We start from the raw sequence: 56,615 nt of genomic DNA on the forward strand, positions 1-56,615 counted from the left end.
GCCGTTGTTGCGCCCGAGCCTGAGCACGACGATGCGGTCGGCCACGGCGCGCACGTCCTCCATGTTGTGGCTGATCATGATGACGCCTAAGCCCCGGTCGCGCACCCGCTCGATGAGGTTCAGCACCTCTGCGGTCTGCGCCACCCCGAGGGCGGCCGTCGGCTCATCGAGCATGATGACCTTAGGTTCGAGCAGGAGCGAGCGCGCGATGGCCACCGTCTGGCGCTGGCCGCCGGACAGGGACGCGACCGGGATCCGTACGGTCGGGATCTTCGCCGACAGCTGCCGCAGCAGTTCCCACGACCGGGTCTCCATCGCGACCTCGTCGAGGCGACCGCGGCGGATTTCCTGTCCAAGGAACAGGTTCTCCACCACGTTCAGGTTCTCGCACAGCGCGAGGTCCTGGAACACGGTCGCGATACCCAGCCCGTGCGCGGCCGCCGGGCTGCCGATCGTGACCTCGTCGCCGGCGAACGTGACCGTCCCGGTGTCCGGCCGGTGCACGCCGGCCAGCACCTTGACCAAAGTGGACTTGCCGGCACCGTTGTCACCCACCAGCGCCACGACTTCACCTGCGGAGACGTCCAGGTCCACGTCGGTCAGTGCCGCCACGGCGCCGAAGTGCTTGCTGATCCCACGCAGCGACAGGATCGCGGTGTCGGTCAACGTCACGACGCGATCCCGTGCTCCGCACACGCTGCCGCGTACTCGCCGGTGCACACCTCGGACGGCTTGATCTGGTCCGACTTCGCCAGCACCTCGGCGATGTTGTCCAGCGTCACCACGGTCGGCTCGAACAGCTGCGACGGCGTGTCGAACAGCGTTGTCTTGCCGGCCGGCTTCTCGCCCTTCACGAACTGGTACGCGGTCTCGGCGGCCGCCTCCGCGACGATCTTGATCGGCTTGGAGATCGTGTTGTACTGCAGGCCGGCGACGACCCGCTGTGCGGCCGCGACCTCGAAGTCGTTACCGGTCACCGGCGGCACGGGGTTCACCCCGGCGGCCTTGAACGCGGAGATCGCGCCGCCGCCCGTGCCGTCGTTCGCGGCCACCACGCCGACGATCTGCGGACCGAAACGGGTGATCTGCCCGGACACCCAGTCCTGTGCCTTCGCCGGCGCCCAGTCCGGTGTGTCGTACTCGGCGAGCAGTTCGAACCCGCTGTCGTCGATGGCTGAGTGGATGCCCTTCTTGATCAGCCCGGCGGCCGCGTCGGTCGGCGATCCGTTCACCTCCAGGATCCCGCCCCGCGCACCGGTCTTCTTCAGGTGGTCCACAAGGGACTTACCGATCGACGCGCCGATCTTCTCGTTGTCGAACGAGATGTAGTAGTCGGCCGGGGTGTCCGGGATCGGCCGGTCGTAGGCGATGATCGGCACGCCCTGTGAGCGGGCGGTGTTGACGATGCTGGCGGCGGCCGTGGAGTCGACCGGGTCGATCACGATGGCCTTGACACCCTGCGCGAGCGCGGAGTTCGCCTGCTGCTGTTGGCGGGAGGCGTCCGCGTTGGCGTTCTGGTAGATCACCTCGCAGTCCGGGCACAGCTCCTTCATCTTCGCCTTGAACAACGGGCTGTCGTACAGCTCGTATCGCGTCGAAGCGATGTCCGGCATCAGGAAGGCGATCTTGGCGCCGCTCGCGTCCCCACCGCCACCGCTGCCTTCGGCGGAACAGGCGGAGACGACCAGGGCGAGCGCTGCGACGAGGGTGGCGATTCGACGCATGGTGGTTCCTTTCGAATATGCGCGTCAGTGCGCACGGTTGAGCGAGAGGAGAGCGGCGGGTAGGGACGGGTCGGCCGGCAACCGGATCTCGGTGAGCGCGGCGTTGTCCAGGTGTGGGAAGACGCGCCGGTAGTCGCGGACCGGCAGTCCGAGGAGCGTGCACAGCACGATCCGGAAGAGCGTGCTGTGCGCGACGACGAGGACGGTGCCGCTGTGCTGGTCGTCGAGTTCGCGGAGCGCGGCGACACCTCGCGCGCCCGCCTCGCCGAGTGGTTCTGCGCCGGGGAAGGCGTTCGCCTCGGGGTCCTCGCGGAAACGTTGCACGGCTTCGGGATCCATCTCGCCGATCAGGTGGCCCTCCAGATCGCCGAAGTCGACCTCGCGCAGGTCGGGCCGCAGGTGCAGCGGCACGCCGAGCGCCTCGGCGGCCGGGGTGGCGGTGGTGACGGCCCGCCGCTGCGGCGAGCTGACGACGACATCCACCCCGATCGCGACGGCTGTCTTGCCGAGCTGTTCCGCCTGCCGCAGACCGAGCTCGGTCAGCTCGGGCTCGCTTCGCCCGCCGGCGTAACGGTTCTCGGCGTGCCAGGTGGTTTCGCCGTGGCGCGCAAGGAGAATACGGCTCATGGCAGCACCTCCGGGTTCGCGCAGTGCAGCGGCGGTTCGCCTGCCAGCCATCGGGCCGCCTCCACGCCCACCATGCGGGCGGCGCGGGCGGCGACGGCACGGCTCGCGCCGGCCAGGTGCGGGGTCATCACCACGTTCGGGGCGGTCCGCAGTGGATGGTCGGCGGGCAGCGGTTCCTCGTCGTACACGTCGAGAGCGGCCCCGAACAAGTGACCGTCCGCCAGCGCCTTGGCCAGCGCGTGGTAGTCCAGCAGCCCGCCCCTGGCGCAGTTCACCAACACCGAGCCCGACGGCATCAGCGCCAGCTCGCGTTCGCCGATCATGCCGCGGGTCTCTTCGGTCAGCCGGGCGTGCAGTGAGACCACTGTGGACCGGGACAGGAGTTCGTCGAGTGGCACGGAGTTCACGTCCGCGTAGGGATCGGACACCAGGACCGTCGCGCCCATGGCCGCCAGGGCCGCGGCGACCCGCCGGCCGATCGCACCCGCGCCGACCAGCCCGATCGTGCTGCCCGCGATCTCCAGGCCGGTCTCGGTGTAGGCGTACATGCCGCTCTCCCACCGGCCTGCCACGACACTGTTGTGGGCCACGGGAATCCGGCGCATCGCGGCGAGCATCAGGCCGATCGTGTGCTCGGCGGTGGACTCGGCGTTGCGACCCGGCGCGAACGTCACCGCCACGCCATGTGCGGTGGCGGCGGGCAGGTTCGCGTTCACCGGACCGCCCCGCGACACCGCGAACAACTCCAGGTCCGGACACGCCTCGAGCACCCGCCGGGTCAGCGGCGCCATCTGTGTCAGGCACACCCGCACCCCCTGCAGGGCCTCGATCAGCTCGTCCTCCACATCGGACGCCTCGTCGACCTCGGCCACCTTGCCGAACGGCACGTGCGGCCACGGCAGCTCCAGCTCCCGCACATCCCAGGCGCCAGGCGCCAACTCGGCCGCCAGCAACCGGTTCAACACGAACCGGTCCCCCGCCAGCACAATCGGTTCCACCGTCATTCCTCCCACCACCCGCGGTCCACCAGCGCGACGACGAACGCGCGATACGCCGGCATCAGCTCCTCGTGCCGCGCCATGTCCGGTTCCAGCGTGCGGCGTACGCGGACGAGTCGCTTGGCAGCGGCCGGGATGTCCCCGGCCAACGAACCCGCGGCCAGGACGGCCATACCCAGCGCGGGTTCCGGGTTCTCCGGCAGCCGCACCGGCACACCGAGCACGTCGCAGCGCAGCTGGTTCCACCACTCGTTGCGGGCGCCACCGCCGGTGAACGTCACCGGCCCGCCGACGTCCGCGCCCGCCGCCGCGAGCAGCTCGAACGACAGCCGCTCCAGGTGCGCCACCCCGGTGCACACCGCGGCGAACACCCGGGCGGGATCACCAGGCACGACGAGCGGCCCGTCGCCGAGGAACCCGCGTGCTTCCGTTGCCACGAAAGGGAACCTCTCGCCGTGTCCGACCAGCGGATAACACAGCGGCACGTCCCGCACCGACGCGGCGGCGGCCGTCAACGCGTCCAGGTCCTCGCCGGGGAACAACGCCCGCACCGCGCCGGCGCCCGTGCTCGACGCGCCACCCGGCAGCCACAGGTCCCCGTGCGGCGCCCGGTGTGAGTACACCGCGCCGGTCGGATCGTGCGGCAGCGACGTGCTGACTCCCTTGAGCGCCAACGTGGTGCCCAGCACGGAGTTCCACTCGCCGACCTCCAGCGCGCCGGCGGCGAGCTGTGCCGCGCACCCGTCGGTCATGCCGGCGACCACCGGCGTGCCGACCGGCAGACCGGTCAGGGCGGCGGCGTCAGCGCACACCTCGCCGAGCACGGTCCCGGGCCGGACGACGGGTGGCAGCACGTCCTCGTCAATGTCCAAACGCGACAGTATGTCGCCCGGCCAGCGGTCCTCGATCAGGTCATAGCCGGTCTTGAGCGCGTGGCTGGAGTCGCTGGCGACCGGGTGTCCGACCAGCTTCGCGGCCACGACGTCCGGCTGGTGCGCGAGCCGCGCCCCCGCGAGCAGCCCCTTCTCCTGCCACCACAACAACTTCGGCAGCGCCCACGCCGGTTGCATCCGGTACCCGAGCCGGCTCCAGAGCGCCTCGCCGGCCTCCTGCGCGACCGAGGCGAACGCGCCGGCACGGGCGTCGTCGTACATGAGCCCGGGCGTGCGGGGCGTGCCGTCTGGGTCGGTCAGCAGCACGGTGCCGGACGTCGCGCAGATCGCGACGCCGCCGACCTCGCGGTCACCCAACTCCAAGGCCGCCAACGCTTCCGCGGTCAGCGTCCACCAGGCGTCCGGGTCCTGCTCGTGCCTCGTCCCGGACCGCGTGCCCCGCAATGGCCGCCGCGCCGACGCCACCGTCCGGCCGTCGTCGTCGACAGCGAGCGCACGAACACTCTGGGTGCCGAGATCAACCCCAACCCATAACATGGCCTCGCTCCGCTCGGCGTTCGCGGGCCTTGACCCGGCGTCTTCCCTCCTGCGCGCGGAGACCCCGGGCTCGTTCCTCGCGGGGGCCTCCGTGCTCGTCAGTCCAGACGCCGGCGGCCCGCTCATCACCGCCACTGAGCCCACCTGGTCGCGGCCAACGCGCGGGTCTTGAGAAACTCGGTGTGTGCCTGCTCGTACAGATCGAGCGTCGAAGAGTTCGGTTCGTACCGGGCGCCGCGCCGCACCAGTGCCGCGGCCGCCGCGGTCAGGTCCGGGTAGTCGCCGAGTGCGGTCAGCGCGAACACCTGCGCACCCTTGGCCCCCACCTGTGAATCCTCAGTAGACACAGCAGGCACGCCGGTGATGTCCGCGATCAGCTGGCACCACAACGGACTCGCCGCACCACCGCCGCACAGTCCCAGCTCGACCGGCCGGCCCGGGGCAGCGTCCAGACAGTCGCGAATGACGTGCGCGAGCCCTTCCAGCACCGCACGGGCCAGATGTGTGCGGCCGTGTCCGAACAGCATGCCGGTGACGAGCCCGCTCGCGGCCGGGTCGAGGAACGGCGCCCGCTCCCCCGCGGGCGACAGGTACGGCCACACCCGCAGCCCGTCCGCGCCCGGCGGGGCCTGCGACGCCAGCGCGGTCACCTCGGCGTGGTCGGCGAGGCCGAGCAGGTCGACGAGCCAGTCGACGACACCCGTGCCGGCGAGTGTGGGGAACGAGCGCATGATCAGGCCGGACACGCCGAAGTCGAGCGTCAGGCCGGAGGGCTCCCCGGTCGTGTCCGGCGCCTCGACCAGCATCTCGGTGCACAGTGTCGTGCCGAGGATGCACGTGGCCTGGCCAGCCGCGGTGGCGCCGGTGCCGAACGCGGTGGTCACGATGTCGTACGGCGCGAGTACCACCGGCGTACCAGCCGGCAGCCCCAGCTCGGTCGCGGTCAGCGGCTGGACCTGCTCGGTGAGCAGGGGCGGGAGGACGGCCGGGTCGATGCCGTAGAGGTCGGTCAGCTCGGTGGAGTACGTGCCACGGTGGATGTCGAGCCACGGCGCGGACGCCTCGGACTTCTCGATGCCGCGCACGCCGGTGAGCTTGAGGAAGAGCCAGCCGCCGCAGGTCAGGGCCGTGTGCTTGGTTTCGCCGAGCGAGCGGAGGATCGCGTTGGGCAGACCGGCGTTGGTGAGCGAACCGTTGACGCGGTAGGCCCGTTCGAGGGTCCCGTCGGCGCGCCAGCCCCGCACGATGTCGGCGGCGCGGCCGTCGTTCCACAGGACCGCGGGCCGGACCGGCCGGCCGTCGGCGTCGACGAGCCAGGCACCGTCGCCCTGCGCGGTGACCGCGAGCAGCCGCACGGGCCGCGCGACCCGCTCCGCGGCCTCGCGCACGGTCGCCACGACCGCGTCCCACACCTCGGCCATGTCCTGCTCGCACTGCTCACGACGCGGGTGCCGCACCGCGGTGACCCGCCGGGTGACCGCGAGCTCCCGCCCGTCCGCGTCGAACACCACCGTCTTGATGACGGTCGTGCCGGCGTCGACACAGACCGCGACTTCGTTGTCTGCCACGGCGGTATTACAAGCGCGCGATCCCGAACTTCGCAACTTTTAACATTGATCTTGATTACGCGAAGGTATATGGCCTGGTTGAAACGATCGAAGCGTTCCCGAATTTCACATCACTTCGCAACGACGTCGACCGTGGCGCCGCGTGACCGCTCAACGCGCACCCGCTGCTCCGAGGTCCCGTCGTCGACGACGACCCGGTCGAGCTCGGCCAGACCGACGAGCCGGTGCAGCGCGCGGCGGTCGAACTTGGTGTGGTCGATGAGCGCGACGCTGCGAGCCGCGGACGTGATCAACGCCCGCCGGGTGATCACCGTGTCGAGTGACTGGATGTAGCAGACACCGTCGGCGACCGCGGTGGTCGAGAGGAACAGCAGGTCGTAGCGCAGCCCGGCGGCCGCCTCCGCGGTGGCCTGACCGAGGAAGGAGTCGTATGCGGCGTCGTAGCGGCCGCCGAGACCGATCAGCTCGATGCCGGGCTGCGCGGCGAGCGCGCGGATGACCGGGAGAAAGTGGGTGACGACCGTGAGCGGCGCCTTCTCGGGGAGCAGACGCGCGAGCACGAGCGAGGTCGTACTGTCGTCGAGCGCGATGACCTGCCCGGACGCGACCTCCGTACGCAGAACCTCCCGGGCGATGGCGAGCTTCGCGTCGACCTGCGCCTGCATGCGGTGCTCGAGGTCGCCGTGGAAGGTCGTGGTCGGCGCGCTGGTCGCCCCGCCGCGAACTTTGTGCAGGAAGCCGAGCCGCTCCAGCTCGTCGAGGTCGCGGTGGACGGTCATGATGCTCACGCCGTAGTCGCGGGCCAACGTGTCGACCCGCACGAACCCGGCCTCGGCGATCTGCCGCCGCATCGCGACCCGCCGCAACTCGGGATTGCGCCGCGCCCCCTCAGAAAGCTCCACGCGACTCAGCATGCACCAAGTCCCGGCGTCGTGACCGTTCCCGCATGCCCTGAAGGGCGCCCTCGGGACGCTCGACGCCTCCAAGGGCACCCTCGGGACATCGGCCGCCTAGTGGCCGAAGATCAGCTCGTGGTTGAGCTTCACCGCCACGGCGGCGCCCGCGCCCGCTGCGCTGATCAGTCCTGCCGTCGGGTCGACCACGTTGCCGGCCGCCCACACGCCGTCGATGCCGGTGAAGCCGAAGGCGTCGACACGTACCCAGCCCTGCTCGTCCAGTTCGCAGCCCAAGTCCTTGAGCAGCGAGTCCTTCGGCACGAACACCGGGTTCACGAACACGGCCGACCGGGGGACGACGCGGCCGTCGGCCAGGTCGACACCGGTCAGGCGGCCGTCCGTCACGGCCAGGCGCGTGACCTTGCCCGGCTCGACCGCGATCCCGCGTGTGGCGAGTTGGGCGGTCTCGTCGTCGGTGAGCTGGTAGTCGCCGGGGAAGAGGACCACGTCGGGTGCCCATTCCCGCAGCATCACCGCCTTCATCACCCCCATCGGCCCGTCGGCGACCACGCCGACCTGCTCGTCGTGGACCTCGTAGCCGTGGCAGTACGGGCAGAAGTGCACCTGGTCGCCCCACAGCTCAGCGACGCCCGGCAGGTCCGGCAGCTCGTCGCGGATGCCGGCGGTCACGAGCAGCGTCCGCGACGCCAGCACCGTGCCCGAGGCGAGCCGCACCTCGAAACCGGGCGACGCGGACACCACCCGGTCGTCCAGGATCTCGACGCCATAGCCGCTCACCTCATCGCGACCCAGCCTCAACAGCTCGGCGGGCGGGACTCCGTCCCTGGTCAGGAACCCGTGCGACTCGTGCGCGGCCGCGTTGCGCGGCTCCCCCGAATCGACCACGACCACCCTGCGCCGGGCCCGGCCAAGCATCAGCGCCGCCGACAACCCCGCCGGACCGCCACCCACGATCACCACGTCATACATTGACGATCACCTCCACGGCCAGGATCGGGCCCCGTTCCGACGATGACAACATTCGTTGCCGATACTGGGAACATGACCGACAACATCACCGCCGCGCTGGCCGAGGTCGGCCCACGCCTGCGGCGGCTGCGCACCCAGCGCAACGTCACGCTCGTGGAGCTGTCCGAGGCGACCGGCATCTCGAAGAGCACGCTCTCCCGGCTGGAGTCCGGGCAGCGCAAGCCGAGCCTCGAGCTGCTGCTGCCGATCTCGGTGGCGCACCAGGTGCCGCTGGACGAGCTGGTCGGCGCGCCGAAGGTGGGTGACCCGCGCATCCGCATGGAGCCGAGGAAGATGGGCGACCGCACGATCGTGCCGCTGACCAGGCAACCGGGCGGCCTGCAGGCGTACAAGATGATCATCCCGCCGGGCCGGCCGACCGAGCAGCGCACGCACGAGGGCTACGAGTGGTTCTACGTCCTGTCCGGCCGGGCCCGCCTGCTCCTCGCCGACAAGGACATCACCATGCACCCCGGCGAGGCGGCCGAGTTCGACACGCGCCTGCCGCACTGGTTCGGTTCCGCGGACGACCACCCGGTGGAGATCCTCAGCCTGTTCGGCAAGCAGGGCGAGAGAATGCACGTTCGCGCGAAGCCCCGCGGACAGTAACGTGGCCGTCATGGCATGGCTGCCCGGCGACTTCGCGCACCCGACGACGACCCCGGTCATGGACGGCTTCCACCTGCGGCCGATCAGGGAGTCGGACACCGAGATCGACTACCCCGCGGTGATGGGCTCCAGGGAACGGCTGTGGCGGATCTACGGCGAGGCGTGGGGCTGGCCGCCGGAGACCATGACCATCGAGCAGGACCGGGCCGACCTGGCCAGGCACGAGCGGGAGATCGAGGCGCACGAGTCCTTCAACTACGCACTGTTGAACCTCGCCGAGACCGAATTGGTGGGCTGCGTGTACATCGACCCGCCGGAACGTCCCGGCGCCGATGCGGAGATCAGCTGGTGGGTGGTCGACGCGTACGTCGGCACGCCGCTCGAGGAGTCGCTCGACATCGTGGTGCCACGCTGGATCGACCGGGTGTGGCCGTTCGAGAAGCCCAGGTACGTGGGCCGCGACCTGAGTTGGCAGGAGTGGCTCGCATTACCCTTACTCGCCCCGCCGGAGCCCGCCCGGCAGCCCGAGTAAGGGGTCGGGGACGGGCACTCATGCCTGTTCACCCGATGTCCTACCCCAGGCCTCAGGACGAATCTTCTCAGTGTCACCAGAATAGAGACACGGAGAAGACGATGATCACGCAGGAAGCCGTCACCGCCGAGATCAACTACCGCCTCGAGCGTGCCAAGGCCGCCGCCCTCGCTGAGCAGGTCCGGCGCAGCCACCCGTCACGCCTGCGCCGCTGGCTGTCGCGGGTCTCGCGTTCAGCGAGTTCCGGAGGGCTGCCCAGGCCCCGCCTCCGCGTGTCGTAGCGGCCAGTAACCTCGAGCCCGTGTCACGTGTCGCCCGAATGGCCTTTGTGGACGGTCCGAGCGCCGAGTCGTTCGCGTGAAGGTGCCGGGCTCGGTCGAGGAGGCCGTTCGGTTACAGACCGCGCTGGCGCCGTCGGTGGTCCGCGAGCCGCCGCCGGACTTCGCGCCGGCGACCGCGGCGGGACTCGACGTGGCGTACGCGAAGGACTCGCCGGTCGTGGCGGCCGCGGTCGTGACGGTGTCGGTGGCGACGGGTGAGGTGCTCGAGTCGGCGACGGCGGTTGGCCGGGCCGAGTTCCCTTACGTGCCAGGACTGTTCGCGTTCCGTGAGCTGCCGACACTGCTGGAGGCCTTCGCCCGGCTGACGGTGACGCCCGACCTGCTGCTGGCCGACGGCCACGGCCTCGCCCACCCCCGCCGCTTCGGGCTGGCCTGCCACCTGGGCCTGGAAACCGGTCTGCCGACGATCGGCGTGGCGAAAACCCCGATGGCCAGCTACGACCAACCGGGCCAGGAACGCGGCGCCCGCACTTCGCTGATGGACGGAAAGGAGGAGGTGGGCGCGGCTTTACGCACACAGTCCAACATCAAACCGATCTTCGTTTCGATCGGCCACCGCATCGACCTGAACACGGCATGTACGAAAGTGCTTGCGTTGTCAAATAAATACCGTCTACCGGAGACGACACGGCAAGCGGATCACTTGTCCCGCATCACTTTGGCGGAACATAACGACTGACCGGGTGTCAACATGCCGAAGTGAGCGTTAACAGTATGTTTCTCGTGCTAATCCTGTGATTTCGGTCTGGGCTGACGCGGCGAAGAGTGCCAGACTCGGGGCATCAGGTTTTCGTCGCGGCCGTCCGGGGTCCCGTCGATGATTCCTGTAACTTGGAGGGTCGCGGTGACCAAGCAACAGTTATCCGTGCAGTCCCCAAGACGAGTCCCCACCGTACGGAGGCGACCTGTGCCGCTTCCCGGTGAACGACTTCGTCGGGCCGTGGAGACCGTGCTCGCGGGGCTCGCCGACGAGGCCGACCTGTCCGAACTCGACGACGTGCTGCGCACCGCACTAGCGTGGACGGCCGCGTCGGGTGACACCTGCCGCGTGGCGCACGCGGTGCGTCAGGTGCGTGACGCCCGCATCAGTCTCCGCCACGCCGACACCGAACATGCCAGAACGGCGTTGCAAATGGCCAAGAACGACCTGCACTCCGTGCCAAGCCAGCGCGCGACGCACTGAGCCCTGCCATCCTTGCCGGATGGACGAACAGCTGAGTGCGCTGGCCCGTGCACATGGCATTGCCACCTGGTATGAGAACGCCGACCGGCACCGGGTCACGGTGGCGGACGACGTCGTGCGTGCGATCCTGGACGAGCTGGACGCGACCGGGACACCTCCACCGCCCAAGGCCAAGGTCGTCACGGAGGGTCCCGACACACCCCCGCTCGGGTATCACCAGCTCGATGACGGACGCGAACTGATCGTCACGCCGCGTCGATTGCCCCCGGTGCCCCCGGCATGGGGCTGGATGCTGCAGTTGTACGCGCTGCACTCGCCGGGCTCCTGGGGGATCGGCGACTTCGCGGACCTGCGGGAGTTCACGCAACGCTCGGGTGCGGGGGTCGTCCTGGTCAACCCCGTCCAGGCGATCACTCCTGCCCTGCCCGTCCGGCGCTCTCCGTACTCGCCGTCGAGCCGGCGGTTCGCGAACCCCATCTACCTGCGAGTCACCGAGACCGAGGAGTTCCACCGCGCCGACGCCGAGACCCGGGAGCGGGTGGCGCGGATGGCACCCGAGCACGCCGAGCTGGTCGACTACGACGCCGTGTGGATCGCCAAGCTCGACGCGTTGGCGCTCCTGTTCCCCGGCACGACCGAGCCCATGGCGGACGACCTGCGTGACTTCGCCACGTTCTGCGCGCTGGCCGAGCGCCACGGCGGCGACTGGCGCACCTGGCCGGCGGAACTGCGCCACCCCGAGGGCCCGGCCGTCGCACGGGCTCGCACGGAGCTCGCCGACCGGGTCGCGTTCCATGCCTGGCTGCAACGGCTGTGCCAGAAGCAGCTCGCCGACGTCCGGGCCGCGACCGACGCCAAGATCGTCCACGACCTCCCGGTCGGGGTCGACCCGGCCGGCGCGGACGCCTGGGCACTGCAGGACGTGATCGCCTCGAACGTCCGGGTCGGCGCGCCACCGGACGCGTTCAGCCAGCAGGGCCAGGACTGGAACCTGCCGCCGTTGCGCCCGGACCGCCTCGCCGCGACGGGCTACAAGCCGTTCCGCGACGTCATCCGTAGCGTCCTGGCCCATGCGGACGGCATCCGCGTGGACCACATCGCCGGCCTGTTCCGCCTGTGGTGGATCCCGCCGGGCCGCCCGGCCAGCGAGGGCACGTACGTGTACTACGACGCCGACGCCATGCTCGGCATCCTCGCGCTCGAAGCGCACCTGGCCGGCGCGATGGTCGTCGGCGAGGACCTCGGCACGGTCCCCGAGGAGGTCACGGACGCCATGCACGAGCGCGGTGTCCTGAGCTCGTCGGTCCTGTACTTCGAGCGCGACTACGACAAGCCGGGCGAGCCGCTGCTGCCGCCGAAGGACTGGGCGGTCGACGCGATGGCCAGCATCTCCACGCATGACCTGCCGACCACGGCCGGGTTCCTGCGTGCCGAGAACGTGCGGGTCCGCGCGGAGCTGGGCCTTGTCGAGGACGTCGACGGGGAGTACGCGCGGGCTGCGGAGGCGAAGACCGAGATGCTGGCGGCGCTGCGCGAACACGGGCTGCTGCCCCAGGACCCGACAGAGGACGACCTCGTCGTCGCGCTGCACCGGCTCCTCGCCACGGCCGCGAGCCGCCTCCTGCTGACCTCGCCCCAGGACGCCCTTGGCGTGGCGCGGCAGCCGAACCTGCCGGGAACGGTCGACGAGTACCCGAACTGGCGAATAGCGCTACCCGTCGGAGTGGAAGGACTACTGGCCGATCCCAAAGTCCGGGCCGCGATCGAAGCGTTGAGTGATGCCCGGCCGAGTGGGGTATCACCCCTCTGAAGGTCCCGTTGGCGGTATCACGTGAGCCCGCGGGCTTTACGGTGATAGTCGACGATCAGCAGGTCCGACGAGGAGCACGTGTGCAGCCCTGGCCAGGTTCCCCCTACCCCCTCGGTGCCACCTACGACGGTGCCGGTACGAACTTCGCTTTGTTCTCGGAGGCCGCGACCGCGGTCGACCTGTGCCTGTTCGACGACACCGGCAAGGAGGAACGGGTTCGGCTCACCGAGGTCGACGGCTTCGTGCACCACGCCTACCTGCTGAACGTCAACCCTGGGCAGAAGTACGGCTATCGGGTGCACGGTGCGTACCAGCCAGAGCACGGACCGCGCTGCAACCCGGCGAAGCTGCTGCTGGATCCGTACGCGAAGGCGGTCGCCGGCGTCGTCGACTGGGACGAGTCGGTGTTCGGCTACGACTTCGGCGACCCGGAGTCCCGCAACGACGCCGACTCGTCCGGGCACACGATGCTGGGTGTCGTGGTCAACCCGTTCTTCGACTGGGCGAACGACCGCGCGCCGAACATCCCGTACAACGAGAGCGTCATCTACGAGGCGCACGTCCGAGGGCTCACCATGCGGCACCCGGACATCCCGGAGGACATGCGTGGCACGTACGCCGGGCTCGCGCACCCGGCGATGATCGACTACTTCGACACGCTCGGTATCACGGCCATCGAGCTGATGCCAGTGCACCAGTTCCTGCACGACCACGGGCTGCTCCAGCGCGAGCTGCGGAACTACTGGGGCTACAACACGATCGCGTACTTCGCACCGCACGACGAGTACGCGAGCCGGCGTGGTGCTGGCGGGCAGGTGCAGGAGTTCAAGGCCATGGTCCGCACCCTGCACGAAGCGGGCATCGAGGTCATCCTCGACGTGGTCTACAACCACACCGCGGAGGGCAACCACCTCGGTCCCACGTTGTCCATGCGGGGCATCGACAACGAGGCGTACTACCGGCTCGTCGAGGACGACAAGCGGTACTACATGGACTACACGGGCACCGGGAACTCACTCAACGTGCGCAACCCGCACACGCTGCAGCTGATCATGGACTCGTTGCGGTACTGGGTGCTGGACATGCACGTGGACGGCTTCCGCTTCGACCTGGCGTCCACGCTCGCACGCGAGTTCTACGACGTGGACCGGCTGTCCACGTTCTTCGACCTGGTGCAGCAGGACCCGGTGATCAGCCAGGTGAAGCTGATCGCCGAGCCGTGGGACGTCGGCCCCGGCGGCTACCAGGTCGGCAATTTCCCTCCATTGTGGACTGAGTGGAACGGGAAGTTCCGGGACACCGTAAGGGACTTCTGGCGTGGCGAACCGGCCACACTCGGCGAGTTCGCGTCGCGCATCACGGGTTCCTCCGACCTGTACCAGGACGACGGGCGCCGCCCGCACGCGTCGATCAACTTCGTGACCGCGCACGACGGCTTCACGCTGAACGACCTGGTGTCCTACAGCGAGAAGCACAACGAGGCCAACGGCGAGAACAACCGGGACGGCGCGAACGACAACCGGTCATGGAACTGCGGCGCCGAGGGCCCGACGGACGACGAGAAGATCAACGAGCTGCGGGCAAGGCAGCGCCGGAACCTGATCGCGACGCTGCTCCTGTCGCAGGGTGTGCCGATGCTGCTGGCCGGTGACGAGCTAGGCCGTACGCAGCAGGGCAACAACAACGCGTACTGTCAGGACAACGAGCTGTCGTGGGTGGACTGGTCGTTGCTGCGGCAGAACGGCGAGCTGGTGGACTTCACGTCCGCGGTGGTGGATCTGCGGGAAAGCCATCCCGTGTTCCGGCGGCGGCGCTTCTTCCAGGGCCGCCCGATCCGCAAGAACGACGAGCTGCGGGACATCGCGTGGTTCACGCCGGCCGGCGAGGAGATGTCCGAACAGGACTGGGAGTCGGGCTTCGGCCGGGCGATCATGGTGTTCCTCAACGGCGACGGCATCGCCGACCTCGACCGCCGCGGCGAACACGTCCGCGACGACTCGTTCATGATGTGTTTCAACGCGCACGACGGTGACATCAGCATGCGCCTGCCGAACGGTGACTACGGCACCGAGTGGTCGGTGGTGCTGGACACGGAAACGGGCGAGGTGTTCTCCGACTCCGGCGGCGGCGTGATCGTCGGCGTGGTGACCGGCGACCAGATCACGGCGGTGCGCACCATCCCGGCCGGCGAGACGCTGACGGTGCCGGCGCGGTCGTTGATCGTCCTGCAGCGAACCGGGGTGGCCGAGTGACCCCGCCGCCGTCGACCTACCGGGTGCAGGTCAGTCCCACGTTCGACCTGTCCGCCACGGCGTCCATTGTGGACTACCTGGCCCGGTTGGGCGTTGGGGCGGTGTACACGTCGCCGCTGCTGGCCTCGGCACCGGGCTCGACCCACGGCTACGACGTGGTCGACCCGACGGTGGCCTGTCCCGCGCTGGGCGGCGAGGCCGGGCGGGTCGAGCTGATGTCGGCGGCACGGAGCGCGGGCATGGGCGTGGTCGTCGACATCGTGCCGAACCACATGTCGGTGGCGGCCCCGTCGGCGAACCGCTGGTGGTGGGACGTGCTGACGCACGGCCAGGCCTCGGAGTACGCGTCGTACTTCGACATCGACTGGTCCCGCGGCCGGATCCTGTTGCCGGTACTGGGTTCGCCGTCGCTGGACGACGTGAAGATCGTCGACGACCGGCTGGTGTACTTCGAGCACGAGTTCCCGCTGGCGCCGGGCACGGGCGGCGGCACGGTGGCGGAGGTGCACGAGCGGCAGCACTACCGGCTGGTGTGGTGGCGACGCGGGAACGCCGAGCTGAACTACCGGCGGTTCTTCGACATCACGACGCTGGCGGCCGTGCGGGTCGAGGACCCGGCGGTGTTCGAGGCCACCCACGGTGAGGTCATCCGGTGGGTGCGCGCCGGCGACGTGACCGGGGTGCGCGTGGACCACCCGGACGGCCTGGCCGACCCGGGCGAGTACATGCGCAGGCTCCGGTCGGCGCTGCCGGACACGTGGCTGCTGGCGGAGAAGATCCTGGGGGTGGACGAGCCCCTGCCCGTGTCCTGGCCGGTGGAGGGCACGACGGGCTACGACGCGCTCCGGGAGATCTGCGGGCTGTTCGTGGCCCCCTCGGGCGAGGCACGGATCACGGCACTGGCGACGGAGCTTGGCCTCCGGCCCCCCGACACCCAGCCTACCGGTGAGGACCGACAAAACGAGGCGCCATCCACAGCACCTGTGGACAACTCCCCCATCCCCGCGTCCCCTGTGGACAACCCGCGCGAGGCCGCTTTTCTGTCGGTGCCCACCGGTAGTGTGGAAACCGGGGGGCCCCCGGGCGCACCAATGGGACATTCGCGCGGATTGGGGTCGGCGGGTTCCTCGGTCGCGGGCGTTCGTGGGCCTGAACTGTCGGTGCCCGCCGGTACGCTGGAAACCGGGGGCCGGAGGCCAAGCCACGAGTTGCACGCCGTCGAGGAGGAATGTCGGCGGCTCATCACGCGGACCTCGCTGCTCGCCGAGATGCGTCGGATCGCCGCGCTCGCCGACGTGCCGCCCGAGGCCGTCGCCGAGATCATGATCGCGTTTCCCGTCTACCGGTCCTACCTCCCAGAAGGTCTGGATCACTGGACGGCCGCCGTCAGCGGCGCGAAGACCGCCCGCCCCGATCTGGCCAACCACATCGACACCGTCGACCACGCCGTCCGGACCGACCCACGCGGCGAGCTGGCCACCCGCATCCAGCAGACCTCCGGCATGGTCGTCGCCAAGGGCGTCGAGGACACCGCCTACTACCGGTGGACCCGGTTCGTCGCGCTCAACGAGGTCGGGGGCGCACCCGACCGGTTCGGGGTCACGCCGGACGAGTTCCACCTCCGTGCCGCCGCGCGGGAGGCCGGCTGGCCGGCGACCATGACCACACTGTCCACTCACGACACCAAGCGCGCCGAGGACGTCCGCGCCCGGCTCGCCGTCCTGTCCGAGATCCCCGACGAGTGGGCCGAGCACGTCACCCGCTGGTCGGCCAGCCACGGTATCGACGAGCCCACACTCAACCTCCTCGCCTGGCAGACCGTCGTCGGCGCGTGGCCGATCTCGCCGCAGCGCCTCCGCGACTACCTCGACAAGGCCGCCAAGGAAGCCAAGGTCCGCACGACCTGGGTCGACCACGACGACGAGTTCGAGGCCGCCATCCACGCCTGGCCCGAGCGGGTCATCGACGAGCTCGGCGACGAGATCGGCGCGTTCGTCGAGCGGATCAGGCCAGCCGGCTGGGCCAACTCGCTCGGCCAGAAGATCGTCCAGCTCGCCGGCCCCGGCGTGCCGGACGTCTACCAGGGCACCGAGCTGTGGGATCTGTCCCTTGTGGACCCGGACAACCGCCGCCCGGTCGACTACGCCCTGCGCCAGGAGCTGTTGGCACGGCTCGAGAACGGCTGGCTCCCCGACGTGGACGACACCGGCGCGGCCAAGCTCCACGTCGTTCGCCAGGTACTGCGCCTGCGCCGCGACCGGCCGGACCTGTTCACCGGCTACCGCCCGCTCACCGCACAGGGTCCGGCCGCCGACCACGTCGTCGCGTTCAGCCGCCAGCCGGAGCTGGTGGTCGTGGCGAGCCGATTTTCCTTGTCCCGCAAGGGATGGGCGGACACCATGCTCCCGCTGCCGGCAGGCCCCGGCAACTGGCGCGACCTGCTCACCGGCGCTGAGCCACGCCAGGCACGGCTCGGCGACCTGTTGTCCCGCTACCCCGTTGCCCTGCTGCTGCGAGGATGAGCATGAGCACAGAGCTGTTCTCCGTGTGGGCGCCGGACCACGAGCGCGTTCGGCTCGCCATCGGTCCGGCGACCCACGACATGACCCGCGACGAACGCGGTTGGTGGCACGCCGAGGTACCCGGCACCGGCGACGGCACCGACTACGCGTTCCTCGTCGACGACGACGAGACCCCGCTTCCCGACCCGCGTTCGCGCTGGCAGCCCGCCGGCGTGCACGGCCCGTCGCGGCGCTACTCGCACGACAGGTTCGACTGGACCGACGACAACTGGCCGGGTCGGCAGCTCGCCGGCGGCGTGATCTACGAGCTGCACATCGGCACGTTCACCGAGCAGGGCACGTTCAACGCCGCGCTCGACCACCTCGACCACCTCGTCGAGCTGGGTGTCGACTTCGTGGAAGTGTTGCCCGTCAACGCGTTCGACGGCCACGCCGGCTGGGGTTACGACGGCGTGGCGTGGGGTGCGGTGCACGAGCCCTACGGCGGGCCGGACGCGTTCAAGCGCTTCGTGGACGCGTGCCACGCTCGTGGCCTCGCCGTACTGCTCGACGTCGTGTACAACCACCTCGGGCCGTCCGGCGCGTACCTCGACCGTTTCGGCCCGTACTTCGCCGGCCGCACGATCTGGGGGCCGGCGCTGAACCTCGACGGCCCGCTGTCCGACGAGGTCCGCCGCTACGTGATCGACAACGCGCTCGGCTGGCTCCGTGACTACCACCTCGACGGGCTCCGGCTCGACGCGGTGCACGCACTGGTGGACAAGCGCGCGACCCACGTGCTGGAGGAGCTGGCGGCCGAGGTGGACGCCCTGTCCGCCGGGCTGCGCCGCCCGCTGTCACTGATCGCCGAGTCCGATCTCAACGACGCCAAGCTGGTCACCTCCCGGGACGCGGGCGGCTACGGGCTGACGGCCCAGTGGTGCGACGACATCCACCACGCACTGCACGTCGCTCTCACCGGCGAGACCGGCGGGTACTACGCAGACTTCGGCGCCGCGGGCGCGCTCACCACGACGCTGCGGCACGCGTTCTTCCACGCCGGCACCTGGTCGTCGTTCCGCAAGCGCACGCACGGCCGGCCCGTCGACACCCGACGCACGCCCGGCCACCGGTTCCTCGCCTACCTCCAGAACCACGACCAGATCGGCAACCGCGCGCAGGGCGACCGGCTCACCGCGACGATCTCCCCGGAACGCCAGCTGTGCGGGGCCGCGATCGTGCTGTGCTCGCCGTACACGCCGATGCTGTTCATGGGCGAGGAGTGGGCGGCCAGCTCGCCGTGGCAGTTCTTCGCGTCGTTCGAGGATCCTGACCTCGCGGCGTCGGTCCGCGACGGCCGGCGCAGGGAGTTCGCCGAGTACGGCTGGGGACCCGCCGAGGTCCCGGACCCGATGGACGTCGCCACGGTGGTCCGGTCGACGCTGCCGTGGGCGGAGCTCGCCGACCCGGCTCACCGCGCGGTCCTCGACGGCTACCGCGAGCTGATCTCGTTGCGGCGCAAGCATCCTGAGCTCGCCGACCCGCGGCTCGACCAGTTCCGCGTCGACGAGGGCGACGGGTGGCTGGTGTTGCACCGGGGATCGCTGCGGGTGGTGGTGAACCTCGGCGCGGCGAAGGCGGAGGTCACTGTGGACGGTCCGGTGCGGGAAGTCCTGTTCGGACGACCGGACGTCCGGGACGAGGTCGTGACCCTCGCCCCGGACGCGGCCACCATCATCCGCGTGTGAACGCGTTCACCCCGGTCAGCTCCGCGGACAGGGTCCAGAGCCGCGCCGCCTCGTCGGGATCGACCGCGTACGGGTAGACGCCCTTGGCCGCCATGTCGTCGCTCGCACGGATCTCGGCGACGTCACAGTCCTCGAGGTACACGCCGCCGAGGTCCGCGAGCTGAGGAGACGTCGCGGCCCACAACTGGGTCGCCGCACCCTGCTCCGGTGTCTTGAGCCAGTCGAGGTTCGGGTTGCCCGCCTCGTCGAAGATGCCGCGCTCAACCAGTTCCTCGTGCGCCATGTGGCGTTGCAGCGGGGTGAGGATGCCGCCGGGGTGCACCGAGAACGCGCGGACACCCGCATCCAGCGCCAGCAGGTCGAGATGGGCCGCGAACAGGGCGTTCGCGGTCTTGGACTGGCCGTAGGCTGCCCACTTCTCGTAACCGCCGTCGAACATCACGTCGTCCCACCGGATTGCCGAGTACCGGTGTGCGGCGGAGGAGACGGCGACCACCCGGGCACCTGGCCGCAACGCCGGCCACAGGCGGTTGACGAGGGCGTAGTGCCCGAGGTGGTTGGTCGCGAACTGCGCCTCCCACCCCCGGCCGACCCGCGTCTCGGGGCACGCCATGACGCCGGCGCTGTTGATGACGAGGTCGATGGACCGACCGGAGGCGAGGAACCCGTCGGCGAACGCACGAACCGACGACAGGTCACCGAGATCGAGCGGGACGACCTCCACAGAGGACAGTCCGGCGAGTGCTTCTGCCGCCTTGTCAGCCCTACGGGCCGGGACGACGACGAAGGCGCCCGCCTTGGTGAGCGCCTTCGTCGTCTCGATCCCGATGCCCGAGTAGCCGCCCGTCACGATCGCCAGCGTGCCGGTCAGGTCGATGCCGTCCATGACCTCGGCCGCGGTGCTCCGGAAACCGAAGCCGGAGCCGATCTTGTGCTGGTCTGTCACTGCCATGCCGCCGACGGTACGACTTTGAGCGCACTCCAGGTCAAACGGAGATTTTCTCCTTGGCCGGCTCGGGTTCCGGATGCGTGTCGACACCGGGGATGCCGCGCCCGCGAATCGAGCAGGCGCGGGTCTCCGGCACGAACCACAGTGCGATGGCGCCGACCACGCAGGCGCCCATGAGGTAGTAGGCCGGCATGAGCTTGTCGCCGCTGGCATTGATGAGTGCCTGGTTGACGGCGGGCGCGGTGCCACCGAACAGCGAGGTGGACACGTTGTAGGCGATGGCGAACCCGGCATACCGCACGTGTGTGGGGAACATCGCCGGGAACATGGCGGAGATCGTGGAGAGCTGCGGCACGTACAGCAGCCCGAGCACCGCGAACGCGATGATCGCCGGGCCGAAACCGGTGCTCATCAGGCTGAACAGCGGGATCGACAGCACGAACAGCCCGGCCATGCTGATCCACCACATGGTCTTGCGCCCGATCCGGTCGGACAGCGCGCCGGAGAACGGGATCACGATCATCATCGCGAGCTGCCCGATAATGATCAGCATGAGCGACGCCCGCGAGCTGAGCCCGATCTCCGACTCGAGGTAGGTCGGCATGTAGGCGAGCAGCGTGTAGTTGGCGATGTTCAGCGTGACGACGAGCCCCATGAGCAGGACGAGGGGCTTCCAGTAGCTGAGGAGGTCACGCAGGTGCGTCCCGGTCTTCTCGTCGATCTTCCCCTCGGCGGCGCACTCGCGGAACACCGGGGTTTCGTCCAGTTTGGACCGCAGGTAGAGCCCGACGAGCCCGAGCGGCGCGGCGATCAGGAACGGCAGACGCCAACCCCAGTCGGCCATGGCGTCCGCGCCAACCACCAGTTCGGTGACCAACACGAGCGTCGCACCGAGCGTGAAGCCGGCGAGCGTGCCGAACTCGAGGAAGCTGCCGAACTTCCCACGTTTGCGGTCCGGGGCGTACTCCGCCATGAACGTGGCGGCGCCGCCGTACTCACCGCCTGTGGAGAACCCTTGGATCATGCGGAGCACGATGAGCCCGATGGGCGCGAGGATGCCGATGGTGCCGTAGCCGGGCAACAACCCGACGCAGAACGTGGCGGCCGCCATCAGCAGGATCGTGGTGGCCAACACCTTCTGCCGCCCGACCCGGTCACCGAGCGGGCCCCACACCATCCCGCCGACCGGCCGGATCAGGAACGACACGGCGAAAACAAGCAAACTGCCTAAAGTGGACGCTGTCTTGTCCTCGCTGGGGAAGAACGCCTCGCCGATGTAGACAGCGGTGTACGCATATACCCCGTAGTCGAACCATTCGGTCATGTTTCCGATAGCGGACGCGGCGATGGCTCGCCGCAACGTTCGCGGATCCGCCTCGGCCGTGTGCCCACCCACTCGAGCCGATGTCATGATTTCCCTCCGACCTGGTCAAACGCCTGCCTCCCAAGGGCAACAGACGCAGCGAACCGGCCCGGGGTACCCACTGGTCAGAAGATCAAACACCGGAGCGTTGCCCCATGTGGACCATCACTGTCCTAAATGGACATTGCGCACACGGTGTCTCGAGGGCGCTCTTGAGGACGCCGAACGTCCCCGAGGGTGCCCTTCAGGACATCCGGGCACCGGGCCCGAGCCACGGCGGATCACAGCTCTTCGCGCCTGGCCCGCGAGCGGTCGGCGAAACTTTCGCCAGCTGCCATGCAGCCACCGAGACGACGCGACATCCGCGATCATCGGTGAACACAGAGCGTGAAATGTCCGCTTTGGGGCTCGCAAGCGGGTGGCGAGGACACCCTCGGGCCGCCGTTTGCACTCGCAATAATTTGCCCATGGCAAATGCCGACCGGACCACCGACAGCGTTCAGGTCAGTGGACCGGCCCTTCTGCGACCAGATCGAGTCGACTTCGCGCCAGGCGCGCGCAGCCTGCTCGGTTGCACTTCTTGGCGGCGAGGCGGCGGCCAGACGGCCGACCTGGCAGTTGCCACTCGGACGAGCCTGGGGCTTCGCTGGAGGATTCCTCGCAAACAAGTCCGACTTTTGCCGGACACAATTGCCAGTTTTGACAATTGCCCGGTGCACGTGCACGGAGAGTGGCGAACACGGAATGTCATACTATTGACCTGGGGCACGCCGTCCGGGTGACAATACTCGCGACAGTGTTCCGAATGTCGCATCATGAGACACACATTCCGCCGATTCCTACAGGAGAACGCGATGTCCGAACCCGCTCACCGTGCGATCTCGGGCTACGTGAACGACGACTGCATCTGGACCTACTCGGTGTACGACGCGAGCCGTCGGGAGTGGCGCGATGTCAGCGTGAACCGGCACGAAGCCGAGCAGTACGCCGCCCGCCTGCCGGAACCGCGTCGAGGCGAGTAGCACATAACCTCATATGCATGAAAAACCTGTTTCCCGTCAATGTAATGCTGATCTCATCCCAACATTCGGGAAACCGGTGACGCTCGTCAGCAATACGAATTCTCTCCGTTAAGTCACACCGCCGGAATGCGACACCGGCGAGGGAGACCCGTCGTGCCGCCGGCACCACGCCGGCGGCGACCGGTGCGATCATCATGCGGTCACCCAGGCGCTGTGGTTTGGACCACTTCGGCACTCGCTCCCCCTACCCACCGTGATAGACACTCCGGTGGTTTTCGACTGTTGAGTGGGTGATCTTTTGCGGGTGCGACGTTTCGAGCGCTCGGCGCGACGTGCACTGGACCGGCTGAACACGCAGCTGGGCACCGCTGGCCTGCTGGCCGCGGCTTCCGCGCCGGCCCTGGCCGCTGTGGTGGACCAACACGAGGCGGCGGTGCGCGACATTCTCACGCTGGGTGTCGAGTCCAGTGCGGCCGCTGCCGGGCTCGTGCTGCTCGCCGGGTACGCGCAGGGCGTGCAGGACCACGTCCGCGCCCGCGGCTGGCAGCTGGCCATCCCGGCCGACAGGGCCGGCTGGCTGGAGGCGAGCTGGTACCACGTCCGGTTGCTCGCCGTCTGCTCACTGGCCCGAAACCTGCTGCACAGCCAGGAACCGCCGGCCCGACTGGCGGGATAAGCAATCGGGAACGAGATTTTCCGACCCCTTTCGTGTTTCCATCACTGGTGCAAGCACTGAGCGAAGGGGCCGATATGCCGTTCGACGTCGACGGACCCATCGTCACGGTTCCCGTGTCCGCCCTGCGGCCGGGCCGGTCGCCGCGGCAGGCCGGCGAGAACGCCGAGCACGTCAGGGCGCTGTCCGACACCCCGGACACACTGCCGCCGATCATCGTGCACCGCGCCGACCTGCGGGTCGTCGACGGCATGCACCGCCTGCGGGCGGCCCAGCTACGTGGCGATACGCGGATCGCGGTGCGCTTCTTCGACGGCGACGACAACGACGCGTTCGTCGTCGCCGTACGCACCAACGTGACACACGGGCTGCCGCTGTCACTGGCTGACCGCAAGGCCGCCGCCGAGCGGATCGTCGTGTCGCACGCGCACTGGTCGGACCGCATGATCGCCACCGTCGCCGGGCTGTCCGCGGCCACGGTCGCGCGGATCCGCAAGGCACACCCGGAGCTCGCGACGGACACCCGCGTCGGCAACGACGGCCGGGTGCGCCCGGTCAACAGCATGGCGCGGCGCCGCGCCGCCCGGGAGATCCTGCTGGCCGAGCCGACGCTGTCGCTGCGTGAGGTCGCGAGGCGGGCGGGCATCTCACCGGAGACGGCACGTTCCGTGCGCAGACGGCTCCCGGACGAGCCGGCCCAACCGCGTCGGGACCCGGCGACACTCGTGCGTCAGCTGCGTACGGACCCGACGCTGCGGTTCTCCGAGACGGGCCGCTTGCTGGTGCGGCTGCTCGAGGCGCGGGCCGTCCCTCCGGAGCAGTGGTCCGCCATCGCGGAGAACCTGCCTCCGCACTGGCGTGACGCGGTGGCCGCCGCGGCGCTGGAGTGCGCGAACACGTGGCAGATGTTCGCCGATCGCGTGCTCGACGGGCCCCACGAACAGGCCGGTTAACGCCCGAGGCCCGTGACCGCGAGCGTGAGCAGGCGGTCGGCCAACTCCTCGTCGCCGGCCGCCGCCAGCGCCACACCGTTCGCCAGTTTCAGCAGGTCACCGGCCGTGACGTCGGCGCGGACCGCTGCGTTGGCCACCAGCGCCGCCGCGGTCGCGAGGATCATCGTGTGACACTCCTCGCCCGTGCCCTTCAGCAGGGACGTGGCCAGCCCACGGTTACGCACAGCGTGCCGGACCAGTTCACGCAGCCACCTCACCAGCGCGTCGCCGGGGTCGGCGGCCTCCACAAGCTCGGCGCCCAGGTCACACAGAGCCTGCACCCGCTCGGCGAACACCGCGTCGAGCAGGACCAGCCGGGTCGGGAAGTGGCGGTGCAGAGTGGCCGAGCCAACGCCCGCCCTCCGGGCGATCTCCTCCAGCGACGCCTCCGCGCCCTGTTCGGCGACCACCTCGCTCGCCACCGACACCAGCCGGTCGCGGTTGCGTCTGGCATCGGCTCGCATCGGACTCCTTGCTAAGTGGGGTGGTCCTCCGTATCGTAGCCGCCAGCAAACGGAGGACCACCCCACTTACAGGAGACATATGGACATCGGGGTCGCGATCGGGGACGTGCGTGGGCCGGCCAGCCTGACGGACCTGCTCGACCAGGCGCGTCAGGCTCACGACGCGGGGATCGGCACGGTCTGGGCCGCCCAGGCCATGGGCTGGGACGCGCTCGTCGCCCTGACCGCCGTCGGCGCTCGCGTTCCGGGGCCGCGCCTCGGCACGAGTGTGGTGCCGGTCCCGCAACGGCATCCACTCGTCCTGGCGAGCCAGGCGCTTTCCGTGCAGGCCGCCACCGGGAACCGGCTCACACTGGGCATCGGCGCCGGCATCTCGACGTTCACGCGGCAGTTGTTCGGTCTGACCTTCGACCGGCCAGCCCGGCGGCTCCGGGAGTACCTCGACGTGCTCAACGCCTTGCTACGCGGGGAAAGCGTCGACCACCGCGGCGAGACGCTCACGGCGGCGGGGACGGTCGGGGTGCCCGATGCGGAACCACCGGACGTGCTGCTCGCCGCACTCGGCCCGGCCATGCTGAAGGTGGCCGGCGAGTTGACCAGCGGCACGATCACGTGGATGACCGGGGCCCGCACACTGGCCGAGCACATCGTGCCGACGATCACCGGGGTGAACCAGAAGGCCAGAGTGGTGGCCGGACTGCTCACCTGCGTGACGGACGACGAAACCGCTGTGCGGCAACGGATTTCCGAGCAGTTCGCCATCGCCGGGCAGGTCCCCGAGTACCGGGCGATGCTGGACCGGGAGGGCGTCGCGGCGCCCGGCGACGTCGTCGTGGCCGGCGACGAGGCCGAAGTGGTCAAACAACTCGACCGGCTCCGCGACGCGGGCGTCACCGATTTCCTCGCGGTGCCTTATGGTTCGCCGGCCGAGCAGGTCAGGACTCTGACCGTGCTCGCCGGCTGAGCCTGGCCGGCCACCACACGCGACGGTCGATGTGGATGGTCACCGCGGGCACGAGCAGCGAGCGCACCACCACAGTGTCCAGGAGCACGCCGAACGCCACGATGAACGCGATCTGCGCCAGGAACAGCACCGGGATCACTGACAGGGCGGCGAACGTGGCCGCCAGCACGACGCCGGCCGACGTGATCACCCCGCCGGTCACCGCGAGGCCCCGCAGCGTGCCCGTGCGGGTGTCGGAGATCAGCGTCTCCTCGCGCACGCGGGTCATCAGGAAGATGTTGTAGTCGATCCCCAGCGCCACCAGGAAGATGAAGCCGAACAGCGGCATCGCCGGGTCCGCGCCCGGGAAGTCGAACACGTGGTTGAACACCAGCGCGGACACGCCCATGGTGGCCGCGAACGACAGCACGACCGTCGCGATCAGCAGCAGCGGGGCCACGAGTGCCCGCAGTAGCAGTGCGAGCACCGCGAAGATCACCACGAGCACGATCGGGATGATCAGGTTCCGGTCGTGGCGGGACGCGGTCTGCACGTCCAACTGGATGGCGGTCTGACCACCGACCTTCGCCTCGGCGTCCGGCACGTCGTGCACGGCGGCACGCATCCGCTCCACTGTGGACATAGCGGCGGTCGAGTCGGCCGGGTCGTCGAGGGTCGCCTGCAGCAGCACGAACCCGTTCCGCTCAGCCGTCGCCAGGACCTCCGCCACGCCCGGCACGTCGGCAGCCCTGGCCACCTGCTCGGTCGCCGCCGCCCTGGCGACGATCACCGTCGGCGCGCCGGAGCCGCCGGCAAAGTGCGCCGACAGCACGTCCTGACCACGGACGGCCTCCACTTCGGACAGGAACAGATCGGTCTGGGCAGTGCCGTTCGCCTTGAGCTGTGGCACGAACGCGACGCCGGCGAGGAGCACGAGCGTGGTGAGGATCCAGATGACGCGCGGCCACCGACCGACCAGGCGCGCCACCCAGCCCCACAGCCCACGGTGTTCCGATCTCCCGGAACCGTGTCGCCCCGGCACGAACGGCCAGAACGCCCCCCTGCCGAGCAGTGCGAGGGCGGCCGGCAGGAAGGTCATGGACACTGCGAAGGCGGCGGCGATGCCGATGGCGCCCACCGGGCCGAGGCCCTGGTTGGACCGGAGGTCGCTGAACAGCAGACACAGCAGTCCGAGCACGACCGTGCCGGCGGAGGCGGCGACCGGCTCGATCGTCGCCCGCCACGCCCGGCGGACGGCGACGAAGCGGTCGTCGGTCTCCCGCAACTCCTCGCGGAACCGGGACACGAGCAGCAGCGCGTAGTCGGTGGCCGCGCCGAAGACGAGGATGGACAGGATGCCCTGGCTCTGCCCGTTCAGCGCCAGGACGTCCCTCTTGGCCAGCTGGTAGACCACGAACGCGGCGGCGCCGAGCGCGAGAACCGCCGAGAACAGCACGACCACCGGCAGCAGCGGGCTGCGGTACACGACGAGCAGGATCAGCGCGACGACCGCGCCAGCGACCACGAGCAGCAGCCCGTCGATGCCGCCGAACGCGGAGATCAGGTCCGCGATCACCCCGGCCGGGCCGGTGACCAGCACGGTCAGTCCATCGGGGACGTTCTTCGACAGCGCCTCCCGCACCTCGACGACGACCTCGCCGGGGTTGCCGTCGCCGAGGATCGGCACGACGAACTGCGCGGCCTTGCCGTCCTCGGCCGACTCGGGTGGGGTCGGCGCGCCAGCGACGCCGTCGATGCGGGTGAGGGCCTCGCCGGCATCGGCGAGGAAGTCGATGTCGTCCTCCGTCACGCCAGACGGCCGCTCCGCGACCACGACCGCGGGGAGGATCTCCCGGCCCCCGAACTGCCGCTGCAGGCGCTCCACCTCGGTCGCCTCCGCCCCGTCCGGCAGGAAGGCGGCGTTGTCGTTCTCCGCGACGTCCGCGAGGCGGCCGGTGTAGGGGCCGCCCACCGCGCCGAGGCCGAGCCACACGACCACGAGCAAAGCGGGCACCAACCACCGAATCGGACGCATGCCGGGAAGGGTACTGGGGAGATCGTGACCCTACGCACAATTAAGTTGTGCACAATTGAGTTGTGCGTAATCTAGAGACGTGACCGACGGACTCGAGCTCGACAGGCAGGTGTGCTTCGCGCTCTACTCGGCGACCCGCGCGGTGACCCAGCTGTACCGGCCGGTGCTCGACGCACTCGGTCTGACCTACCCGCAGTACCTCGTGATGCTCGCGCTCTGGGAGCGCGGCGCGTCGCTGGTCAAGGAGCTCGGCCAGGCACTGGAGCTGGACTCCGGCACCCTGTCGCCGCTGCTGAAGCGGTTGGAAGCGCAGGGATACGTGCGGCGCGAGCGGTGCGCGGAAGACGAGCGCGCGGTGCGGATCCACCTGACCGACGCCGGCGCGGCACTGCGTGCCCGCGCGAGCAGCGTGCCCCGCAAGATCGCGGGCGCGACCGGGATGGAGTTCGTCGAGCTCGAAGCGTTGCGGCAGAACCTCGTGCGGCTGACCGAAGCGGTCTCCGCACACCGACTCACACCAGATGACTGAAGGGATCTCAGCGTGAACGCGCTCTACACGGCGAAAGCCACCTCAACCGGGGCGGCCCGGGACGGTCGCGTCGCCTCCACCGACGGCGTTCTGGACCTCGACCTGTCCATTCCGAAGGAGCTCGGTGGCGCGGGCGGTGCCGGCACCAACCCGGAGCAGCTGTTCGCCGCCGGCTATGCGGCCTGCTTCCACAGCGCGCTGCAGGTCGTGGCGCGGCAGGAGAAGGTGAAGCTGACCGGTTCGTCGGTGACCGCGGAGGTCGGGATCGGCAAGAAGGGCGAGGGTTTCGGGCTCACGGTCGGCCTCGTGGTGTCGCTGCCGGAGATCGAGTCCTCGGTCGGCGAGAAGCTCGTCGACGCGGCGCACCAGCTGTGCCCGTACTCCAACGCCACCAGGGGAAACATCGACGTCGACCTGAAGCTGGTCGCCTGATGCCGATTGCTGCCAAGGAGTTCCGGCTCGCGTCCCGCCCGTCCGGCTGGCCGACCGAGGAGACGTTCGACTTCGCCGAGGTCACCCTGCCGTCGCCGGAAGCCGGCCAGGTGCTGGTGCGCAACGCGTTCATGTCCGTCGACCCGTACATGCGGGGCCGGATGAACGACGTGAAGTCCTACGTCCCGCCGTACGAGGTCGGTAAGGCACTCGACGGTGGCGCGGTCGGCGAGGTCGTCGAGTCCGCGGTGGACGGTGTGGTGCCCGGCGACCTGGTCCTGCACGGCCTCGGCTGGCGTTCGCACGCGCTGGTCTCGCAGTTCAACAAGCTGGACCCGATCGACGGCGTGTCGCCGTCGCACTTCCTCGGCGCGCTGGGCATGCCGGCGCTGACCGCGTACGTCGGCCTGCTCGACGTCGCCGAGTTCTCCCCCGGTGAGACGGTGTTCGTGTCCGGCGCCGCTGGCGCGGTCGGCAGCCTGGTCGGACAGATCGCGAAGCTGAAGGGCGCCAAGCGTGTCATCGGCAGTGCCGGCTCCGCCGACAAGGTCGCGCACCTCACGCGGAAGCTGGGCTTCGACGCCGCGTTCAACTACCGCGACGGCGACGTGACCAAGCAGCTCGCCGAGGCCGCGCCCGACGGTGTCGACGTGTACTTCGACAACGTGGGTGGCGACCACCTGGAGGCCGCGCTCTGGTCGATGAACCGGAACGGGCGCGTCGCGATCTGTGGCTCGATCTCCAGCTACAACGAGGAGAGCCTGCCGCCCGGACCGCGCAACCTGCACCAGATCCTGGTCAACCGCCTGACGGTGCGCGGGTTCATCGTCCTCGACCACAACGACCGGTTCCCGGCCATGATCGCCGAGGTCGGTCCGTGGCTGGCCGGCGGCAAGCTGGTCGCCGAGGAGACCGTGGTCGACGGACTGGAGAACGCGCCGTCCGCGTTCCTCGGCATGCTGCGCGGGGAGAACACCGGCAAGATGGTCGTACGTCTTTAAGTTCTTGTGCTCGTGGTCGCTCGGGGTTCGCCCCGGGCGACCTTTTTTGTTTGCGCCGAGCAGATCTTCCGGGTTAGAGTCACGGACGTGACTGCCGGGTCGGCCTTGAGCCACGCACGAGTGAGGTTCCCGGCCACGGCGTGACCGCCGGGCTGGGCCGTGGCCCACCGTTTCCTTTTCTCTCAAGTCTTCCTTGAGCCGCGCGCGTTTTCCGCCGTGGCCACTTTCCCCTGCCACAAAACATTCTGGGAGTACCAGCTTTGACACTTGACTTCAACCAGCAGGTCATCACGGAGTTCCGGGCCAACCGTGGCCGCGTCGGCGGCATGTTCGAAGGCGCCCGGCTGGTCCTGCTCACCACCACCGGCGCCCGCAGCGGCGCGCCCCACACCGTTCCACTGGGATACCTGCCCGACGGCGGCGAGCGGATCGTCGTCATCGCGTCGGCGGGCGGCTCGCCGAGACATCCCGCCTGGTACCACAACCTCGTGGCCAGCCAGAAGGTGACCGTCGAGACTGGACTGATGACGTACGAGGCCGAGGCCACCGTCCTCATTGGACTAGAACGCGACGAGGTCTTCGCCAGGGCCGTCGAGGCCGATTCCGGTTGGGCGGACTACGAGACCAAGTCGGGACGCACGTTGCCGGTGGTCGCGCTCGAACTGAAGGACGGCGGTCCGCCCGAGGCGTCCTCGTTCGGGGAAGGGCTCAAGCTCATCCACGACGCGTTCCGGCGCGAGCTGGCGATCATCCGCAAGGAGTTCGCCGCCGGCTCAGGAATCGGCGCCCAGCTGCGGATCAACTGCCTGACCGCGTGCGCGGGCCTGCACGTCCACCACGAGAAGGAGAGCGGCGGCCTGTTCCCCGCGCTGGGCGAGCGTTTTCCTGAGCTGGAGCCAACTCTCGACCGGCTGCGGGCCGAGCACGTGACCATCGCGGCACTGGTCGACGACCTGCGGCGGGTGGTGCGGAACGGCACCGGCGGCCTGCCGGAGGTCGACCGGCTCATCGACGAACTGGAGGCACACCTCACCTACGAAGAGGAACAGCTCATCCCGGTGCTCGACATCTAGCCGGCCATGGGACGTTCAGCGTCCTGAAGGGCACCCGTGGGACGATCGGCGTCATCAAGCGCGTCTTCGGGACGGTCAGCGTCCTCAAGGGCATCTTCAGGACGTTCGGTCCGGGCAACGCAGCTCCACACCAGGAACGCACCTGCGGCCAGCAGATAACTGTTGCCCACCACGTGCTGCCACCATGTCCATGCCAGTTCGCGGTCGTCGCTGTTCGGCATGAAGAACTGCCCGACACCGAAAACCGCGGCCATCGCCAGTGGCCAGGCCCGTTTCCCGGTCCGCACCATCCACACGGCGAGGGCCGGCACGACCCACACCCAGTGGTGTGACCACGACACCGGGGACACCAGCAACCCGGCGGCGGCGACCACCAGCAACGCGACGACAGGATCGGTGCGTCGGGCGCCGCGCCACGCCAGAGCCAGCACGGCGACGCCGAGGACCAGCCAGGTGATCTGTACCGACGACGGCGACAGGTCGAGGCGGGTCAGCGCGCCGCGCAGTGACTGGTTGGTGGCGAACGCGGCACCGCCGATCCGGTCAGTGGCGAAAACCGTGGTGTGCCAGTACATGACGCTGTCGGCCGGCGCCAGCAGCATGCCGGTGCCGGTCACCGCGGCGAACGTGGCGCCTGCGGTGACCGCGGGCGTGTACTGGCGCCGCACGAGGAAGAACAGTACGAAGAACGCCGGGGTCAGCTTGACCGCGGCCGCGATGCCGATCAGCATGCCGCGCGGGTACCGGGTTCGCGGCAGCAGGCAGTCGGCCGCGACCAGTCCCATGAGGACCAGGTTGACCTGGCCGAACATCAGCGTGGAGCGCACGGGGTCGATGGCCAACGCGCAGGCGACCGCGAGCACGCCGGCGAGCCACGTCCGCGTCGCGAGCACAGTGGTCGCCGACAGCGCCACCAGGCCGGCCACCGAGAGAACCGCGATCGCCGCCACCTTCGGCACCATGGCCAGCACACTGAACAGCACCGCGGCCATCGGCGGATAGGTGAAGGGAAGTAACGACGGGAACTCCCTGGTGTACAAGGGAATGCCGTGCATCCAGGCGGCACCGCCGGACCGGTAGACCACCACGTCCCCGAACAGCTTCGGATTGATCAGCTCGATCACGACCAGGACCGACGTGACACCGAGGACTGCGAGAAACAGCCATCGCCTCACGACTGCCGCCGGACGGTCATCGGTAACCGGGACCGGGTGCTGAGCACCGCCGCGGCCGCCGACAGGAGCGGCACACCAACCGCCGTCAGCACCAGGTGCTGCCATGGGACGGCAAGCACCAGCAGGCCAAGCACCGGGACCGCGGCGTAGCCGACGAGTCCACCCAGGACAAGCCCGCCGAGCGTGCCGAGCACTGTGATCACGAGTGCCTGCGCGCCTGCGAGCGTGCGGCGCCGGAGTGGCTGGGCGCCGAGAGCCGCCAGGGTCGCGAGGTCTGAGCGGCCCTCGGCCGCGGACAGGCTCACCGTCACACCGGCGCAGAATAGTGCGATCACCGCGGCGACCCCCGCGAGGATCAGGTACAGGACCGTGAACTGGTCAGACAGGGGCACGTCGAAGTACGTGTCGAGGCCGGCGTCCACAGCGGCCGCGTACAGGGCGTCGGTGTCCGCACCGGCGGGATAGCGCACGGCCACCGCGTTGGCGTAGGTGCCCCAGCCTCGCTCTGCCAGCGCTTCCTCGGAGATGAACATGCCGGGCAGGTTCGGTGAGTACTGGTCGGAACGACCCTCTCGGGTGGCGAGATAGGCGGGCAGCTCGACATTGGACTCGAACCGCACGGTGCCCGAGGGAGTAAGCAGGCAGTCGTCGTAGACCACGACCTGGCCGGCGGCGAGGGCAGTCCGCACATCCGCGTCCGGCGGCCGGCCGGTGGACAGTTCTATCAGCTCCGGGTCGCCGACGCCGAGCTGTGCACCGAAGCAGTTCCCCGACCCCAGCGCGGAAAGTCCCGTGGACCGGGCGCCTTCCGGGCGCTCCGTGGCCATCGTGACCTCGTGTGCGACCGCTCCGGGGACGGCCTCGGTCATGAACCTCGCGCCGTTCTCGAGTTCCGGTGACGGGTCCTCGCTCTCCACGCTGGTCGCGCCGAGGTGGGCCAGCACCACACGCTCCGGCAGGCTCTTCGTGCTCGCGTTCGCCTGGGCGCTGAGCACGAACGCGGCCGCCACCGAACCGGCCACGGTGACCACGACCGCGACGACCGCCGCGACCGTGCGGCGCCGGTGCCGCACGGCGTCCCGGACGGCGAGCCGCCCGGACAGCGGCAGCCGACCGCCGAACCGGCCCACCGCGGTCAGCACCGCCGGGGCGACGAGGGTCAGACCGGCCAGGACGAGCACGGCGCCGACCACGATGGCGTCAGTGATCAGCGACAGATCCACCGGGAACGCGTACTCGTCGCTTCGCGCCACCCGCTGCTCGTACGCGGTCACCCAGCCGCGGCCCACCAGACCCGCGCCAACGACACAGAAGACGCCCACCGCCAGCAGGATCACGCCGAGCATCGACCGGCGAGCACGCGGCGGGGTGGTGCGGAACCGGCCGGTCAGCGCGTCGACAGGAGACATGCGTGCCACGCCGGGAGCCGGCACGACCGCGGCCATGACGCTCGCGAGAACTCCCACTGTGGCGACGACAGCGAGGTCAAGCCAGCCGAACCGCAGGTGCGTCATCACCTGCCCGGTGACCTGTTCCCACAACGGCGTGCCCAGCACGGTGGCGGCGGCACCGAGCAGGAGACCGGTCGCGGCGCCGAGCACACCGAGGACGAGCCCCTGCGCCAACATGATTCGCCACACGTGCGTCGCGGTCCCGCCGTTGGCGGCGACGAGCCCCAGTTCGCGGACCTGCCGTCGCGCGCCGACCGCGAACGCGGCACCCGCCACGAGCACGATCCCGACCAGCCCGAGCCCGGCGAACAGTGCGACCGGACCACTTGACGCGTCGACCAGGTAGCCGCCCACCGGCGTAGTGTCCACAAAGGACTCACGGGTGGTGACCCGATTGTCCGGATCTGGCCACGCACGGGCGAACGCCGCGGCGTCCACATCGTCCGGCAGGTCGACCAGATAGCCGAGCGGATGCGACGACCCGCCGAGCATCGCGTTCTGCAGCAGGGAACCGGGGCGCGCGACGACGGCTTCCCGGTCCAGGTGGTACGGGTTCTCCGCGAGACCCGTGACCGCGACCTCCGACCCGTCGACCGCCGTCAGCGTCGCCCCGGACCGCAGTCGATCACCGTCGAGCAGGCCGAGCCGCTCGGCGAGGGGTTTGGTCACGAGTGCCTCGCCGGGCCCCTTGGGCCAGCGGCCCGAGGACAGCAGCGCCAGGTGCGCGGTGAGCGGATCGTCGACGACGACCAGGTCCAGGTGCGTACGCACCAGGCGGTCCCCCACCGCGAGGCGCAGCCCGCCGCCGAGGTAACGCTCGCCGAAGCGAACGGACCGCGAACCCGCCGGCAGCAACCGTTCGACGTCGGACGCCCTCCGCGCGGTGACATCCACCCTGACGTCGGCGGTGCCCATCGCACGGTCCACGTCGACGTCCCGGTCGGTCATGGTCCTGACGAGCCCGTCGACGATCGTCACCCCGGCCACCGGCACCGCGATCAGCGCGATAACCAGGACAGAGCGCGCGAGATTCCGTCGCACCGACCGCCTGGCAATACGTAAGGCAACCTTCACGACACCACCTCGCCCGCTCCGTGGCACCGGAACGCTCCGCAGGCTCCGCTACTCCGGCGCCCTTCGCGGGCTCGGCGGCGTCGTGAATATCGATGGTTCGCTCCGCAAGCTCCGCTCACGAGGCGTCTTCCAGCAGGCTCTCCGCGCCGGTGTCGTCGACCACCTTGCCGTCGCGGAGAAACACGATCCGGTCCGCCCACGCGGCGTGCCGGGCCTCGTGGGTGACGAGCACCCCGGCCGCGCCGGCGTCGCAGCGGGCGCGGATGAGCTTGAGGACGGCCTCGCCGGCGTGTGAGTCCAGCGCGCCGGTCGGCTCGTCGGCCAGGAGCAGGCGCCGCTCCCCCACCAGCGCCCGCGCGATCGCCACCCGCTGCCGCTGCCCGCCGGACAACTCGTCGGGGAACCGGTCGGCAAGATCGTCGACACCGACCGCACGCAACGCCGAGAGCGCGTCGGACCTGGCCTGCCGCCCCCGCACGCCGTCGAGTTCCCGTGGCAGAGCGACGTTCTCCGCGGCGGTCAGCGCGGGAATGAGGTTGAAGTCCTGGAACACGTAGCCGATGTGCTGGCGCCGCAACGCCGCCCGCCCGGCCCGGCTCTGCGCACCGAGATCCACCCCGGCCACGACGACCGAGCCCGCGGTCGGCTCGTCCAACCCACCGGCCAGCTGCAACAGCGTCGACTTGCCCGAGCCGGACGGGCCCATGACACCGAGCAGCTCCCCCGGCCGCACCCGCAGACTCACCCCGGCGAGCGCGGCCACGGCGACCGGACCGGTGCCGTGGACGCGCGTGACGTCACGCAGTTCGAGCAGGTTCGCGCTCATGCCGCCCCCTCGGCTGCTTCATGCCCCCCAGTGCTCCGCTCATCGTCGCACCGACCTTGGCTCGTCCGCCGACGGTTGGGCGAATCGTGGTGTGGTGCGCGGCATGCGGGCCAGGCGGGTCTCGGAGTGGTCAAGCCACCGGGCCTCCGACTCCGTCCGGAAGATCATGAGGTCCAACACTAGAAGCCAGGCCTCGTCGGCCTTCTCGTCGGCCTCCACCTTCAACCGGGTCAGCTCGCGCAGTTTCCGCAGCGTGGCCGCGCGCTGCGTCTGCAGGACGGCCGGCACGTCGACCCCGGGCGTGCGCAGGGCGAGCGCGATCTTGATCGCCAACTCGTCGCGGGGATGCTCGGCCGGCGCGACCGGGGTGGCGAACCAGGTGGCCAACTCGGCACGCCCGGCGTCGGTCAGCCGGTAGACAACCTTGCCCGGCTCCTGCGCGAGATCGGCCTCCTCGACCAACCCGTCCCTGCTGAGCCGCGCGAGGGTCGTGTACACCTGCCCGATGTTGAGCGGCCAGGTCAGCCCCGTGGACCGCTCGAACTCCACCCGCAACTGATAACCGTGCATCGGCTCCCGTTCGAGAAGCGCGAGCAGCCCGTACCTGACCGACATAGATACCGAGTATGCATACCCGGTATGCCCCTGGCAAGGCGGCTGATCACGGCCAGGTAGGTCGAATGCCTGTCTCCCCGACCGCGTACGCGCGAGGCCCACCACGCTCCACGGCTCGATGGATCAACGCCTGAGACACGTGAAAGCGCGCGATCATCTCGGCGCGATGCACCCGCCAGCCGAGTTCGACAAGTCCTTCCGCCACCCGACGCCCAAGCCCGCGGTCGAGAAAAAACTCAGGCTGCTCGGGTGACACGGCAGATTGCCTCGACCTGTTCCCTGGTCAGCCCGTACTCGTAAGCAACGTCTTCCAACGACTCGCCGGCCAGCCAGAGATCCACGATCGCGTCAACCGGGACCTTCGTCGACGCGACGACGGGTGCGCCCCACCCGAAGCGGGGGTCGATGATCACGGGGGCGACATCGGGGTACTGACGTAGTCGCAAACTGCTCGCGAACCTGTCGGTCGAGTCCCAGTCGATGTAGTGCAGGTAATCGTCGATCACTTCGCGAAACGGCCGTTGTCCGTCGGCGGCACGCGCAAGGTCATCGTGGGCGTAGTGGACGAAGATGTCGACACCGTCCGTGGCGATCTTCTGTGTCGCGAGGGCGTATGGCGTGTCGAAGGCGCGACGAACCTCCGCGGCCGCGTCGCGGATCTTCTGTTTGGTCAGGCCGAGCTCGCGAAGAGCCCGCAGGACGTAGGCCTCCACGACCGCCACGAACGGCACCGAGGGCCAACCACGCCGCTCCGGCGCGACCCGGTGGACCAGCGGCGCACCGTTGGCTTCCTCCCTGAGCCAGTAGTACACCGTGGACTCGCGAATCCGGAGGTGGCGCGCGACGTCCTTCGGCGTCAGCAGCGGGTCGGTGAACTTGTCAACCACGTCCTCTCCAACCGTCGTTCGCATGATCTCACATGAGGTGCTTACCCAGCGTATCCCCGCAGTCGGGGCGTTCCGGGGCAGTGTGATGTCGCCCGTCCGGGTGGCACCGGGGGCCGGTTTCTGTCGGGGGGCGCGGGTAGTGTGACCGGCCGTGGCATCGAACCCGGCATCCGACTTTCCCGCCGACGTGGCGGTGGACGAGGCGCGCCGGCTGAAGCTGTACGCCTACCTGGACGCGCGGGAGCATCGGCGCACCTACCTGTGGATCATGCGGCTGTTCGCGTCGACGTTGCTCGCCGATCTGTCCGCGGGTGAGGTGTCCGCCGCGCTGAGTTCGGCCGAGCGGCGGGGGGACATCGCGCCAGGTGAGTCCCGTGTCGAGAACGTGATCACGCGGCTCAAGCAGCTCGTCGAGTGGGGCAACCTGGTTGCCGGGCGGCGGGAGGTCGTCGCGTCCTCGATCGCCGAGTTCCAGCACGGCAGTGTGCGTTACCAGGTCAGCAAGCTCGGCGTTCGTGTCCAGCGGGACGTCGACGAGCTGTTGCGCACCACCGAGGGCGCCCGTGAGGTCTCCCGTGAGCTGCTGCCCGCCATCGCGGCCGGGCTCGACGAGTTGCTGGCCCGGCTCTCGCGCGCCAGCTACGAGCACGGGCGGGACCCGGGCTCCGACACCGCGCAGAAGGCCGTCGAAAAACTGGCCGAGCAGGTCACCACCCTGTTCCTGCAGCACGGCGAGCTGGCCGCGACCGTCCGCGACTTCTACGCCTACCTCGGCCAGGTCGTCACCCGCTACCACCTGGGCTCCGACGAGATCTCCGGGTTCCGCAACCTGCTCGTCGAGTACATCCAGATGGTCGTCGAGGACGTCCTTCGCTACACGCCGGCCATCGCGGAGATCCTCACCCGCGAGGAGTTCGTCGGCGCCACCGAGCATCTGCTTCGCCTGCTCACACCGTCCGGTTCGCTGGGCCGTGACGTCGAGCGGGCCCGGGGCCGCGCGGCCGCCGACTGGCGGGAGCTGACCGACTGGTTCGTGGACCGGCCGGGGCGGCCGTCGCAGGTCACGGCTCTGCGGGAGGCCACGGCCCGCGCCATCGGCACCCTGCTCGCCACCGTCAAGCGGGCAACCTCGGGCGGTGGCCCCGAACCCGGCAGGCGGGCCGAGCTGCTCACGCTCGCCAAGTGGTTCGACGAGTCGACGCAGGACCAGGCGCACACGCTTGCCGCGGCGGCGTTCGGGCTGCACTCGGCCCGGCACATCTCCCCCGCACCGGCGCACGACGGCGACGACGAGCAGACCCGGTGGGCCGACGGGCCGATCGTCGACGTCCTGGTCACCGTGCGCAGCCGGGGCGAGCGCACCCGCGGCCGCACGTCCCGCATCCTGGACAACCCGCTCGGCCGTGAACAGCTGCTCGCCGAGGCACGCAACGCCGACGCCCGGCACGCGGCCGCGGTCGCCGAGTTGGCCGCCGCGGGCGGAAAGCTCGACCGGACAACCCTGTCCGCCGACGCACTGGCCACGTTGTGCGGCCTGCTCACCGACGCCATGGCCCAGCGCGAACGCCCGACCGACGACGGCGAGGCCGTCGACCCGGTGGGTGGCCTGACGCTGCGACTACGACCGAACGCCGGCGAGACCGCGGTGATCCACACCTCCGGCGGGGTACTGGAGATTCAGCACACGGCCGTCGAGTTCAGCACGAGCAATACATGAGCACAGCAGAGGTTCTCGACCGGCTCAGTGAGATCGACCAGGCCGACGTGGTGCGGTGCGCGCGTGTGCTGCTGCGCCGGCCGCTGCTGCGGACCGGCGGCCCGGAGTGCGAGCTGCTGCCGCTGATCTACCGGCACCGGTCGACGCTCTCCGAACTGTTCGCCGGCGTGCTCGGCTACCGGCTCGTCGTCGAGCGGCGGTTCGCCCGCCTCTACAAGTCCGGCCCAGGCCCCGACCCGACCCGAGGCGAACCGTCGCTGACCCCGCGTGGCTACGCCTATCTGGCGCTCTGCCTCGCCTCGCTCACCGGCATCGGCCAGCAGACGCTGCTGTCCCGCCTCGTCAACGACATCCGCTCGGCCGCGAAACAGGCCGGCATCGAGGTGTCCGACGACCTCGGCGAGCTGCGGGCCATCGCGTCCGCGCTGCGGTACCTGGTGTCGCTCGGCGTGCTCAGCGAGACCGAGGGCACGGTCAGCATCACCGGCGACACCGGTGCGGAAGCGCTGCTCACCATCGACACGACACTGCTCGGGCAGCTCGTCGCCGGCCCGCTGGGAGTCGCGACGACGCCGACGGAGCTGATCGCGCTCGCCGCCCGCCCCGGGCCGCGCGGGGTCGAACACTCGTTGCGCCGCAAGCTCGTCGAGAACCCGGTGACGCACTACGCGGACCTCACCGACGAGGAGTCGGCCTGGCTGCGCAAGCGGGCCAGGCAGGAGTCGCGGCTCATCGAGCGCTGCTTCGGCCTGGTCACCGAAGTGCGGCTGGAGGGCGTCGCGGTCACCGACCCCGAGGACTACCTCACCGACGTGTCCTTCCCCGGCCAGTCGACGGTCGCGCGGGTCGCGTTGCTCGCGCTGCCGGACCTGCTCGCGGCGGGTGAGCCGCGGGATGGTTGGGTGGCCGTGACGGTCGAGCAGGTCACGACCATCTGTGACGAGCTGGTCGACGCGTACCCGGCGGCGTGGTCGAAGCTGATGGTCGCGAGCCTGCCGAAACTGGCCGACGACGTGCTGCATCTGTTGCTGTCACTGGGTTTGGCGAGATCGGACGGCAGTCACTGGCTGCTGAGCCCTGCGACGCATCGCTGGGCACCCGAGCCGGACGGGGCGCCGAGGCAACCCGAGGAGCCGAAGCTCGAACCGGAGCCGGGCTGGTCGCTGTTCGATCACGAGGGGGATGCATCATGAGCGAAGCTTGCGGAGCGAATCATCAGTACGCAGGCCGCCTCCTCGACCGTGGAGGGCACCGGAGGAGCGGAGCCTGCGGAGCGTTCCGGCGCCACGGAGCGGGCGAGGAGACGGCATGACAGGCCGGTGGAAACTGCACCGCGGCGGCATCGTCAACGTGTGGCAGTACGCGGTGGAGGAGTTCGACCTGTCCGGCGGGCGGGCGATCTTCCAGGGCACCAACGGGTCCGGCAAGTCCCGCACGCTGGAACTGTTGCTGCCGTTGTGTCTCGACGGCGACCTGCGCCAGATCGGGTCGAAGGGCTACGACACGGTCAGCATGCGGCGGCTCATGCTGGACGACTACACGGGCGGCCCCAACCGCATCGGGTACGCCTGGATCGAGCTGCGCCGTGTGGTCGGCGAGCGCGAGGAGTTCCTGACCAGCGGCATCGGCATCAAGGCGTCGGCCAACTCGCAGGCGATCGGCGACTCCTGGCGGTTCGTCACGGATCGGCGGGTCGGCCAGGACTTCCCGCTGGTCGTCGACGGCACCCCGGTCAGCGCGACCCAGTTGCGGGACCTGCTCGGCGCGGACCGCATGCACGACGAGGAGCCGTTCCGCGCGCGGATCGCCGAGCTGGTGTACGGGATCCCGGCTGCCCGTTACGCCGATCTGCTGCACCTGCAACGAACCCTGCGTAACCCGGACGTCGGGCTGAAGGTCCTGGAGGGCCAGCTCGAACAGATCCTGTCCGACTCGCTGCCGCCGCTAGACCCCGCGGTGATCGAGCAGCTGGCGCGGTCGTTCGAGGACTTGGAGTCCATTCGGGACAACATCCGCACGCTCGGTGCCGCGGACACCGCGCTGCAGCGGTTCCTGGCCAGCTATGCCGGGTACGCGTACAGCTCGCTGCGGACGGCGGGCAAGCGCGCGGTGGACGCGACCAAGGAGCTGACCGCCGCCCGCAACGAGATCACCAAGCTGATGGCCCGTCTCGCCAACGAGGAGCAGGCGGCTGAGCAGGCCGAGGTCGAGGTCGCCACGCTCGAGGAGCAGGAGCTGGCGCTCGAGGCGAAGATCGACTCGCTGAGGAGCTCGCCCGCCTACGACAGCGTGCGCGACCTGGCCGACCGCAAGCGGGTCGTGTCGGCGGCCAGGCAGGCGGCGGTGAGCGCGCTCAAACAGCTTCGCACGCAACGGGAACACACCGAGCAGCTCGTCGACTCGGTGGTGGCCGAGCTGGCCCGGTTCACCGACGACACCACGCAGGCGGCGGAGCTGTCCGACGCGGTCCGGGCGCGGATGCGGGAGGCCGGGCTGGACTCGCGTCTGTGTCCGACCGTGCCCGCGGTGCCGGAGGCCGCGGCGACCGAGCTGGTGGAGACGGTCCGCACGTCGTTCGACCCCGAGGCGGAGCCGGAGGAGACGACCCGGCGCACCCCACCGGACGTGGCGCCGCACTCGCTGCGTGCCGCGCTGGAGGCGGCCGGCGAGCAGGCCGGGCACGCGGTGGCGGCCCTGCGGGAACGGTGCGCGGTCACGTTGACGCTGCTGGAACGGGCGCGCGAGCTGGACACTGAACGGTCCGAAGTGGACCGGTTGCAGCGTGAGGCGCGTGACGCGCAGTTGAAGGCGACCGAGGCGGTCGGGCAGCGCAACGAGGCCGCACAACGACTCGAGGACGTGGCCGCGACGTGGCACGCGGCGACCACGAAGTGGGCTGAGTCCGGTCCACTCGCGACACTGACCGCCCACCCCGAGCTGGCACTGCCCGCGCTCGCGGACCTCACGAGCGACGTGGACGCCGCCAAGCAGGCGACCGAACGGGCGCATGCCTGGCTACGCGGGCAGGTGCCGGCACTGCACGCCGAGGTGGACCGCGCGTCCCGTGTCGTGTACGGACTCGACGTCCAGCTGGCCGAGGCCGAGACCGAGCTGGCGGCGCTGCAGTCCGGTGTGGATCCGGAGCCTGCGCTCCCGGTGTCCGATGTGGACCGGTCGCCGGCGGAAGGCGCCGCGTTCTATCGACTTGTCGACTTCGCGCCGTCGTTGTCGCCGGCGGATCGAGCGGGTTGCGAAGCGGCACTGGAGTCGGCCGGCCTGCTGAACGCGTGGGTGACCGCGGACGGCACGCTGACCGACGCGACGAGCCGGGACCTGACCGCGATCGTCGCGGGACCGGAGGTTTCCCCGTCGCTGAAGGATGTCCTGACCCCGGCGGTGCCGCCGGGCTCACCGGTGTCGACCGATCTCGTGACGCGGCTGCTGTCCCGGGTCGGCCTGGACACCGACGCCGGGCTGTCGATCTCGCTGGACGGCCGCTGGCGGGCCGGCGTGCTGACCGGTGCGATGACGAAGCCGGCGGCGGAGTTCGTTGGCGCGGGTGCCCGGGAAACCACGCGGCACAAGCGGATTCACGACCTGTCGACGGAGCTGGCCCGCCTGGCGGACGAGCGTGAGCTGGCGGCGAAGGCGCTGACCGTGGCGCAGGAACACGCCACCGCGTGGGAACGGCACATCGACGAGCACCCGGACGACCGCGAGCTGTTGGCCGCACACGTGACGCTGCGGGCCGCGACGGCGGCCGCGGACGACGCGAGCGCGAAGGCGTTCTCGTTGCGGGACAAGAACGCGGGCCAGGCCGACCGACACCGCGCGCGGCAGGACGCGTTGCTGGTCGACGCACGCGCGGCGGGTCTGGACGCGGCGGCGGAGTCGTTGCAGCTCGCGCGTGCCTCGGCGCTGGAGGCCCGCACCACGGCCGAGCAACTCGCGACGGCGTTGACGAAGCGGTGCCTGGGCGGCGTGGACAGCCTCACCAGGGCGCTGGACAACCACGCCCGGGTGGACGCGGAGCTGGCGGACGTGCAGGCGGGCGCCGACCGGGCGTGCCTGGACTACGCGTACGAGCAGGCCGCGTACGAGGAACGGGTGCGCGCGATCGGCGGCGCGGCCGAGCAGCTGGAGCGTGAGCTGTCGGCGGCCGAGGAGCAGCGGGCTTCGGTGCGTCAGCGGCTGCCCGAGGTGCGTCAGCGGGCGACGGACGCGCGGGTCAAGGCGGGCAAGACGCAGACGCAGATCGACACAAGGCAGACGAAGACCGAAGAGCTGACCGAACGCGAAACCGCCGCCCGGCAACGCTTCCGGGACGCGCTGGCGGCGGACGGCGTGTGGCCGGCCGCGGTGCCCGCCGAGCTGCCGGACGACCTGACCGAGGCGTACACGACGCTGATGGCGAACACCCGCGACGGCGTCTCGGAGGACACGGTCCTCAGCAACCTCCAAACGCTACAGTCCACTTTGGCCGGCAGCCACGACGTGATCGCCCAGCGCTCGGCCGACATCCTCACGGTGACCGTGACGGGCGCGCAGGGCCCCCAGCCGGTGGCGGTGGCCGCGCGCGAGGTGGCGGAACGCCTTGGCGCGCAACGGGACCTGCTGTCGGAGGAGTACCAGCAGATCTTCGACGCGTTCATGCTCAGGGACCTCGCGGACAAGCTGGCCACGCAGATCGAGGTCGCGGACGACCTGTGCCGCCGCATGAACGAGACCCTCGACGTTGCCCGTTCCAGCCAGGGCGTGCACGTGCAGTTGGACTGGCAGCCGGCCCCGGACCTGGACGACGTGATGCGCCAGGCGATCGCGCTGATCCGCACGCCGTTCGCCAAGCGCGGCGAGGGCCAGGACGAGGCACTGCGCACGGCGCTGACCGACCGGATCACCGCGGAACGCGACGGCCACACCGGCGACTACGCCGACGTGCTGGCGCGGGCACTCGACTACCGCACGTGGTACCGCTTCACCGTGCGGGTGAAGGACCTCGGCCCGGACGGTGCCCCCCGAACCCGCCGCATGCGACAGCTGTCGTCCGGCGAGACCCGGCTGATCTCGTACGTGACGCTGTTCGCCGCGGCCTCGGCCTTCTACGACGCGGTGAGCACGGCGGCCGACCAGCCACCCATCCGCCTGGTGCTGCTGGACGAGGCGTTCGAGCGCCTGGACGAGCCGACCATCGCCAGGATGCTCGGACTGCTGGTGGACCTGGACATGGACTGGATCATCACGTGGCCCAGCGGCTGGGGCCTGTCGGAGAAGATCCCGAGAATGCACATCTACGACGTCCTACGCCCCAAGGGCGGCAGCGGCATCGCGTGCACCCACGCCATCTGGACCGGCAAGGCCCTCACGGAAGACCCGAAGTAGCAAGCAGTCCCTTCAGGACACCGCGCGCAGCATGCGGAGCTGACCGATCTCGGTGACGTTCTTCATCAGCTCGGCGTTCACCCAGGCGACCATGTGCCCGACCGTCTTGTCCGGCCAGGGAAACGTCGACCGCGCCGCGAGGTCGAGCGTGTCGAGCACGGCGACCCACTCGTCCCGCAGCCCACGCAGCCAGGCCACCGTTCCGTCTGGCCCTGGCCAGACGACGTCCTCGCGTGCCCGTGGCGGCCGGCCGTGCGCGTGGTCCGCGGCCACGGACCACCACCAGCCCAGATGCCAGGAAACCCACGCGATCGTCGGCACGGGGACCGGGTCCGGCTCGGTGTCGGCCCAGTCCGGCACGCCGTCCCGGATGGTCCAGACGTTCCCGGCAGGCTCCCACAGGAAGTCGTCCGCGCTCAGCCGATCCAGGTGGTACTCGAACAGCGCCCACGTGAGGTCGAACTGCCACCGAAGAAGATCACGCACAAGTCGATCTTGCCAGGCTCACTCCGGTCCCGTGGTGGCGACCATTCGGTCCAGGTAGCGCACACCGACCACCGCCAGGGCCAGGAATCCGAGGACGACCGCCACCAGTGGGGTCGCCACGCTCACGGAGAAGTCCGGTCCGCTGGCCTGGTTGTTCAGCTGGAACAACGCGAGTGTCGTCGTGCCGTCCTCGGGTGACGGCGCGGTGAGCAGTGGCCAGAGCAGGTCCTGTGCGTTGAAGAACGTGACCACCACGGCGAGGAACCCGGCCACCGGCAGGGTGGGTAGCACGACAGTGGAGACGAAGGTGCCGCCGGTGGCCGCCTGCTGCTCGGCCTGCCCTCGACACAGAACGGACAGGAGCAGCAGTGCGACGATGCTGACCAGGATCGGCCGTTGCACGGCGGCCCCCAGGGCACCGCCTTCCAGCAGCGACTTGACGAAGTCGACGCTCAGCGGCGCCACCCCGACGAACAGCCACGGCGCGAACGGCATCAGCAGCCATTCGCTGCGTCGGCCCAGCGGGCGCAGGCCGCTGATGCCGAGGGCCGCCAGGTAGGCGACCCCGACCGACACGACGGCCCCGATGATGGCCGGCAACCACGTGCGGCCCTGCGCACCCGACGGGATCTCGGGATCGGCCCCGCCCAGCGCGTCCAGCCAGGGCATCGTGGTGAGCACGGCGACGGCCACCAGCGCTACCAGCGCCAACACCCCGAGCACGACGGCGCCGGGGTTCCTGGCCGTCGACTCCCGTGGCCGCGGCGGCGGCAGGCTCACCCGCAACCTGGTGAGGACGACGAGCAGAACCGCCGCCACGCCGAGGATGGCCAGCAACACCAGAAGCACCACGCCGAACGCCGCGCCCAAGCCCATCTGGAGGCTGCGGAACGCGTGCACGAACATCAGAGAGGCAGGCGTCAGCGTCTTGTCCTCCGGCCCGAAGGCCGTCATGACGAGGGGGATCGTGATCTGCTGCAACCCGGTCGCGAGCACGCCCAGCGTGGCGAGACCCGCGATCGTGAACAGCGCGGGCCACTGTGGACGCCCGGGCCGGTCGGCGCGGAACGCCGGCAGGAACGCCATCACCCCGATGGCGCACACCACGCCGAAGGTCATCATCGCCATCGACAGGCGCAGGGTGTCGCCCACCAGGTCCGGGTCGGCCAGCACGCCTGGGTCGTCCCGGTAGGCGCGCTGCCAGGCGATCGTGAGGGCGACCGGCGAGAACACCACCAGCGCCAGGGAAAGCACGATCCGCGCGGTCCACCGCGCCCACCCGCCAGCCCAGCTGAAGGCCGCGGCCAGCAGCGGCGCCACGACGACGGCGACGACGAGCGGCAGCACCACGAGCGACAGCGCGAACCCCATCGCGGGCCACAACCTCGGGTCGTCGAACACGGCGCCGAAGTTGTCGAGACCCACGTACTCGAACTCACCCTCGGGAAGGAAGTTCCCTCCGTACAGGCTGCTCCTCACGGTCCGCACGGTCGGGATGACGAGCGTGAGCACGGTCAGGACGGCGGCCGGCATGATCAGGAGGACGCCGACCGCCTTGGCGACGCTGTCTCCGGAAGGCGGCTGTTCCGGTGCGGGCTCGGGCTGCATGGGCTGCCTACACGGCCGTTACGGGCGACGGCATCCTGCGGCCCGTTCGGTACAGGTCTCGCATGAGCAGCACCTCGGCGCCGTAGTGGATCAGCTCCCGGTTCATGTGGAGGATCAGCGTGATGAACGCGTCCTCGTCCGCCGGGGTGTGGGCGCGGGCACCACGACGCCAGTGCTCGTAGTGGGTTGCCAGAGCACGCAACGCCTCCGGTGCGGTACGGGGCCAGCGGACCGTCTCCATCGTCAGCGACCCGTCGCCGAACAGGGCGCTGGCCCGGATGCCGAGCGTCTGTATGCCCATGAACGCCAGCCGCCACGCGATGGTGGTCACCGGGGGCGGCGTGGGGGTCGGCCACTCCCAGTCCATCGACCAGGTGCCGTCGTCACGCTTGCGCACGGACCAGCACCCGGGCACGGGCTCCCAGAAGTACTCCTCGTCCGTAAGCCCGCGCAGTCGCGGCCACAGGTTGTGGTCCCAGTAAAACTCCAGCTGCGCCAGCAGTTCATCCCTAACGCTCACGGCGCAGACGGTAGCGCCACGACGACCTCAGCTCCACCATCAACCGCGTTGGCGAGTCTGAGTTCGGCCGAAAGGACGCGTGCCTGCGCCAACGCGATGGTCAGGCCGAGCCCGTGACCGTCCGAACGGTTGGGGTCGGCCGTGCGGAAGCGGCTCGGACCGTCCCTGAGCAACTCCTCCGGAAACCCGGGCCCGTGGTCACGCACCCGGATCGTCGTGCCCTCGACCGAGACCACCACCGGCGGCGCACCATGCCTTTCCGCGTTCTGCAACAGGTTCACCAGCACCCGTTCCAGCCGCCTCGGGTCGGTGCGGACGGTCGAGGAGTCCTCGACGACCGCGCCCGGCACGCGGCGGGACACGAACTCGCCCAGCGGCACCGCGACCAACTCCGCCTGCTCGGTCGCCGTGTCGAGGCGGGCCACCTCCAGGATGTCCTCGACCAGCGACCGCAGCGCGCTGACCCGGTCCCTGACCAGCTCCGCGGGACGCGACGGCGGCAACAGCTCCGCCGCGGTCACCAGCCCGGTCACCGGTGTGCGCAGCTCGTGGGCGATGTCGGCGGTCACGCGCTGCTCGGCCACGAGCCGTTCACGCAGTGCCGCGGCCATCGCGTCGACCGCCTGTGCCAGCTCGGTCGTCTCGTCGCGGGGACGTGCGCCGATCTCCGAGCCCACGGTCAGTGTGGCGTCGCCGTCGGCCACGCGGCGGGCGGCCACCGCGGCACGACGCAGCCGTTTCGACAGTCGGGCGCCGAGGAGCACGCCCAGCACCGAGGCCAGCACCAGCACGCCGGCCGAGCCGAGGATGAGCGCGTTGTCCAGCTGCCGCAGTGCCTCGTCCCGGTCGGTGTACGGGCTGCGCAGCGACAGCACGTGCCCGTTGGTCTCCGCGGCCGCCCAGATCCACGCGTCGTTCGGTGTCCGCTCGAGATAGGTCGCGCGGCGGCCGCCGCGGACGGCCTCCCGCAGCTCGCGCGGGACGTCCGGCGAGTCCATCCGGCTGCCGAGCGACGCGCGGCCGGTGAGCCCGTAGTCGCGCACGACCAGCTGGATCCGCTCGTCCTGGAGGCGCCGGGCGTCCGACAGCTGCACCCGGCTGAACTCGGTGCGCACCAGCAGCGACAGCCCCACCGCCAGCACGGCGCTGACCACCGCGATCACCGCCGACAGCCGCCAACGCAGGCTCTGCGGAAAGACCCTCACGCGTTTCTGAGCTTGTACCCGAAGCCCCGCACGGTCTCGATCACGTCCTGGCCGATCTTCGCGCGCAGGCGCTGCACGTGGACGTCCACCACGCGGGAGTCGCCGCCCCACTGGTAGTCCCACACCTGCTCGAGCAGAACGTCCCTGGTCAGCACGGTGCCCGGCGAGTCGACGAAGCACAGCAGCAGCCGCAGTTCCGTCGGGGTCAGCTCCACCGGCTGCCCCTTCATGCGGACCTCCAGCGCGTCCCGGTCCACCTCGAGGTCGCCGAAGACGTTGCCGACGGGTTCCTGGGCTGGGGCCGCCCTGCTCATCCTGCGCACGACCGCGCGGATCCGGGCCACCAACACCGTGCTGTCGAACGGTTTGGTCACGTAGTCGTCCGCGCCGGCCTCCAGCCCGAGCACCACGTCGACCGGGTCGGCACGGGCCGACATCATGATCACGGGGGTCTGGCTCTCCTCCCGGATCTGCCGGCACAGCGACACGCCGTTCATCCCGGGCAGCATGATGTCGAGCAGAGCGACGTCCGGTTGGCGCTCGCGGAACGTGTCGAGGCCGGTCAGCCCGTCGCCGGCCACGTCGACGGTGAAACCGTTGCGCTCCAGCGCGAGCTGCGTCGCCTCGCGGATCACGTCGTCGTCCTCGACGAGTAGCACTCTCACCACGGCACCTCGATGAACCTCGAGCCGTCCCACCGGAACAGGGCGACGGTCTGATCGGTCGGGCAGCACGGGTCGTCGTTCGGCCCCCACCGGTCCCGGAACAGGAGCAGATCGCTTCCCCCTTCCTTGGCGGGGAAGGTGTCGACGCCGCCGTCCTCGGCGCCGAACAGCAGCTTCGGCGGGTCGACGGCCAGGTTGTACACGAAGCCGGCGTATCCGGACTTCGTCCTCTTCTCCGGCGGCGGGGCCGTCTCCGGCGCGGTGGTCTCCGTCGCCAGACGAGGGCAGTCGTACAGCGTCACCAGGAGTTCGGCGACGCCGTCGCCGGTGAGGTCGACGTACCGGTCGCTGATCGGGTACGTGCCAACGTCGCACGGCACGAGGGCGGACTTCAGCTTGACGTTGATCTGCGGGTCCGCGCGGAGGATGGCGATCGGATCGGCTGAGACGGGCATGTCGCTCGGCAGCGACGGCGGCGACGGCGGTGGGCTGACCTGACTCGCCCGGCCCTCGATCTCGACACCACTCGGCACCGCACACCCCGCGACGCAGAGCGTGACGCCACAGAACAACGCGAGCACTCTCCGCATCCTCCTCCTTCCCAGACACAGCAGACCATGCCAGCGCACGTGCTGTCACACCGCCCTGTTACGTGGCCGCGGCACACCTGCCGGTCTCCTGTTACACGAACGTCGCCGGGCAGGTGCAAAGCGTCCCTAACGTCGTAGGTAGGGGATAACCGAGAACGTTGGGGGTTTGTCATGCTGGCCTGGCTGGGGCGGGCTCTTGTCACGCTCCTCTCGGCCGCTGTCGTCGCGACCATCGGCTTCGGCTGGTACACCTTCCGCACGGCCGACGACAACGTGGTGCGCGACGACGTGATCACCGCGGCGCCCGAGAAGCCCGAGGAGTCACAGACGACGCGGGAACTGCCCCGCACGACCCAGACCATCCTGTTGGTCGGCCTCGACTCCCGCAACGACACGCAGGGCAACCCGCTGCCGCGGGAGGTGCTCGACTCGCTCAACGCCGGCGAGGCGGACGGCGTGCAGAACACCGACACGATGATGCTCGTGCACGTCCCGGCCGACCCGGCGAAGAAGGCCTTCGCGGTGTCGCTGCCCCGGGATTCCTATGTGGACATCGCAGGCGGTTTCGGCCGGCACAAGCTGAACTCGGCGTACGTGCGGGGAAAGAACGCGGAGGCGTCCCGGCTGCGCAACGACGGCCTCGACGAGGCGACGGTCGAGCGCGAGTCGACGACCGCCGGCAGGCGGAACCTGATCGCCACGATCCAGGACCTGACCGGCCTGACCATCGACCACTACGCCGAGATCAACCTGTTCGGGTTCAGCGAGATCACCAAGGCGGTCGGCGGCGTGCCGGTGTGCCTGAACGCCCCCGTGCGCGACCGGTACTCCGGCGCGAACTTCCCCGCGGGGCAACAAAGCCTGGTGGGCGTGGACGCGCTGCGGTTCGTGCGGCAGCGCCACGGCCTGCAGAACGGCGACCTCGACCGCGTGCGGCGCCAGCAGGCGTTCCTCGCCGGGCTCGCGCACCAACTGTTCAGCTCGGGCACCCTGACCTCACCCAGCCGGATCAGCGCACTGATCGACGCGCTGACGAAGTCCGTTGTGCTGGACCAGAACTGGGACCTGATGAGCTTCGCGTCCCAGGTCGCCTCCCTGTCCGGCGACGACATCGAGTTCTCGACCATCCCAACCGGACGCATCAACCTGCCCACCCCGTACGACGGCAGCGCGGTGGAGGTGGACGCCGACGAGGTGCGCGCCTACATCCAGACCCTGCTCACCGGTCCCCCACCGAGCACAGAGCAACCGCTCGTCCCCGAGGTTCCGTCCACACCGGACCAGGGCAAACCGGTGACCGTCCAGAAGATGGCGCAGGAACAGACGGAACCACCGATCACGGCAGCAGGCATCCCCTGCGTGAACTGACGGGCCCTACCGAGCGCGGGCCAACCGCCGCGTCGACCACACGGTGTGCACGACAACGCCGCCGATCACACTCACGATGCCAACGCCGAGCAGCGTGTACCCGGCCCGCAGCTTCGGATCGAGGACATCGGCGCATGTCTCTTCGAGTGCCTTGACCGGGTGGACCGTACGCGAGACAGCGCTGCCGCACCCGATCGTCGCCGTTGGCGTGGACGCGGTGAACGGGGCGATCAGCAGAACCAGGCCGAGGACGGCGACAGCCGCCGCGGCGGCGATGGCGAACGTCAGGAGCTTCATCGGCCTCTCCCCCTCGATCCGGCGGTCCACCCCATAGCGTCGCTCGCAGTACCCGCCGCGTAACACCGCCGCGCCAAAGCCGACCGACTACGTCCGCCGGCTCGCTTGGCCGCCGGGAGGCCGCCCGCCGTGAAGGACGCTTTCACCACACCGCTCACGTCGCGCTGGCCGCGCACGAATGGCGCGTTCACGCTGCGGGCGATGTCTCGAAAGACGCGCTCATGTCGTTGAACCTCCCCAACGCGTCTTTCATGACACTCGCCATCGGACGGATCAGGGTTCAGCGCTGTGAAAGCGCCTAATCACCACAACGGTTGGGTGGTGAACGCGTCTTTCACAGCGCGAGCGGCGAGGGCACGGCGAGGGCCTGCTGGCACGGTGCTATGCGACGAGCATCGGGGCCTGGATCGAGAGGTCGTGTTCCAGGATCAGGTGTTGTAGGTGCTGCAGTTCGCGGCCCGGTTCGATGCCCAGGCCGTCGACCAGTGCCATGCGGGTGCGGCGGTACACGTTGAGTGCGTCGGCCTGTCGGCCGGAGCGGTAGAGGGCGAGCATGAACTGTTGGCACAGCCGTTCCCGCAGAGGCTCGGCCTCGGTCAGGATCTCCAGTTCCGGCGTGATCTCCCGGTGTCGGCCGCAGGACAGCTCGGCATCGAAGCAGTCCTCCAGTGCCAGCAACCGTTCGTTCTCGACGGCCGCCAGCTCGGACCAGATGGTGCCGCGCTCGACCAGGTCCGCCAGGGCACGCCCGCGCCACAGCTCGAGTGCCTCCCGCAGCAGGCTCACGCCCCACCGCGTCGACCCGGTCTCGATCGCCGCGCGGCCCTGCGCCACCAGGCGCCGGAAGTGGTACACGTCAACGGAATCCGGGTCGACCTGCAGCCGGTAGCCCGGTGATGTCGTGTGTAGCACCGCTTCCCCGGCGTTCATGGCCAGTGTGCGCCGAATGCCGGACACCGCGTTCTGCACCATCTTCCGCGCGGTCGGCGGGGCGTGTTCGTCCCACAGCGCACGGAGCACGCGGCTGGTCGGCACCACCTGGTTGGCGTGCAACAACAGGTAGCCGAGGACGGCGCGGCGAACCGCACCACCGAATTCCACCTGCTCGCCGTCATGGACGACTTCCAACGAACCAAGTAGGCGAAACCTCATCGCACGTCACTCCCATGACTTTGACACGTCGAAGCTCAGCTCGCGGCGGGAGGATTCCCGTGACGAGCCAAAGCGGACCTGGCCAGACGGTCCAGCAACATGTCGGACGTCAGCGAACGGTTGGTGAGAATCGGCGCGGTGGACAGGACCGCCATGTGCAGTCCCTGGATCCGCTCCGACGGCTCGATGCCGAGCTCGTGCATCATCCGCTGCCGGAATCGCATGTAGACCTCGAGCGCGGCGGACGTGCGGCCGGCCCGGTACAGGGCGATCATCAGCATCGCGTGGGCCGACTCGTGCAGTGGGTGTTCGACCACGAGGGAGGCCAGCTCGCTGACGTTCTCGCGGTGGCGGCCGAGGCACAGGTCGGCGTCGATCCTCGTGGTGTGTGCGTAGAACCGTCGCTCCTCCAGCCGCGCGACCTGCGCGCGCAGCTGCGTGCCCCACTGGCCGGGGTGCACGACGTTGCCACGCCACAGTGCCATCGAGCGCCGCAGGTTGTCCGCCGCCTGTTCGTAGTCGCCCGCGTGCATCGCCGCGGTGCCCGTGGTGACCAGCTGCTCGAACTCGGTGATGTCGAGCTGGGCGGGGTCGACGCGCAGGATGTAGCCGCCGGAGCAGGTCTGCAGCACCTCCTGCGTGACGTACTCGACGGAAAGGCCGAGCACGACCCGGAAAAGCCTGCGCAGCTTGAACATGTACGTCTGCAGCGTGGCGTTGGCGGTGCGTGGCGCGTCGTCACTCCACAGTTCACTGATCAGCGCGGACGCGCCGACCGGTTTGTTGGCGTTGAACAGCAATGTGGCGAGGATGAGCCGCAGTTTCGGCGCGCTCGGTGCGACGTCGCGATTTCCGTGCCGGATCACCAGCTGGCCGAGCAGCTCGAAACGGAGCTCGGACAGCGGATTGTCCGGCGACTTTCGCGGTGTCGACACCGGGTCGGACACCGGTTGCGGCAGTGGGTGGCCGGACGTCGACTCGAGCAGTGTCGCGAGAAGCGTCAGCTTCTCCTCGTGCGTCAGCAGTCCAAGCTCATCCAACTTCGTGACCATTTCGGACCTCGCTATCCGCCAGATCCCCGCGAAGGATGCGACGAATCGTGGCTACCAGGACAACTCAAACGTTATGGGGGCAGCTGTCCCGCCGATAGTGACGGTTTCACAAATGAACGATGAGTAATGGCACATAGGCACATGAGCTGCTAACTGTCCATCCGCTCCAGCGAAGAGCAACCTTGGTACCAGGCAGGCTCCAGCGCCGGTCCAGCGGAAGGGAGATGGCCACCATGACCATAACCGACCAGATGTCCGGTTTCACGGTCGGCTTCAAGCGTCACCTGCGGGCACACGTGGTTCGCGGGGAGGCCGTCTACCTACTGTCCGAACGTGGTGCGACCTCGGTGCAGGGCTCGTCCGTCGAGGCGCTCGCCCCGCTCCTCGACGGCACCCGCGACCTGGCCACCCTTCGCCGGGAGGTGCCCACCGGAATCGCGCCGGCGGAGGCGGGTGGCATCGTCATGCGGCTGATGGACGCCGGCCTGGTGTCGCTACGCGCGCCGATGGATCCCGAGCTGGCGGTCCCGGCGCCGACCCTCGCGTACTGGGAGGCCGCCGGTCTGGACCCGGCCGCCGCGGCACGCGGCACGACGACGACCACGGTGCAGACCATCATGCTCGACGGCACGACGGACGGCGTGGACCTCACCGCCGCGTTGCGTTCCGTCGGGCTCGCCACGACCACCGGCCCGAACGACCGCCTCGACGCGAACGCGAGTTTCTCCGTGGTCCTGTGCACGGACTACCTGGACGCCCCGCTCGCCGACATCGACGCCATGCACCGCGCCGCCGGCCGCACGTGGCTGCTGGCCAAACAAGGTGGCACCCAGCTGTGGCTCGGCCCCTTCTTCGACCCGTCCGCGCCGACGGCGTGCTGGCACTGCCTCGCCCACCGGCTGCGCGGGCACCGTCAGGCGGAAACGCGACTGCGTGCCATGGTCGGCGAGCACGAACCGCTCACCCCGCCCACGGTGTCCCTGCCCCCGCTCGGCGCGGCCGCTTCGCAGCTGGTCGCGCTGGAAGCGGCCAAGTGGGCCGCCGGCCTGCGGTACGACGGGCAGCACACGGTGTGGACACTGGACAGCCTCGACCTGCGCGGCAAGCACCATGAGCTGCGGAGACGGCCGCAGTGCGCGGCTTGCGGGGACGCCACCATCATGAGCGCGCGGGCACGGCGCCCGGTCACGATCCAACACCGGCGGAAGACCAGCCGCAGCGGCGGCGGGCACCGGTCCATGACGCCGGACGCGGTCCTGCACCGGTACGAGCACCTGATCAGCCCGATCACCGGCGTGCTCAAGGAGATCACCCGCGAGCAGCGCGGCCCGGCGTTCTTCAACTCGTTCCGCGCCGGCCCGAACCTCGCGCTCACGACCCGGACCGGGTTCGAGCACATGTACTCGACGCTGCGTGCGGAGAACGGCGGCAAGGGCGTGACCCCGTTGCACGGCAAGGTGAGCGCGCTGTGCGAGGCCATCGAGCGGCACAGCGGGTATTTCCACGGCGACGAGGAACGGCTGGTCGGCAGCTACGAGCGGCTACGCGACGATCCCGACCAGCCGGCCATCCACCCCAACGACTGCCTGCTCTACGACGAGCGCCAGTACGAAGGCCGCGCGAGCTGGAACGCGGCACACGCGTCGTTCCAACACGTCTGCGAGCGGTTCGACGAGACGGCCGACACGTCATGGACGCCGGTGTGGTCGCTCACCGAGGGCCGGCACCGCCTGCTGCCGACCGGAATGCTGTACTTCGACGTCCCCGCCGAGCACGGCGGCGGCGGGTCGACGTGCGCGGACTCGAACGGCAACGCGGCCGGCGCCAGCCTCGAAGACGCTCTGCTGCAAGGACTTCTGGAGGTCGTCGAGCGGGACGCGGTCGCGTTGTGGTGGTACAACCGGACACCGGCGCCGGGCATCGACCTCGACAGCTTCGCCGACCCGTGGATCGACGAGCTGCGGGAGACCTACGCGGGTCTGCGCCGGGACGTCTGGGCGCTGGACCTGACATCGGACGTGGGCGTCCCGGTCGTCGCCGCGCTGTCCCGGCGCACCGACAAGCAGTGCGAGGACGTGATGTTCGGGTTCGGGGCGCACCCCGACCCGAAGGTGGCGCTGATGCGTGCGCTCACCGAGATGAACCAGCTGATGCCGGCCGTGGTCGACGTCGACCGGGACGGCTCGTACGGCTGGTCCGACCCGGACGCGCTGCGCTGGTGGCGTACCGGCACCTGGGCCGGGCACGCCTATCTGCGACCGGATCCGACGGTGCCGGCCCGGCGGCTCACCGACTACGCCCACACCCCGACGACCGACCTGCACACGGACGTCACCGCCGTCCAACACCGGTTGGAGGCGCTGGGACTGGAGGTACTCGTGCTCGACCAGACCCGTCCCGACGTCGGCCTTCCCGTCGTACAGGCGATCGTGCCGGGCATGCGCGGCTTCTGGGCCAGGTTCGGCCGGGGAAGACTCTTCGACGTACCCGTGAAGCTCGGCCGGCTGTCGAGACCCACCGCGTACGAGGACCTCAACCCGATCCCCCTGTTCCTGTGAACGCGTGTGTCGTGGCATTCCCCCGGCCCGCGGTGTCCACCGCACTGACTGGTCCTCACGAGCAGACCATCCCGCTGTGGTCGTTCCGGGAGGACGTGGCCGTCGAGTCGACCGACGACGGCCTGAACATCCTGAGCCGGTGGGGCGAGGTTCTCCTGGACCACCCCAGGCCGGCCACGGCGGAAAGCCTGCGCCGCATGACGCTGGGTCCGGTGGCGCTCGCCAACGTGACCGGCCTCGACTGGTTCGACCTGGTCGGCGTGTTCGACCAGGTGCCCGGCTGCGTCGTCCGCTCGCTCGGGCTGCGGAGTTCGGCGGCACCACTGCTGTCGGCGACCCCGGTGTCGCCGCGAGCCCGGTTCGAGCTGCCGACCCTGGACCGGGAGGCGGCACTGCGCCTGTGCCGCTACGCGTTCCTGCGGGAAAGCAACGGTGACATGGTGCTCGAGTCACCGCTGTCGAACCACCGCGTCGTGCTGCACCGGCCGCTCGTCTCGTGGGTGGTCGGCGAATTGAGCCGCCCGGCGACCAGCCTCGGCATCGCGCACGGGGTCGACGTGCCGGAGCCACTGGTAGCGGAGATCCTGCCTTACCTCCTGGCCACCGGGATGGTCGTCTACGACGATGCCGAACCGCTGGCCTGGACGCCGCACGAGCTGATGTTCCACTCGCGCAGCCGGCTGGGACGGCACGACGAGTCTGCCCTCGGCGACACCGAGCGGGTGGCGCCGCTGCCGGCGGTGAAGCCGCTGCCGGCCGGCCCTCGTTTCCCGTTGTACCGGCCGGATCCCGCGGTACCGGCGGCACACGACATGCCGCTCACCGCCGCTGTCGAGCTGCGCCGCTCGGTTCGCGAGTTCGCCGACGAGGGGCCGTCCGCCGCGCAGCTTGGCGAGTTGCTGTACCGGTCGGCGCGGGTGCGGTCGCTCGTCGCCGGGATGGAGCCGCGTCCGGTGTCCGAGCGCCCGTACCCGAGTGCCGGCGGTCTGTACGAGCTGGAGCTGTACCTGACCGTCGACCGGTGCGACGGGCTGCCGCGCGGGATCTACCACTACGACCCGAACGATCACGCGCTGACGCTCGTCAACGACCGGCGCGAGCACGCCGACGAGTTGCTGGACAGCGCGAAGCTGTTGCTCGGCACCAACCGGCGGCCGCCCACTCTGATCACGATGACCGCGCGGATGGGCCGGATGTCCTGTGGGTACGACGGCATCGCCTACACCACCACCCTCAAGCACGTCGGTGTGCTCCAGCAGACCCTCT

The 56,615-nt window shown here is 69.9% G+C and carries 49 protein-coding genes; 23 read left to right on the plus strand and 26 right to left on the minus strand.

Features of this window, described 5'->3' with window-relative positions:
* From VF106_RS38635 to VF106_RS38670, 8 genes are all read right to left on the minus strand, one after another.
* Positions 1–672: ATP-binding cassette domain-containing protein (locus tag VF106_RS38635; RefSeq protein ID WP_330844946.1), on the minus strand; the 672-nt coding region annotated here is incomplete at its 3' end.
* A complete protein-coding gene (locus VF106_RS38640) occupies positions 669–1,724 on the minus strand; it encodes an ABC transporter substrate-binding protein (RefSeq protein ID WP_330844947.1) in 1,056 nt (351 codons plus the stop codon). The genes VF106_RS38635 and VF106_RS38640, both read right to left, overlap by 4 nt.
* A 24-nt stretch (positions 1,725–1,748) precedes the next feature.
* On the minus strand, positions 1,749–2,351 hold the full coding sequence (locus VF106_RS38645; protein WP_330844948.1) for a histidine phosphatase family protein: 603 nt from the start codon (positions 2,349–2,351) through the stop codon (positions 1,749–1,751).
* The gene (locus tag VF106_RS38650; protein ID WP_330844949.1) at positions 2,348–3,355 is read right to left on the minus strand and encodes a 2-hydroxyacid dehydrogenase; all 1,008 of its coding nucleotides are present in this window, start codon (positions 3,353–3,355) and stop codon (positions 2,348–2,350) included. Before VF106_RS38650 ends, VF106_RS38645 begins: the two co-directional genes overlap by 4 nt.
* Entirely contained in the window at positions 3,352–4,779 is a 1,428-nt protein-coding gene (locus VF106_RS38655; protein ID WP_330844950.1) for an FGGY-family carbohydrate kinase, read from the minus strand. The genes VF106_RS38650 and VF106_RS38655 overlap by 4 nt, the downstream gene beginning before the upstream one ends.
* A gap of 125 nt (positions 4,780–4,904) precedes the next feature.
* Positions 4,905–6,347, minus strand: a complete 1,443-nt coding sequence (locus VF106_RS38660) for an FGGY family carbohydrate kinase (RefSeq protein WP_330844951.1) — start codon at positions 6,345–6,347, stop codon at positions 4,905–4,907.
* Between the two features lie 110 nt (positions 6,348–6,457).
* Entirely contained in the window at positions 6,458–7,249 is a 792-nt protein-coding gene (locus VF106_RS38665) for a DeoR/GlpR family DNA-binding transcription regulator (protein ID WP_330844952.1), read from the minus strand.
* A 108-nt stretch (positions 7,250–7,357) separates the two neighbouring features.
* Complete coding sequence (locus VF106_RS38670; protein ID WP_330844953.1) at positions 7,358–8,233, minus strand: NAD(P)/FAD-dependent oxidoreductase; 876 nt, start codon at positions 8,231–8,233, stop codon at positions 7,358–7,360.
* A gap of 72 nt (positions 8,234–8,305) precedes the next feature.
* On the opposite strand from VF106_RS38670, the gene VF106_RS38675 reads away from it, so the two are divergent.
* From VF106_RS38675 to treZ, 9 genes are all read left to right on the plus strand, one after another.
* Positions 8,306–8,881 carry a cupin domain-containing protein gene (locus VF106_RS38675; protein ID WP_330844954.1) on the plus strand — a complete coding sequence of 192 codons (576 nt, stop codon included), beginning with the start codon at positions 8,306–8,308 and terminating at the stop codon, positions 8,879–8,881.
* Between the two features lie 10 nt (positions 8,882–8,891).
* Positions 8,892–9,413 (plus strand): GNAT family N-acetyltransferase, encoded by a 522-nt coding sequence (locus VF106_RS38680; protein WP_330844955.1) that lies wholly within the window; start codon positions 8,892–8,894, stop codon positions 9,411–9,413.
* A 101-nt stretch (positions 9,414–9,514) separates the two neighbouring features.
* Positions 9,515–9,694, plus strand: coding sequence for a hypothetical protein (locus VF106_RS38685; protein WP_330844956.1), 180 nt, complete (start codon positions 9,515–9,517; stop codon positions 9,692–9,694).
* Positions 9,695–9,770: 76 nt separating this feature from the next.
* A complete protein-coding gene (locus VF106_RS38690; RefSeq protein ID WP_330844957.1) occupies positions 9,771–10,433 on the plus strand; it encodes an endonuclease V in 663 nt (220 codons plus the stop codon).
* Positions 10,434–10,661: 228 nt separating this feature from the next.
* Positions 10,662–10,937 (plus strand): hypothetical protein, encoded by a 276-nt coding sequence (locus VF106_RS38695; protein ID WP_330844958.1) that lies wholly within the window; start codon positions 10,662–10,664, stop codon positions 10,935–10,937.
* 19 nt (positions 10,938–10,956) lie between these two features.
* A complete protein-coding gene (malQ, locus tag VF106_RS38700) occupies positions 10,957–12,747 on the plus strand; it encodes a 4-alpha-glucanotransferase (RefSeq protein WP_330844959.1) in 1,791 nt (596 codons plus the stop codon).
* An 80-nt stretch (positions 12,748–12,827) separates the two neighbouring features.
* Positions 12,828–14,999: a glycogen debranching protein GlgX gene (glgX, locus tag VF106_RS38705; protein WP_330844960.1), complete on the plus strand. Its 2,172-nt coding sequence runs from the start codon at positions 12,828–12,830 to the stop codon at positions 14,997–14,999.
* Positions 14,996–17,521 (plus strand): alpha-amylase family glycosyl hydrolase, encoded by a 2,526-nt coding sequence (locus VF106_RS38710; protein WP_330844962.1) that lies wholly within the window; start codon positions 14,996–14,998, stop codon positions 17,519–17,521. Before glgX ends, VF106_RS38710 begins: the two co-directional genes overlap by 4 nt.
* A gap of 2 nt (positions 17,522–17,523) precedes the next feature.
* The gene (treZ, locus tag VF106_RS38715; protein ID WP_330844963.1) at positions 17,524–19,248 is read left to right on the plus strand and encodes a malto-oligosyltrehalose trehalohydrolase; all 1,725 of its coding nucleotides are present in this window, start codon (positions 17,524–17,526) and stop codon (positions 19,246–19,248) included.
* Here treZ and VF106_RS38720 read toward each other — a convergent pair.
* Both VF106_RS38720 and VF106_RS38725 read right to left on the minus strand, forming a co-directional pair.
* Positions 19,235–20,200, minus strand: a complete 966-nt coding sequence (locus tag VF106_RS38720; protein ID WP_330844964.1) for an SDR family NAD(P)-dependent oxidoreductase — start codon at positions 20,198–20,200, stop codon at positions 19,235–19,237. The two genes, treZ and VF106_RS38720, sit on opposite strands and share 14 nt — an antisense overlap.
* A gap of 34 nt (positions 20,201–20,234) precedes the next feature.
* On the minus strand, positions 20,235–21,608 hold the full coding sequence (locus VF106_RS38725; protein WP_330844965.1) for an MFS transporter: 1,374 nt from the start codon (positions 21,606–21,608) through the stop codon (positions 20,235–20,237).
* 806 nt (positions 21,609–22,414) lie between these two features.
* Between VF106_RS38725 and VF106_RS38730 the strand changes: the two genes are divergently transcribed.
* The 3 genes from VF106_RS38730 to VF106_RS38740 all read left to right on the plus strand — a co-directional run bounded on the left by VF106_RS38730 (position 22,415) and on the right by VF106_RS38740 (position 24,208).
* Positions 22,415–22,582: a hypothetical protein gene (locus VF106_RS38730; protein ID WP_330844966.1), complete on the plus strand. Its 168-nt coding sequence runs from the start codon at positions 22,415–22,417 to the stop codon at positions 22,580–22,582.
* Positions 22,583–22,886: 304 nt separating this feature from the next.
* Positions 22,887–23,258, plus strand: a complete 372-nt coding sequence (locus VF106_RS38735) for a DUF6401 family natural product biosynthesis protein (protein WP_330844967.1) — start codon at positions 22,887–22,889, stop codon at positions 23,256–23,258.
* 74 nt (positions 23,259–23,332) lie between these two features.
* Entirely contained in the window at positions 23,333–24,208 is an 876-nt protein-coding gene (locus VF106_RS38740; protein WP_330844968.1) for a ParB/RepB/Spo0J family partition protein, read from the plus strand.
* Here VF106_RS38740 and VF106_RS38745 read toward each other — a convergent pair.
* Positions 24,205–24,711, minus strand: coding sequence for a TetR/AcrR family transcriptional regulator (locus VF106_RS38745; protein WP_330844969.1), 507 nt, complete (start codon positions 24,709–24,711; stop codon positions 24,205–24,207). The genes VF106_RS38740 and VF106_RS38745 overlap by 4 nt on opposite strands.
* A 79-nt stretch (positions 24,712–24,790) precedes the next feature.
* Between VF106_RS38745 and VF106_RS38750 the strand changes: the two genes are divergently transcribed.
* A complete protein-coding gene (locus VF106_RS38750; protein ID WP_330844970.1) occupies positions 24,791–25,675 on the plus strand; it encodes a TIGR03564 family F420-dependent LLM class oxidoreductase in 885 nt (294 codons plus the stop codon).
* Here VF106_RS38750 and VF106_RS38755 read toward each other — a convergent pair.
* Complete coding sequence (locus VF106_RS38755) at positions 25,647–27,689, minus strand: MMPL family transporter (RefSeq protein ID WP_330844971.1); 2,043 nt, start codon at positions 27,687–27,689, stop codon at positions 25,647–25,649. The genes VF106_RS38750 and VF106_RS38755 overlap by 29 nt on opposite strands.
* A 79-nt stretch (positions 27,690–27,768) precedes the next feature.
* Between VF106_RS38755 and VF106_RS38760 the strand changes: the two genes are divergently transcribed.
* From VF106_RS38760 to VF106_RS38775, 4 genes are all read left to right on the plus strand, one after another.
* A complete protein-coding gene (locus tag VF106_RS38760) occupies positions 27,769–28,218 on the plus strand; it encodes a MarR family winged helix-turn-helix transcriptional regulator (protein WP_330844972.1) in 450 nt (149 codons plus the stop codon).
* 12 nt (positions 28,219–28,230) lie between these two features.
* Positions 28,231–28,650 (plus strand): organic hydroperoxide resistance protein, encoded by a 420-nt coding sequence (locus VF106_RS38765; RefSeq protein WP_330844973.1) that lies wholly within the window; start codon positions 28,231–28,233, stop codon positions 28,648–28,650.
* A gap of 5 nt (positions 28,651–28,655) precedes the next feature.
* Complete coding sequence (locus VF106_RS38770; RefSeq protein ID WP_330844996.1) at positions 28,656–29,651, plus strand: NADP-dependent oxidoreductase; 996 nt, start codon at positions 28,656–28,658, stop codon at positions 29,649–29,651.
* 260 nt (positions 29,652–29,911) lie between these two features.
* Entirely contained in the window at positions 29,912–30,724 is an 813-nt protein-coding gene (locus VF106_RS38775) for a nitroreductase/quinone reductase family protein (protein ID WP_330844974.1), read from the plus strand.
* Here VF106_RS38775 and VF106_RS38780 read toward each other — a convergent pair.
* The 5 genes from VF106_RS38780 to VF106_RS38800 all read right to left on the minus strand — a co-directional run bounded on the left by VF106_RS38780 (position 30,721) and on the right by VF106_RS38800 (position 36,752).
* Positions 30,721–31,899, minus strand: a complete 1,179-nt coding sequence (locus VF106_RS38780) for a glycosyltransferase 87 family protein (protein ID WP_330844975.1) — start codon at positions 31,897–31,899, stop codon at positions 30,721–30,723. The two genes, VF106_RS38775 and VF106_RS38780, sit on opposite strands and share 4 nt — an antisense overlap.
* A complete protein-coding gene (locus VF106_RS38785) occupies positions 31,896–34,424 on the minus strand; it encodes an FtsX-like permease family protein (RefSeq protein WP_330844976.1) in 2,529 nt (842 codons plus the stop codon). The genes VF106_RS38780 and VF106_RS38785 overlap by 4 nt, the downstream gene beginning before the upstream one ends.
* A gap of 115 nt (positions 34,425–34,539) precedes the next feature.
* Complete coding sequence (locus tag VF106_RS38790) at positions 34,540–35,250, minus strand: ABC transporter ATP-binding protein (RefSeq protein ID WP_330844977.1); 711 nt, start codon at positions 35,248–35,250, stop codon at positions 34,540–34,542.
* Between the two features lie 39 nt (positions 35,251–35,289).
* Complete coding sequence (locus tag VF106_RS38795) at positions 35,290–35,865, minus strand: PadR family transcriptional regulator (protein WP_330844978.1); 576 nt, start codon at positions 35,863–35,865, stop codon at positions 35,290–35,292.
* A 236-nt stretch (positions 35,866–36,101) separates the two neighbouring features.
* Positions 36,102–36,752: a DUF433 domain-containing protein gene (locus VF106_RS38800; RefSeq protein ID WP_330844979.1), complete on the minus strand. Its 651-nt coding sequence runs from the start codon at positions 36,750–36,752 to the stop codon at positions 36,102–36,104.
* A 151-nt stretch (positions 36,753–36,903) separates the two neighbouring features.
* On the opposite strand from VF106_RS38800, the gene VF106_RS38805 reads away from it, so the two are divergent.
* The 3 genes from VF106_RS38805 (at position 36,904) to VF106_RS38815 (ending at position 43,848) form a co-directional block, all read left to right on the plus strand.
* A complete protein-coding gene (locus tag VF106_RS38805) occupies positions 36,904–38,469 on the plus strand; it encodes a TIGR02677 family protein (RefSeq protein ID WP_330844980.1) in 1,566 nt (521 codons plus the stop codon).
* Complete coding sequence (locus VF106_RS38810; protein WP_330844981.1) at positions 38,466–39,662, plus strand: TIGR02678 family protein; 1,197 nt, start codon at positions 38,466–38,468, stop codon at positions 39,660–39,662. Before VF106_RS38805 ends, VF106_RS38810 begins: the two co-directional genes overlap by 4 nt.
* 115 nt (positions 39,663–39,777) lie before the next feature.
* Positions 39,778–43,848, plus strand: a complete 4,071-nt coding sequence (locus tag VF106_RS38815) for a TIGR02680 family protein (protein WP_330844982.1) — start codon at positions 39,778–39,780, stop codon at positions 43,846–43,848.
* 12 nt (positions 43,849–43,860) lie between these two features.
* Here the strand turns inward: VF106_RS38815 and VF106_RS38820 are convergent, their stop codons facing one another.
* The 6 genes from VF106_RS38820 to VF106_RS38845 are packed head-to-tail and all read right to left on the minus strand — an operon-like array spanning position 43,861 to position 48,922.
* Positions 43,861–44,334 carry a DinB family protein gene (locus VF106_RS38820; RefSeq protein ID WP_330844983.1) on the minus strand — a complete coding sequence of 158 codons (474 nt, stop codon included), beginning with the start codon at positions 44,332–44,334 and terminating at the stop codon, positions 43,861–43,863.
* A gap of 18 nt (positions 44,335–44,352) precedes the next feature.
* Complete coding sequence (locus VF106_RS38825) at positions 44,353–45,942, minus strand: ABC transporter permease family protein (protein ID WP_330844984.1); 1,590 nt, start codon at positions 45,940–45,942, stop codon at positions 44,353–44,355.
* Positions 45,943–45,949: 7 nt separating this feature from the next.
* Entirely contained in the window at positions 45,950–46,462 is a 513-nt protein-coding gene (locus VF106_RS38830) for a DinB family protein (protein WP_330844985.1), read from the minus strand.
* Positions 46,459–47,667, minus strand: coding sequence for a sensor histidine kinase (locus tag VF106_RS38835; RefSeq protein WP_330844986.1), 1,209 nt, complete (start codon positions 47,665–47,667; stop codon positions 46,459–46,461). The genes VF106_RS38830 and VF106_RS38835 overlap by 4 nt, the downstream gene beginning before the upstream one ends.
* Positions 47,664–48,332, minus strand: coding sequence for a two-component system response regulator CseB (gene cseB, locus VF106_RS38840; RefSeq protein WP_330844988.1), 669 nt, complete (start codon positions 48,330–48,332; stop codon positions 47,664–47,666). Before cseB ends, VF106_RS38835 begins: the two co-directional genes overlap by 4 nt.
* The gene (locus VF106_RS38845) at positions 48,329–48,922 is read right to left on the minus strand and encodes a hypothetical protein (RefSeq protein WP_330844989.1); all 594 of its coding nucleotides are present in this window, start codon (positions 48,920–48,922) and stop codon (positions 48,329–48,331) included. The genes cseB and VF106_RS38845 overlap by 4 nt, the downstream gene beginning before the upstream one ends.
* A 171-nt stretch (positions 48,923–49,093) precedes the next feature.
* Here VF106_RS38845 and VF106_RS38850 point away from each other — a divergent pair, with 171 nt between their 5' ends.
* Positions 49,094–50,290 (plus strand): LCP family protein, encoded by a 1,197-nt coding sequence (locus VF106_RS38850; protein WP_330844990.1) that lies wholly within the window; start codon positions 49,094–49,096, stop codon positions 50,288–50,290.
* Between the two features lie 6 nt (positions 50,291–50,296).
* On the opposite strand, the gene VF106_RS38855 is transcribed toward VF106_RS38850, so the two are convergent.
* The 3 genes from VF106_RS38855 to VF106_RS38865 form a co-directional block, all read right to left on the minus strand.
* Positions 50,297–50,587, minus strand: coding sequence for a hypothetical protein (locus tag VF106_RS38855; protein ID WP_330844991.1), 291 nt, complete (start codon positions 50,585–50,587; stop codon positions 50,297–50,299).
* A gap of 381 nt (positions 50,588–50,968) precedes the next feature.
* Complete coding sequence (locus VF106_RS38860) at positions 50,969–51,715, minus strand: AfsR/SARP family transcriptional regulator (protein ID WP_330844992.1); 747 nt, start codon at positions 51,713–51,715, stop codon at positions 50,969–50,971.
* Between the two features lie 59 nt (positions 51,716–51,774).
* Positions 51,775–52,779, minus strand: a complete 1,005-nt coding sequence (locus VF106_RS38865) for an AfsR/SARP family transcriptional regulator (RefSeq protein WP_330844993.1) — start codon at positions 52,777–52,779, stop codon at positions 51,775–51,777.
* Between the two features lie 245 nt (positions 52,780–53,024).
* On the opposite strand from VF106_RS38865, the gene VF106_RS38870 reads away from it, so the two are divergent.
* The gene (locus VF106_RS38870) at positions 53,025–55,349 is read left to right on the plus strand and encodes a TOMM precursor leader peptide-binding protein (protein ID WP_330844994.1); all 2,325 of its coding nucleotides are present in this window, start codon (positions 53,025–53,027) and stop codon (positions 55,347–55,349) included.
* A gap of 11 nt (positions 55,350–55,360) precedes the next feature.
* Positions 55,361–56,615: SagB family peptide dehydrogenase (locus tag VF106_RS38875; protein WP_330844995.1), on the plus strand; the 1,255-nt coding region annotated here is incomplete at its 3' end.

This window comes from Actinophytocola sp. (genome assembly GCF_036378875.1).
Classification (GTDB): domain Bacteria; phylum Actinomycetota; class Actinomycetes; order Mycobacteriales; family Pseudonocardiaceae; genus Actinophytocola.

Coding starts and splice junctions, on each gene's coding strand:
- VF106_RS38640 (WP_330844947.1), bottom strand. CDS start 1,724: ATGCGTCGAATCGCCACCCTCGTCGCAGCGCTCGCCCTGGTCGTCTCC.
- VF106_RS38645 (WP_330844948.1), bottom strand. CDS start 2,351: ATGAGCCGTATTCTCCTTGCGCGCCACGGCGAAACCACCTGGCACGCC.
- VF106_RS38650 (WP_330844949.1), bottom strand. CDS start 3,355: ATGACGGTGGAACCGATTGTGCTGGCGGGGGACCGGTTCGTGTTGAAC.
- VF106_RS38655 (WP_330844950.1), bottom strand. CDS start 4,779: ATGTTATGGGTTGGGGTTGATCTCGGCACCCAGAGTGTTCGTGCGCTC.
- VF106_RS38670 (WP_330844953.1), bottom strand. CDS start 8,233: ATGTATGACGTGGTGATCGTGGGTGGCGGTCCGGCGGGGTTGTCGGCG.
- VF106_RS38675 (WP_330844954.1), top strand. CDS start 8,306: ATGACCGACAACATCACCGCCGCGCTGGCCGAGGTCGGCCCACGCCTG.
- VF106_RS38680 (WP_330844955.1), top strand. CDS start 8,892: ATGGCATGGCTGCCCGGCGACTTCGCGCACCCGACGACGACCCCGGTC.
- VF106_RS38685 (WP_330844956.1), top strand. CDS start 9,515: ATGATCACGCAGGAAGCCGTCACCGCCGAGATCAACTACCGCCTCGAG.
- malQ (WP_330844959.1), top strand. CDS start 10,957: ATGGACGAACAGCTGAGTGCGCTGGCCCGTGCACATGGCATTGCCACC.
- treZ (WP_330844963.1), top strand. CDS start 17,524: ATGAGCACAGAGCTGTTCTCCGTGTGGGCGCCGGACCACGAGCGCGTT.
- VF106_RS38720 (WP_330844964.1), bottom strand. CDS start 20,200: ATGGCAGTGACAGACCAGCACAAGATCGGCTCCGGCTTCGGTTTCCGG.
- VF106_RS38725 (WP_330844965.1), bottom strand. CDS start 21,608: ATGACATCGGCTCGAGTGGGTGGGCACACGGCCGAGGCGGATCCGCGA.
- VF106_RS38730 (WP_330844966.1), top strand. CDS start 22,415: ATGTCCGAACCCGCTCACCGTGCGATCTCGGGCTACGTGAACGACGAC.
- VF106_RS38740 (WP_330844968.1), top strand. CDS start 23,333: ATGCCGTTCGACGTCGACGGACCCATCGTCACGGTTCCCGTGTCCGCC.
- VF106_RS38745 (WP_330844969.1), bottom strand. CDS start 24,711: ATGCGAGCCGATGCCAGACGCAACCGCGACCGGCTGGTGTCGGTGGCG.
- VF106_RS38750 (WP_330844970.1), top strand. CDS start 24,791: ATGGACATCGGGGTCGCGATCGGGGACGTGCGTGGGCCGGCCAGCCTG.
- VF106_RS38755 (WP_330844971.1), bottom strand. CDS start 27,689: ATGCGTCCGATTCGGTGGTTGGTGCCCGCTTTGCTCGTGGTCGTGTGG.
- VF106_RS38790 (WP_330844977.1), bottom strand. CDS start 35,250: ATGAGCGCGAACCTGCTCGAACTGCGTGACGTCACGCGCGTCCACGGC.
- VF106_RS38795 (WP_330844978.1), bottom strand. CDS start 35,865: ATGTCGGTCAGGTACGGGCTGCTCGCGCTTCTCGAACGGGAGCCGATG.
- VF106_RS38810 (WP_330844981.1), top strand. CDS start 38,466: ATGAGCACAGCAGAGGTTCTCGACCGGCTCAGTGAGATCGACCAGGCC.
- VF106_RS38815 (WP_330844982.1), top strand. CDS start 39,778: ATGACAGGCCGGTGGAAACTGCACCGCGGCGGCATCGTCAACGTGTGG.
- VF106_RS38825 (WP_330844984.1), bottom strand. CDS start 45,942: ATGCAGCCCGAGCCCGCACCGGAACAGCCGCCTTCCGGAGACAGCGTC.
- VF106_RS38845 (WP_330844989.1), bottom strand. CDS start 48,922: ATGCGGAGAGTGCTCGCGTTGTTCTGTGGCGTCACGCTCTGCGTCGCG.
- VF106_RS38850 (WP_330844990.1), top strand. CDS start 49,094: ATGCTGGCCTGGCTGGGGCGGGCTCTTGTCACGCTCCTCTCGGCCGCT.
- VF106_RS38855 (WP_330844991.1), bottom strand. CDS start 50,587: ATGAAGCTCCTGACGTTCGCCATCGCCGCCGCGGCGGCTGTCGCCGTC.
- VF106_RS38870 (WP_330844994.1), top strand. CDS start 53,025: ATGACCATAACCGACCAGATGTCCGGTTTCACGGTCGGCTTCAAGCGT.